We start from the raw sequence: 55,400 nt of genomic DNA on the forward strand, positions 1-55,400 counted from the left end.
TACGCGTCGGTGGATGACATTGAGGTTTACCTTGCCTATCGGGTCAACCTGGCTGACACCTTGGGCTTGCCGGCCCAGCCCCAGCACATGCATTACCCCGAGCATAGCGGTGTAACGGGAACACGGATTCTGCGCGCCCGCGCACAGGTTGTTGCCGGTGAAAGTACCGAGGCACTGAGCAATGCGCTGGCGCAGCGGGAGTTTTGGCAAGGGTATGTGCGCAATCGCTATGCCGAGCGGTTCGAAGCGCTCGCTGCGCCTTACCATGAGCAGTTGGAGGCTTTCGAGCGCGAGACGGGCGAGTCTGGCGAGCAGCTTTACCTTGAGCGTGCCGATGCATTGATGGCAGCGCTCAATGCCGAGGAGCGTGCGCTTTACCTGGAGCTGGCCAGGGAGGCATACGAGCGGGAAGTCTGAGAACCGGCGACCGCCTGGCGGTCGCCGTGCAAGGTTCAGGCAGCGTCGCTGCGAGCATCGCTTTGCGCAAGGTAATCGGCCAATGCGCGTTGCTCGCTCTCGCTGGTGAACAAACCCAGCTTGGTCCGCCGCCAGAGGATGTCCTGGGCACTGATGGCCCACTCGCTATCGCGCAGGTAATCGACTTCACGGGCGAACAAACCACCGCCGATCGCCTGGCCAAGATCGTCAGGGCCGTTGACCCCCTCCAGCAGCTGCCAGGTGCGGCTGCCATAGGTCACGGCCCAGCGCTTGGCGATATCCACGGCAAGCCATGGATGCTGGGCGAGCAGTTCGTCGACCAGTACCTGAGGCGTGCTCATGCCTTCACCGCCGGGCAGTGCTGAGCTGGCGGTCCAGCTCTGGCCCATCTGGCTGAAGAACGGCTTGAGTTCTGCCATGGCCGACTCGGCAAGCTTGCGGTACGTGGTCAGTTTGCCGCCGAACACCGACAGCAACGGCGCCTCGCCCTGAGTTGCCGACAGTGCCAGGGTGTAGTCACGGGTGACTGCCGACGGGTTGTCCGATTCGTCGTTGCACAGCGGACGCACGCCAGAGTAGGTGTGCAGGATATCGCTGGCGCTCAACTGATGATTGAAATGAGCGTTGACCACGTCGAGCAGATAGCCGGTTTCCTGCTCGGTGATCGCTACCTTGGCGGGATCGCCGCTGTATTCGCGGTCGGTGGTGCCGACCAGGGTGAAGCGGTCCAGGTACGGGATGCAGAATACAATCCGTTGGTCCTCGTTCTGCAGGATGTAGGCATGATCCCCTTCGTACAGGCGCGGCACGATGAGGTGGCTGCCCTGGATCAGTCGAATGCCGTACGGCGCAGTGAGCTTGAGGTCATCCTTGATGAACCGGGCGACCCACGGACCGGCGGCGTTGACCAAGGCGCGCGCGCGAATGGTCTGCAGGCTGCCGTCGGCATGCTGCAGCTCTACCTGCCACAGGCCGTCGACACGTTCTGCGCGCAGGCAGCGGGTGCGGGTACGAATGTGCGCGCCATGTTCGCGTGCAGCCATGGCGTTGACCACCACCAGGCGGGCGTCGTCGACCGCGCAGTCGGCATATTCGAAACCGCGGGTGATCGCCGGTTTGAGCGGGTAGCCCGGGCCGAAGTGCAGGCTGCGCGAGGCACCCAGACGCTTGCGTTTGCCCAGGTGATCGTAAAGGAACAGGCCGGCACGGATCATCCACGCCGGGCGCAGGTGCGGGCGGTGCGGCAGCACGAAGCGCATCGGTTTGACGATGTGCGGTGCCTTGGCCAACAGCACTTCGCGCTCGGCCAGGGCCTCCCGTACAAGGCGGAATTCATAGTGTTCCAGGTAACGCAGGCCGCCATGGATCAGCTTGCTGCTGGCCGACGAGGTGTGCTGGGCCAAGTCGTCCTTCTCGCAGAGGAAGACCTTCAGGCCACGCCCTGCGGCGTCGGCAGCAATGCCCACGCCGTTGATGCCACCGCCGATCACGGCAAGGTCATAGCAATCGGCAAGTAGGGGCTGGGACGAAACGGGCTGGGACACGGGCAAGGCCTCCTGGGGCTGTTCACATCGAATATGAACATTAATGTTCGTTTCCGAAAATACTAGCGCAACAGAACGCCCATCGCCAGTCACTGTTTATAGAAAAAACTGATCGGATGGCAAGAAAGTGAACAATATCGAAAATTACGAGCCCTTCCGGGCCCGCTTGCGTTTCACACCACGTCGAGGCGGATCTTGTTCTGGTTGAGCAATTCACTCAATGCAGGCGATGGCGGCTGGTCGGTCACCAGGCAGTCGACCAGGCTGATCGAGCCCAGGCGTACCATGGCGTTACGCCCGAATTTGCTGGAGTCCGCCGCCAGGATGACCTGGCGGGCGTTGGCGATGATCGCCTGAGACACGCGTACCTCCTGGTAGTCGAAATCCAGCAGGCTGCCGTCTTCATCGATACCGCTGATGCCGACCAAGGCGAAGTCGACCTTGAACTGGCTGATGAAGTCGACGCTGGCCTGGCCGACCACGCCACCGTCACGGCGTACGGTGCCACCTGCGACCAAGACTTCGAAATCATCCTTGGCTGCCAGGATCGCGGCCACGTGCAGGTTATTGGTGATGACCTTCAAGTGGCTGTGGTTGAGCAGCGCCCGGGCAATCGACTCGGTGGTGGTGCCGATATTGATGAACAGCGAAGCATGATCGGGAATTTGCCGGGCCACGGCATCGGCAATGCGCTGTTTTTCGTCACGCATCTGGTCGGCACGCATGGCGTAAGCAGTGTTCTCGATACTCGAATCATAGGCTGCGCCACCGTGGTAGCGGCGCAGCAGATTGAGCTCAGCGAGCTGGTTGATGTCGCGACGGATGGTTTGCGGAGTGACGACGAATAACTGCGCCATTTCCTCGATGCTGACGTAGCCGCGTTCGCGGACCAGCTCGAGGATTTGTTGTTGGCGTGGGGGCAGATTCATGGGCGGTCCTTATGGGCTGCCGGACAAATTCTGCAATGATGCCGTAGGAAACAGACTACGGCCAGTAGGCCATGGCATGGCGGGGCCGCGAAGCAGCCCCTGTCCAGCGTGATCAGGCCTCGTGATCTTCCCAGTCGCGGGTGCGCTCGACGGCTTTGCGCCAGCCGGCGTACAGTTTTTCCTTCTGCGCTTGCTCAAGCTGCGGGCTGAATTCGCGCTCGATGATTGCCTTGTCACGCAACTCGTCCAGGCCACTCCAGAAACCACAGGCCAGGCCCGCCAGGTAAGCGGCGCCAAGGGCTGTGGTTTCACGCATCTTCGGGCGCTCTACGCAGGTGCCGAGGATGTCGGCCTGAAACTGCATGAGGAAATTGTTGGCCACCGCGCCACCGTCGACGCGCAACTCGGAAAGGCGTTGGCCGCAGTCCTGCTGCATGGCGTCGAGCACGTCGCGGGTCTGATAGGCGATCGACTCCAATGCCGCGCGGATGATGTGGTCGACTTTCACCCCACGGGTCAGGCCGAACAGCGCGCCGCGGGCGTAAGGGTCCCAGTACGGTGCGCCCAGGCCCGTGAAGGCGGGCACCAGGTAAACCCCGTTGCTGTCCTTGACCTTGCTGGCGAAGTACTCGGTGTCCAGGGCATCGTTTACGATCTTCAGTTCGTCGCGCAGCCATTGCACGGTCGAGCCGCCGTTGAACACAGCGCCTTCCAGGGCATAGGCCACTTCGCCTCGTGGTCCGCAGGCAATGGTGGTGAGCAGGCCGTGGGACGAGGTTACGGCTTTGTCGCCGGTGTTCATCAGCAGGAAGCAACCCGTGCCATAGGTGTTCTTGGCCTGGCCGGGTTCCACGCACATCTGGCCGAACAGCGCTGACTGCTGGTCACCGGCGATACCGGCGATGGCGATGCCGCTCTTGGTGTGGCCGTAGACTTCGGAAGACGGGCGCACCTGGGGCAGCATCTGGCGCGGGATGCCGAGAATTTCGAGCAGCGTGTCATCCCACTGCAGGCTGTGGATGTTGAACATCAGTGTGCGCGAAGCGTTGGTGTAGTCGGTGACATGCACCTTGCCGCCGGAAAACTTCCAGATAAGCCAGGTATCCACGGTGCCGAACAACAGCTCGCCGCGTTCGGCCCGCTCACGTACGCCCTCTACATTGTCGAGGATCCACTTGAGCTTGGTGCCGGAGAAGTACGGATCGGTGACCAGGCCGGTGGTCTCGCGAATGTATCGTTCATGCCCGTCGCGCTTGAGTTGTGCGCAGATCTCTGTGCTGCGGCGGCACTGCCAGACGATGGCGTTGTAAACCGGGCGCCCGGTTTCCTTGTCCCACACCACGGTGGTTTCACGTTGGTTGGTGATGCCCAATGCGGCGACCTGGGCATGGCTGATGCCGGCCTGCGCCAAGGCTTCGACCATGGTCGCGCTTTGTGTGGCGAAGATCTCCATCGGGTCATGTTCGACCCAGCCGGCTTGCGGATAATGCTGGGCGAACTCGCGCTGGGAGGTGCCAACCACATTGGCGTCACGGTCGAAGATGATCGCCCGCGAGCTGGTGGTGCCCTGGTCCAAGGCGATGATGTAGTTCTTGTCCTGGGTATCTGTCATGGTCATAGGCCTTGCAAAATGAGGAGGTCAGGGCGCCAGCATCAGTTGGCTTGAGTATCGCCCTGGCGATTACCGTTTGTCTCTGGGTCCGCGCATTGAGCCGTCGGCAGGTTGCGGGCGATCACGCCACGATAGGTCGCAGCACCCAGGCAGGCACCGAAGATCGGCGCGAACACCGGAACCAGGAAATAAGGGATGTCCCGACCGCCAGTGAAGGCGATTTCGCCCCAGCCGGCCAGGAAGGTCATCAGTTTGGGCCCGAAATCGCGGGCCGGGTTCATCGCGAAGCCGGTCAGCGGGCCCATGGCGCTACCGATCACGGCGATCAACAGGCCGATCAGCAGCGGCGCCATCGCACCACGGGGCAAGCCGTTGTTGTCGTCGGTCAGGGCCATGATGACCGCCATCAGGATTGCAGTGATCACCACTTCGACCAGAAACGCTTGTGCGGTGGAAAGCGATGGGTGCGGGTAGGTGGAGAACACCGCCGCCAGCTCCAGGCTTTCGTGACTGCCGCGCAGCATGGCGTGGGCTTGTTCGAAATCGAAGAACAGATTGCTGTACAGGGTATAGACCAGCGCTGCGCCGCAGAAGGCGCCACAAACCTGGGCCAGCATGTAGAACGGCAGTTTGCGTTTGTCGAAGCTTGCGAACAGGGTAAGGGCGATGCTCACGGCCGGGTTCAGGTGCGCACCAGAGATGCCGGCGGTGAAGTAGATCGCCATGCTCACGCCGACGCCCCAGATGATGCTGATTTCCCACAGGCCAAAGCTGGCGCCCGCGACCTTGAGGGCGGCGACGCACCCTGTGCCGAAAAAGATGAGCAGTGCCGTGCCGAGGAATTCGGCCAGGCATTGGCTGGACAGCGTAGGTTCGCGTAGAGCAGTCGTCATGTATGACCTCTTTGTTTTTGTTGTGAGGCGCTAAGCGCTCGACAGCAAAGTCCGGCGTCCATCCCCATTGACCCCGGGCACAGGTAGGAATGCACTTAAAAAGTGCACCATTTATTCAGAAACGAAAAAATATAGACAAGAAACGCTTATGTCAAAGGTCGAAAGTGAACGATCAGTCACGATCTGAGCGTTGAATGCGGTCGTGAATCCCAAGCTAGAGCGGCGTGTCAGTTGCTAACTGGCTGGAGTGTAGGATTTGCCCTAAAGTAGCCGCCGAATTGTCTCGGAGCGGAGCACTGCATGACCCCGGCCCTCGATCTTCTGAAAAAAACGCGCGCGCCACATCGCGTGCACAGTTACGAACACGATCCCAAGTCGGCGTCTTATGGGCTGGAGGCGGCTGAAAAACTGGGGCTGGAACCGCAGCAGGTGTTCAAGACCTTGTTGGCCAGCAGTGAGAAGGGTGAGTTGCTGGTGGCTGTAGTGCCTGTTGTGGGAACGCTGGACCTCAAGGCGCTAGCTCACGCCGCCGGCGTGAAAAAATGCGAGATGGCTGACCCCATGGCAGCTCAGCGTGCCACTGGCTACCTGGTGGGTGGCATCAGCCCGCTGGGGCAGAAAAAGCGTCTGCGCACCTTCATCGACGAATCGGCGCAGCGTTTTGCAACTATCCATGTCAGTGCGGGGCGGCGGGGATTGGAAGTCGAACTGGCTGCCGCTGTACTGGCCGAGCACACCCAAGGCACCTTCGCCAGTATCGGCCGGGGTTGACCCGCGCAAGGGGCCGCCTTGCAGCCCCTTGGCCGAATCGCCGAATCAGGTCGCTGAGCTGTAGCGACGCACCCCGTTTTCCTGCCGTGGCAACTGCGCCGCGACACTGCCAGGGACCGGGAACAGCACCAAGTGGTCAGCTTTCACGCTAATGCCGACCTGCTCGCCTACCTGGTGATCGACATGGCTGGGGAAGATCGCTTCCAGCTGGCTGCCTGTCGGCAACTGCAGCCGGTACAGCGTCGATGCACCCAGGAAGCTCTTGCCCACGATGCTCGCGCGCAGTGCGCTGTTCGCGTCCGGGACGATATCGTCAGGGCGCAGCAGCACGTCTACCGAGCTGCCGGGCGCCATGATGTAGGCGCGGTTACCCCGCAGCTCACCGAGCTCGGTGTTGACTGACTCATGGCTGCTCATCTGGCCACGTATGAAATAACCCTGGCCGATGAAGCTGGCGACGAATGGCGTCTGCGGCTCATGGTAGAGGTTGTAGGGCGTGTCCCACTGCTCCAGCCGGCCTTCCTTGAACACACCCACATGGTCGCTGACCGCGAAGGCTTCTTCCTGGTCATGGGTCACCAGAATCGCGCTGGTACCGCGGCTTTTGAGGATGTCACGGACCTCGTGGCTCAGGCGCCTGCGCAATTCGACGTCCAGGTTGGAGAACGGCTCGTCGAGCAGCAGCAATTGCGGCTCGGGGGCCAGCGCGCGGGCCAGGGCCACGCGCTGTTGCTGGCCACCAGAGAGCTCGTGTGGATACCGCCCGCCGAGCCCACCGAGCTTGACCAGGTCGAGCATTTCCTCGACCACCTGCCCCTGGGCGGGGTGCTTGGCGATGCCGAAGGCAATGTTTTGCGCCACGGTCAGGTGGGGGAACAGCGCATAGTCCTGGAACACCATGCCTATGCGGCGCTTCTCCGGGGACAGGGTGAAACCGGCGCGGGAAATCACTTCGCCCGCCAGCTGGATCTCACCTTCGTGGACCGGCTCGAAGCCGGCGATGGCGCGCAAGGTGGTGGTCTTGCCGCACCCCGACGAACCCAGCAGGCAACCAATGTCGCCTGCGTTCAGGTGCAGGTTGAGGTTCTGGACGATGCGCTGGTCGCCGTAGCCGCAGGCGAGGTTGCGCAGGTTGAGCAGTAGGGGTTGACTCATGCGTGGTGGTAAGCCGGTTCGACAAGGAATTCGAGAAGGGCCTTCTGTGCATGCAGGCGGTTTTCAGCCTGGTCCCACGCGACCGAACGGGGGTCGTCGAGCAGGTCATGGCTGATTTCCTCGCCGCGATGGGCGGGCAGGCAGTGCATGAACAGGGCATCGGGTGCCGCCAGGTCAAGCAGTTCGCGGGTGACCTGGTAAGGCGCGAAATGCGCCAGACGCCGTGCAGTTTCCTCTTCTTGGCCCATGGAAGTCCAGACATCGGTGGTCACCAGATGCGCGCCACGTACGGCTTCACGCGGATCTCGGATGATCTGCACGCGATCTGCGCCCAGTGCCATGAAGCGTGGGTCCGGGTCATAACCCTCCGGGCAGGCGATACGCAACTGGAAATCGAACTGCCGGGCGGCCTCGATGTATGAGTTGCACATATTGAAACCATCGCCGATCCAGGCCACGGTCTTGCCTTGGATGGCGCCACGGTGCTCGTGGAACGTCTGCATGTCGGCCAGCAATTGGCAGGGGTGCGACTCATCGGACAGGCCATTGATCAGCGGTACACGCGAATTGGCGGCGAATTCGGTGAGGGTGCTGTGCGCGTGGGTGCGGATCATCACCGCATCGACCATGCTCGACAGCACGATGGCGCTGTCGCTGATCGGCTCGCCCCGGCCCAGCTGGGTGTCGCGTGGCGACAGGAAGATGGCCTGGCCGCCGAGCTGGATCATGCCGGCTTCGAACGACACCCGGGTCCGGGTGGAGGATTTCTCGAAGATCATGCCCAGCACACGATTTTTCAGCGGTTCGAACAGCACGCCGCGCTTGCGCAGGTCCTTCAGCTCGATGCCTCGGCGGATCACACCGAGCAATTCGTCGGTGGTGAAATCCAGCAGGGAGAGAAAGTGCCTAGCGCTCATGATTGACTACCTTATCTGCAACGGTATGCAGGTCGACCGTATGGTTTTTTTGACAACGGGAGTGACCTGCGGCGTAAGCCGCACGGGGCGGACGAAATCGGGAAAGGCGCAATACTATAATTAAATGTCGCCTGAAACCAAGAGGGGTAACAGCGGCTCTGTTGCAAAGGGTGTCATTACCCCTTGAGCCTGCGCTGTTTTTTATTTGCTACACAGGTTTTACACGGCTTGCTGGCAATTTGGCAAATGGCTGTCGCAAATCGTGCGCCTGATGTCGGTAGATTCACACGGCGAAGCGCGCTGGCAGGGTGCCGGGCGGGGGGGCCATAGTCGAGGTTCGATAATTGCGAGGCAGAGGCAGCCATGACCAAGACCCTGCACCACCGTGCCTGCCACCTGTGTGAGGCGATCTGCGGGCTGAACATCGAGGTGAGCCACGAAAACGACGGGAGCGCGCGCATCAGCGCGATCAAGGGCGATCCCCAGGACCCGTTCAGCCGTGGCCACATCTGCCCAAAGGCCGTGGCGCTGCAGGATATCCAGGATGACCCGGACCGCCTGCGCCAACCGCATCGACGGGTGGCGGGCCAGTGGCAGGCCATCAGTTGGGAGGAGGCTTTTGCCCTGGCCGCCGACAAGCTGTGGTCGATACAGCAGGCGCATGGGCGCAACGCCGTGGCGGTTTACCAAGGCAACCCGAGCGTGCACAACTATGGCTTGATGACCCACAGCAACTACTTTCTGGGGCTACTCAAGACGCGTAACCGTTTCTCCGCAACTTCGGTGGACCAGTTACCGCAGCACCTGACCAGTTACCTTATGTACGGCCACGGCCTGCTGTTGCCGGTCCCTGACATCGATCACACCGATTTCATGCTGATCCTCGGTGGCAACCCGTTGGCCTCCAATGGCAGCATCATGACCGTGCCGGATGTGGAGAAGCGCCTCAAGGCCTTGAAAGCCAGAGGCGGGCAACTGGTGGTGGTGGACCCGCGGCGCAGTGAAACTGCGGCCATCGCAAGCCAGCACCTGTTCGTGCGCCCCGGCGGCGATGCGGCGTTGCTCTGCGCTTTGCTCAACACCCTCTTCGACGAAGGCCTGGCGAGAGGTTCGCATCTGCCGGTCAACGGCCTGGAGCAGGTGCGCACGGCGATCCAGCCGTTCACCGCCGAGGCCATGAGCGCCCAGTGCGGCATCGACGCTGCCAGCATTCGCCAGCTGGCGCGGGATTTCGCCGCTGCGGACAAGGCGGTCTGCTATGGCCGCATGGGTGTATCGACACAGGCGTTCGGCACCCTGTGCCATTGGCTGGTGCAAGTGATCAATCTGGTAACCGGCAACTTGGATCGTCAAGGTGGTGCACTGTGCACCGAGCCTGCCGTGGACCTGGTGGCCAGTACCTCGGGCGGGCATTTCAATGCCTGGCAGAGCCGCGTATCGGGGTTGCCCGAGTACGGTGGTGAACTGCCCGTGGCGGCCTTGGCCGAGGAAATGCTCACGCCGGGCGAGGGGCAGGTGCGGGCCCTGATCACCGTGGCCGGTAACCCGGTGCTGTCTACACCCAATGGCAGGCAGTTGGACGCGGCGCTGCAGGGGCTGGAGTTCATGCTCAGCATCGACCTGTACATCAACGAGACGACCCGCCACGCTGACCTGATCCTGCCGTCTACCTCGGCACTGGAAAACGACCATTACGACAGCACCTTCAACCTGTTGGCTGTGCGCAATGTCACCCGCTTCAACCGGGCCATACTGGCCAAGCCTGCAGGCGCGTTGCACGACTGGGAAATATTCGTAGGCCTGGCGCAAGCCTTTGCCAAGCGCGCAGACCAGGAGCTGAAACCGACCCTCGCACCTGCGCAGATGATCGACCTGGCGTTGCGCAAGGGCCGCTATGGCGACGAAAGTCCCCGCAAGCTTTCCGTCGAAACGCTTGATCAATACCCGCATGGCCTCGATCTGGGCCCCCTGGGCGCTAACCTGCGAGGGCGTCTGGCAACGGCCAGCAAAGCCGTGGAAGCGGCGCCCCAGGTTGTGCTGGATGACTTGCGCCGCTTGGCTGAATGCGTGCCGACGGCCGCGGGTGATTTACTGCTCATTGGTCGTCGTCATGTACGCAGCAACAACTCATGGATGCACAACTACCATCGCCTGGTCAAAGGTAAGCCACGCCATCAGTTGCTGATGCATCCCCAGGACATGCGTCAGCGGCAGTTGGAGGATGGCCAGCGGGTGCGTATCCGCTCGCGCACCGGTGACCTGGAAGTCGAGGTGCAGGCCTGTGAGGACATCATGCCTGGCGTGGTCAGCCTGCCCCATGGCTTCGGTCATGGCCGCCAGGGCATCAATCTGCAGATCGCCCAGGCGCAACCCGGCATCAGTGCCAATGACCTGACCGATGAGCGCCTGCGTGATGCTGTGTCCGGAAATGCGGCGCTCAATGGCGTACCCGTGCAAGTGAGTGCCGCCTGAGCACCGGCAAGGCCGAGCACAAGGCTCAGGTTTCCGATACAATGCGTCACCGTGCCGACCATCGAGTCGGAAAGTTCAGACGAGGTGTTCCATGGATATCATCGAAACGATCAAAGAGCAGATTGCCAACAACACCATTCTGCTTTACATGAAGGGCTCGCCGAATGCCCCGCAATGCGGGTTCTCGGCCAAGGCATCGCAAGCTGTGATGGGTTGTGGCGAAAAGTTTGCTTACGTGGATATCCTGCAGAACCCGGAAATCCGCGCCAATCTGCCCAAGTACGCCAACTGGCCGACCTTCCCGCAACTGTGGGTAGCTGGCGAGCTGGTCGGCGGCAGCGACATCATGTTGGAGATGTTCGAGAACGGTGAGCTTCAAGCACTGATCAAGGACGCCGCTGCCAAGGCCAAGGCTTCCGAAGCCTGATCTTCCGGCAAGCATGAAAAAACCCGCTCATGGCGGGTTTTTTTATGGGGCTGGAATTTATTCTTCGCCCATCTGCGACTGCAGGTAGTTCTCGAGGGTGATCTTGTCGATCAGGCTCAATTGAGTTTCCAGCCAGTCAATGTGTTCTTCCTCGGACTCGAGGATGTCTTCAAGCAGTTCACGCGAGCCGAAGTCACCGACGGTTTCGCAGTGGGCGATGGCGGCTTTGAGATCGATCAGGCCTTTCTGCTCGATCTTCAGGTCGCACTCGAGCATTTCCTTGGTGTGCTCGCCGATCAGCAGCTTGCCCAGGTCCTGAACGTTAGGGATGCCTTCGAGGAAGAGAATACGCTTGATCAACTTGTCAGCGTGTTTCATCTCATCGATGGATTCTTTGTACTCATGCTTGCCGAGCTTGTTCAGGCCCCAATCTTCGTACATGCGTGCGTGCAGGAAGTACTGGTTGATCGCGACCAGCTCGTTTCCGAGGATCTTGTTGAGATGCTGGATGACGCTTACGTCGCCTTTCATTGCGGGTTCCTGCCCTAGAAGTGTGCCAATACAGCGAAGTTTGAGCCTGATACTTAGGGCTGTCAAACCTAAGTTCTTGAATAATAAGTGAAAATTAATAGGAATAAGAATGTTTGTGAACCGCGTTGGGGCGCTAACTTATTGAATTTTAGGCATAAAAAAACCGGACACGAGGTCCGGTTCTTCGAATTGGGCGATATCAGGCGGCGGTAAATTCCACCGGATAGGGCAGGGCGGCTTGCTGGCTCACCTGAAGCTCGGTCAGGGTCTCGCGGACGACCTGCTTGGCCAGGCAGGCGCATTTGCCACATTGGCTGGCGACATTGGTCGCGGCTCTGACGTCCTTGTAGCTGCAGCATCCTTCATAGATCGCATCGCGGATCTGTCCGTCGGTCACGCCGACACAAAGACACACATACATAAAGTCGGACCATCGCTGGTTGAGTCGATGGGTGGAGAGTAATGGTAATGAGAATGCTTGTCAAAACACTTTCTGTAAGTGCCGTGCTTGAGCGACCGGCGGTTGGATTCGGCCTGTCAGCGGAAGCCGTGTATGATGGTCGGCCTTTGTTGGATGTCGGGCAAGCCCGCCTTGGCCTGGCAAACGGTTCTTCACCCTCATCTGGAGATTACAATGAGCGTACTCGTTGGCAAAAAAGCCCCCGACTTCACCGTCCCGGCTGTACTGGGCAATGGCGAAATCGTCGACAGCTTCAACCTGGCCTCGGCCATCAAGGGCAAGTACGGCCTGGTGTTCTTCTACCCACTGGACTTCACCTTCGTATGCCCGTCCGAGCTGATTGCCCTGGACAACCGCATTCCGGACTTCCAGGCCCGCAACGTTGAAGTGATCGGCGTTTCGATCGATTCGCACTTCACCCACAATGCCTGGCGTAACACCCCGGTCAACAATGGCGGTATCGGCCAGGTCAAGTACACCCTGGCAGCCGACATGACCCACGAAATCTGCAAGGCCTACGACGTTGAGTCCGAAGGCGGCGTGGCTTTCCGTGGCGCTTTCCTGATCGATACCAACGGTGTCGTCCGTTCGCAGATCATCAATGACCTGCCGCTGGGCCGTAACATGGACGAGCTGCTGCGTCTGGTCGATGCCCTGCAATTCCACGAAGAGCACGGCGAAGTCTGCCCGGCCAACTGGAAAAAAGGCGACAAGGGCATGAACGCTTCGCCAGAAGGCGTCGCTGCATACCTGAGCGAGAACGCTGGCAAGCTGTAATTGCTGAGCGCCAAAAAAAACCGGCCTTCGTGGCCGGTTTTTTTTGGCTTCAAGCTGCAAGCTGCAAGCTGCAAGCTTCAAGCAAAAGCCAGAGCGATCCGCGTACTGCTTTGGCTCTTTCTTGCAGCTTGCAGCTTGTAGCTTGCCGCTCCACTTCAATCGTTGAAATCGCGCCAGCCGCCCATCTCTTTCCAGCGGTTGACGATGCCGCAGAAGAGTTCGGCGGTCTTCTCGGTGTCGTAACGTGCCGAGTGCGCCTCACGGCCGTCGAAGTCGATGTCAGCGCTCTGGCAGGCCCTTGCCAGCACGGTCTGGCCGTACGCCAGGCCAGCCAGGGTCGCGGTGTCGAAGCTGGAGAACGGGTGGAACGGGTTGCGCTTCAGATCGTTGCGCGCTACCGCGGCATTGAGGAAACCCAGGTCGAAGCTGCTGTTGTGGCCGACCAGGATCGCCCGCTTGCAGCCATTGGCCTTCAATGCCTTGCGCACGCCGCGAAAGATGTCGGTCAGCGCGCTGTCTTCGCTCACCGCCATGCGCAGCGGGTGGTCCAGCTTGATACCGGTGAACTCCAGCGCGGCAGCCTCGATATTGGCCCCCTCGAACGGCTCCACACGGTAGAAGTAAGTGTGCTCCGGGAACAGGAAACCTTTCTCGTCCATACCGATGGTTACCGCAGCGATTTCCAGCAGGGCATCGGTGGCGCTGTTGAAACCGCCAGTCTCCACATCCACCACTACTGGCAAATAGCCACGGAAGCGCTCGGCCATCGGGTGGCGCGAGCCGCTGCCGGCTTGCCCGTCCTGGTCGTCTTCGTAGAGGTCTTCGCTCACGCGTTGTCCTCCAGCAGGCGCCAACGCAGTTTTTCACCGGCGCGCAGCGGGATCACCGTCTGATCGCCAAACGGCAGGCTGTCCGGGGCCGTCCATTCTTCACGGACCAGGGTAATGGTGTCGGTATTCGCTGGCAGGCCATAGAAGGCCGGGCCATGCAGGCTGGCGAAACCTTCCAGCTTGTCCAGCGCATGACGCTGTTCGAAAGCTTCGGCGTACATCTCGATGGCCGCATAGGCGGTGTAGCAACCGGCACAACCACAGGCAGCTTCCTTGGCGTGGCGGGCGTGGGGTGCCGAGTCAGTGCCGAGGAAGAACTTCGGGTTGCCACTGGTAGCCGCGTCCAGCAGCGCCACCTGATGGGTGTTGCGCTTGAGGATCGGCAGGCAGTAGAAGTGCGGTCGAATGCCGCCGACCAGCATGTGGTTGCGGTTGTACAACAGATGCTGTGCGGTGATGGTCGCCCCGACGTTGGCGGGGGCCTCGGTGACGAATTGCGCTGCATCGGCGGTGGTGATGTGCTCGAACACCACTTTCAGCGTGGGGAAGCGCTCGACCAGGCGACGCATGTGTTCGTCGATGAAGCGTTTTTCGCGGTCGAACACGTCGATCTCGCTACGGGTCACTTCACCATGCACCAGCAACGGCATGCCGACTTCAGCCAGCGCTTCGATGGCCGGGAAGATATTGTCGATGCTGGTTACGCCGGAATCGGAGTTGGTGGTGGCGCCGGCCGGGTACAGCTTGGCGGCGTACACGATGCCGCTGGCCTTGGCCGCGCGGATGTCCTCGGGGCTGGTGCGGTCGGTGAGGTACAGCACCATCAACGGCTCGAAGCGGCTACCGGCCGGGCGGGCATTGAGGATGCGCTCACGGTAGGCCCCGGCTTCGTCGGCAGTGCGTACCGGTGGAACCAGGTTGGGCATGATGATGGCACGGGCGAAAGTACGCGCCACATCGCCAACGGTATGGGGCAGGACGGCACCATCGCGCAGATGGATGTGCCAGTCGTCGGGACGCAGGAGGGTCAGGCGATCGGACATTGGGGATTCCAGGCGGGTCGAACTCAGGCCCCAATGCTACCGGAAAACCCTCGCCCGAGCACGGCTATCAAGTTTTCCGGCGAGCGTCCGATAGCCTGCCTGTAAGCCGTCAGAATTAGTGGAGCCTCCCGTGCGCCAGCGTTACCTAGCCCTGTTGACCCTGTTCGCCAGCCTGCCGGCCGGCGCATTGACCTTCCAGACCCGCATGGAAAACATCGCCTGGAAAGTCGAGGGTGATCAGTTCGAGTGCCGCCTGATTCAGCCGATCGATGGTTTCGGCAGTGGTGAGTTCGTGCGCCGGGCCGGTGAGCAGCCAGTGTTCCAGCTGCGCTCCGGCAGTACTGTGCTGGGCGCAGGTTCCGCTACGCTGCTGGCGGCTGCGGCCCCCTGGCAGCCGGGCCGTGGCGATATCAACCTGGGGGCGGTGCGGCTGGCGCGTACTGGCGTGCTGTTCAGTTCATCCCAAGGCCAGGCCAGCCGCTTGATCAACGGGCTGCTCGATGGCCGCAGCACGGTGGTGCGAAGCTACGCCGGGGAGGCGGGGCGGCCGATCGAAGTGCGTGTGCTGCCGGTCAGTTTTGCCAAAGCGTGGAGTGATTACCAGGCCTGTGCCGGCAAGATGCTGGCAATGAACTATGACCAGGTGCGCCAGACGCAGGTGGGGTTCCCTGGGGGGGGCATCGACCTGGATGCGGCGGCGCGCGCGCGACTGGATGTGGTCCTGGCGTATTTGAAGGCCGATCCGACGGTCAACCATATCGAGCTCAATGGCCACTCGGACAACAGCGGCAATCGCTTGACCAACCGTGATACCTCGCGGCGCCGTGCGCTGGCGGTTGCTGATTACTTCAAAGCCCATGGGGTGCCGGAGGAGCAGATCACCGTGCGCTTCCATGGCGAACGTTACCCCCTGGTGAAGAACAACAGCGCCGCAAACCGCGCACGCAACCGGCGCGTCAATATCGAGCTGGATCGTGTCGCGCCGGTCGAAAAGCCGGCCGCCCAACCTGCCCTGCAACCGGCCCCGGCAACCGCACCCGCGACCGCGCCTGCGCCAGCCCCGGCCAGCGCTACTGCTGCCCCGCCCGCCGCGAAACCGTCCTGACGCTGCAGGGCGTCGCCCCGTCGACAGTTCCTGTCGCTTTGTCGTCAGAAGCTGTCGCGCCACTGTAAATTTATCCGCAACGCCGGTAGAATCGACCCCTTTCCGTACAACCCCGTGGAGTGATGGCATGGCGGACGTAAAAAAGGTCGTACTGGCGTATTCCGGCGGCCTTGATACTTCGGTGATTCTCAAGTGGCTGCAGGATACCTACGACTGCGAAGTGGTGACGTTCACCGCTGACCTGGGTCAGGGCGAAGAAGTCGAGCCGGCTCGCGCCAAAGCTCAGGCAATGGGCGTCAAAGAGATCTATATCGACGACCTGCGCGAAGAATTCGTGCGCGACTTCGTCTTCCCGATGTTCCGCGCCAACACCGTCTACGAAGGCGAGTACCTGCTGGGTACTTCCATCGCCCGTCCGCTGATCGCCAAGCGCCTGATCGAAATCGCCAACGAAACCGGCGCTGATGCCATTTCCCACGGCGCTACCGGCAAAGGTAACGACCAGGTGCGTTTCGAGCTGGGTGCCTATGCACTCAAGCCGGGCGTCAAGGTCATCGCCCCATGGCGCGAGTGGGACCTGCTGTCGCGCGAGAAGCTGATGGACTACGCCGAGAAGCACGGCATCCCGATCGAGCGCCACGGCAAGAAGAAGTCCCCGTACTCGATGGATGCCAACCTGCTGCATATCTCCTACGAAGGCGGTGTGCTGGAAGATACCTGGACCGAGCACGAAGAAGACATGTGGCGCTGGAGCGTCTCGCCAGAGAACGCGCCGGACCAGGCGACCTACCTCGAACTGACCTACCGCAACGGTGACATCGTCGCCATCGATGGCGTCGAGAAGACCCCGGCCACCGTCCTGGCCGACCTGAACCGCATTGGCGGTGCCAACGGTATCGGCCGTCTGGACATCGTCGAAAACCGTTACGTGGGCATGAAGTCGCGCGGCTGCTACGAGACCCCGGGCGGCACCATCATGCTCAAGGCTCACCGTGCCATCGAGTCGATCACCCTCGACCGCGAAGTCGCACACCTGAAAGACGAGCTGATGCCCAAGTACGCCAGCCTGATCTACACCGGCTACTGGTGGAGCCCGGAGCGTCTGATGCTTCAGCAGATGATCGACGCGTCGCAGGTCAACGTGAACGGTGTCGTGCGCCTGAAGCTGTACAAAGGTAATGTCACCGTGGTCGGCCGCAAGTCGGACGACTCGCTGTTCGATGCCAACATCGCGACCTTCGAAGAAGATGGTGGCGCGTACAACCAGGCTGATGCTGCGGGCTTCATCAAGCTCAATGCACTGCGCATGCGTATCGCTGCCAACAAGGGCCGCGCGTTGCTCTAAGCCTCATTGTTGTTGCATGAACCCCGGTTTCGGGCTAGTGCCAGTCAGTTAGCGTCATCGGGCTGCAAAGCAGCCCCCTCTCGCTCAACTGCCAGGCGTCTGGCTCGGCCGGGGTTTTTGTATGCACGAATAGGTTTTACCTAACGTGCAAGGCCGTGGACCGATCAATTTTTCAGGTGTGCCGCGTTGTCCGGCAACTCACAGACCGACACGCGAAAACATTGTTGCTTGTCCAGGTTGCAGTAAACCCAGGTGCCTGAATTGACGTGAGGCTGTGCAAGCGTCCTCAGCACATGTTGCTCGATCATTCTTTGCGCATCAGGGCCTGACAGCATGACAGTTACAGGCTCCGCTTCGAGTGAGGGTTGTCGAGCGTTCTGCACGGAACTGGCAGAGGGCGGGATAACAGGCAAAACAGTCGTCGTTGGCTGCGGCGCACTGGTTGCGTCGTCACCGGAAGTACGTTCTGGTTTGTACAGGGACTTATAGTTGAAGTTCAGCGTCAGGAAAAACAGCCCTGTCAGAAAGAACGGAAAGCCCACTAGAAACCAGGTATAGAGGCTCTGGCTTTTTTCGCTGAGAAACGGAAGTGTCGCCAGTGCAGAGGCCTCGATGATGCCTGCAAAGATGGCGATGATCGTCATGGGGGCGGTGGGTTGGTTTTCAGCCATGATAGTGGCCTCCTGCGTTTTTTCAATCAATACCTTACCGAGCCGCTCAACCAAATTATGCACCGTTTCCGGGTGATGAAATGGATCCCGGTATTTCGGAGCGGTTTTTGTTTTGCTGCTGGTTTGATTGTTGAGTAATGCAGGCTTTATTTCTGTTTTAAGAGAGTGGTCATGCGCTTTTGCGTCTAGACAGGTATTTATATTGGATAATTAGTTGTGCGTTGTAGGAAGATTCCTAAACCGACGTAAGGTTCATCTATTCATGTGTTTGCGAAGGAAATAGGCGCGCCATAATGCTTGCTGCTCGGTTATGGTGGCGTGTAGTCAAAGCAAATAATGAATGAATGGATATCGCATGAATAAAGTCCTTATCGTGGATGATCATCCTGTCATACGCTTGGCAGTGCGAATGCTGATGGAGCGGCATGGATACGATGTGGTCGCGGAAACCGACAACGGCGTGGCAGCTTTGCAGCTAACCCGGGAGTACCTGCCCGATATCGTGGTACTGGATATCGGCATTCCCAAGCTCGATGGGCTGGAAGTCATTGCCCGCATGGCTTCGGCAAGCCCGGGCAGCCGGGTGCTGGTGCTTACCTCGCAGGCCCCCGGGCACTTCTCGATGCGTTGTATGCAGGCCGGGGCTTCAGGCTACGTGTGCAAGCAACAGGAACTCACCGAACTGCTCAGTGCGATCAAGGCTGTGCTGTCTGGTTACAGCTATTTTCCCAATCAGGCATTGCACAAGTCGCGCGGCCGGGTTGGGGGGGGCAGCGAGACGGAGATGGTCGATCGCCTGTCGGCGCGGGAGATGATGGTGCTGCAGCAACTGGCGCGGGGCAGGTCCAACAAGGAGATAGCCGACAGCATGTTCCTCAGCAACAAGACGGTCAGTACCTACAAGACCCGTCTGCTGCTCAAGCTCAATGCTCACTCGCTGGTGGACTTGATCGAATTGGCCCGGCGCCATGGCCTGACGTGACCCTGGGTACAGGCAGCCTCCTTGAAGGAGGCTTTCTCGCCTGTGGTTACAGGTCGTAGTCGAAATCGGCGAGTTGCCGTTGCAGGCGCCGCTCTTCCAGAAGGTTGTCGATAGTACGCCGCTTGCTCAGGTTGGTCTTTGCGGTTTCAACCAGAGGTTCGGCGTCGTCTTCAGCGGTGGCAAAGTCTTCTTCGATCGACAGTTCGTCTTTATCGTTACTCATGAGTCGCTCCAAGCCAAGGGGCCATTGGCCGTCCTTATAGCGAGAAAGCGAAGTTTGGTAAAAAAGATTTTTTCAATCGGGACGTGCATGAATTCGCTATTGAATCAATCGTCAGACGTCTTCTGCTTGAACTCGCACAGGTCCTCGATCCGGCAACTGCCGCAGCGTGGCTTGCGCGCCTGGCACACGTAGCGCCCATGCAAGATGAGCCAGTGATGGGCATCGAGCAGGTAATCCTTGGGCACGAACTTGAGCAGTTTTTTCTCGACGTCCAGTACGGTCTTGCCCGGTGCGATACCGGTGCGGTTGCTGACCCTGAAAATATGCGTGTCGACCGCCATGGTGGGCTGGCGGAAGGCGGTATTGAGCACCACATTGGCGGTCTTGCGGCCAACACCGGGTAGCGCCTCCAGCGCCTCCCGGTTTTGCGGAACTTCGCCCCCATGCCGTTCGATCAGCAAGCGACAGGCTTCGATCACATTCCTGGCCTTGCTGTTATACAGCCCGATGGTCTTGATGTACTCGCTCAGGCCGTCGACCCCGAGTGCGTAGATGGCGTGGGGCGTATTGGCGACCGGGAACAGGCGGGCGGTGGCCTTGTTGACCCCGACATCGGTGGACTGTGCCGACAGTGTCACGGCCACGAGTAGTTCGAAAGGCGTGGTGTAAGCCAGCTCTGTCTTGGGGTCGGGATTGTCTTCGTGCAGCCTGCGAAAGATCTCCAGGCGTTTTGCGGCATTCATGGGGTCAACGCTTTCCTTGACGACGTGAGAGGGCGGGGCCCGGGCGTAGACGATTGTACAAGGCCAGCAGCACACCGAGCAGTATCAGTGCGCCGGGCGCCAGGCTGGCCGACGCAATGCCCAGCCCCTCGGTCAGCCATTGGCGGATAACGCCGAGCAACAGGCAAAAGCCCATCAGGCCGACCATCTGCAGGCAAAGTTGACGCCACCGGTCCTTCTCTACCAACAGGTGGTCCGTAACCAGGCACTGCAGGCAAATCAGCGCCGGGAAGTAACCCGTCGCCAGCGCAAGCGGTAACGCCCAGGCCCGCAATGCCATCTGCAGGCAGCTGGCGAGGGCCGCTAGCAGTAGCAGGCTTGCCAGTGTGTACAGGCGACCTTCGAGCCTGGGGCGCACAACGGCCAGCACGGCCTGGTGCAGCACCGTAAGCACCAGCATGCTGGCGCCGATGACGGCGGCTTGAGGGAGCGTACGTGTAGCGCCGAGGACAGGCGCAAGGCCGGCTACCAGCAGCCAGTACCTAGTCATGGTTGAGCGCTCCGAGTAGACGTGCGCGATGTTGGTCGAAGTAGCGCAGGGCATCCTGCTGTGCCTGGATCACCGCACGCGAAGTGACCGTTGCGCCGGCCAGTTGGTCGAAATCACCCTGGTCACGCTTGATTGCCCAACGATCCTCCAGGCGACGGTTGGCGAACTGCCCCAGCCAGTTCACCTGGGGATCGTTGATGCGTCCTCCCAGCCCAGGGCTTTCCTGCTGTTCGATGACTTGCGTGCCTATCAGTCGGCCTTGCGCGCTTATGGCAATGGTCAACCGAATGGGGGCGGCGTAACCCTGGACCTGGCTAATCAGTACGACGGCCACGGGGGTCGTGCCGCGTTCGGCGCGGTAGGCGGCCATTATGCGGCTATGCGGCGGTTGGTCTGCCGGGAGTGACACCGCGTTGCTCAGTGGCTGGTTGTCATAGCTCTGCGGTGCCAGCACCGAGAGGAACCTGCGTGCGTAAAATTGTTTCTCGGCCTCGGCGATGGGCGCGCGGGTCCAGCGTTGCCAGGCCAGCGTGCTCGCCAGTGCCAGGCCGGCCACTACCAGCAGTATCAATACACTGCGCACGGGTCGCCTCATGGCCTCACCTGCCGATACCTTGAGGCCAGGCGGTCCAGGGAGGGTACCGCAAGGTTCATCAGCAGGATGGCGAACGCGGTACCATCGGGGTAACTACCCCACGTCCTGATCAGGTAGATCAGTGCCCCGGCGCCCATCCCGAACAGCAGTCGGGCGAGCTCGGTCTTCGGGCCGGAAACAGGTTCCGTGGCAATGAAAAACGCTGCCAGCATGGTCGAACCGCTGAGCAGGTGCAGCAGCGGTGAGCCGTTCGAGTCCGAGCCGGAGCCATTCCAGGCCAGCAGGCTGAATAGAGACAACCCGGCCAGCAAACCCACTGGCGCATGCCAACTGAATACCTTGCGCTGCAACAGAAACAGCCCACCCAACAAGAACGCCAGATTGACCCATTCGATGCCATGGCCGCCAACGTTGCCGAAGCCTGGGTGGCTGGCAAACAGCTCATCGATGGTCAGGCTGCGGTTGTGCCTGAGGCCGTCGAGTGCCGTGGGGCCGGCCCACGCGTCGATCTGCTCGCCGTGCGCGAAGACCAGCTGCAGGCTGGCGCTGAAGCCTGGTGCTTGCGCTGGCCAGTGGTTCATCTGCAGTGGAAAGCTCAGCACCACGAAGGCGTACCCAATCATCGCCGGGTTGAACACGTTATGGCCGGCCCCGCCGAACGCTTGCTTGCCCAGGCCTATGGCCATCCCCGCTGCAACCACCGGCAACCACCACGGCGCCCCGGTGGGCAGGGCGAGGGCGAGCAGCACTGCAGTGACCAGGGCGCTGCCGTCACTCAACGCCGATGTGACCGGCTGGTTGCGCAACGCAAGCGCTACCGCCTCGCAGCAAATAGCGGTGATTGCACACAGCGCCAGGCTCCAGAGCAGGCCCCAGCCCAGTAGCCAGAGCGAAGCCAGCAGGCCTGGCAGGCAGGCCAACAAGACCAGGCCCATGGCATGGCGCAGGCGAGGGTCAGGGGATGCCAGGGTCGGGCTCATTGCGTGAACATCCCGTTGAGGCCAGAGAGCGCCATGCCCATCACACCTGCGCCAAGCAGCGCGATGGGTAGCCCGCGCAGTGCCTCTGGCACCTGTGCGTGTTCGCTGCGCTGATTGAGGTCGTCAAACAACGCCAGGGCCAGCCAGAAGCCGAGCCCGGCCAGAACAGCCCAGCTCAGCGTGGCTTGCCATTCACGCTGTTCACCTATTACCTGCAGTGCCATGCCCAGCACCACGGCATTCCCCAATAGCGGCCACGCGAGGCCCTGTGTGGGCCATTGCGGCCGCAGCCTGGCAAGCGTCTGGGGGATGCCCCACGCCAGTAGTGCCTGCCAGGGCAGCAGCAGGAACAGACGCAGGTGCTGCAGTTGCCAGGGCGCCACGATCAGGTGTTCGAGCAATTGGCCGCCGGTGACTGCCAACATGATCGACAGCGCGCAGGCCAGGCCGCATACATGGACCCGCAGCCGGGAGGCAGGCTGTCGTCGCAAAAACAAGTGGCTGACCAGTGCGGCACTGATCAGCATCAGGACATAGTCGTTCATTCAAATGACGATAGCCGTGAATCACCTGCGCTGTCCGGCGAAGCGCAAGGGGGATGAAAAAGCCCCGGCGGTGAGGCCGGGGCTTGGGGCAGATTACTTGATACGCTGGCCTGGTTTTGCGCCACTGTCAGGGCTGAGCAGGTAGATTTCTTCACCGCCAGGGCCCGCTGCCATGACCATGCCCTCGGAGACGCCAAAGCGCATTTTCCGTGGTTTGAGGTTGGCAACCATCATGGTCAGCCGGCCTTCGAGCAGGGATGGGTCAGGGTAAGCCGACTTGATGCCCGAGAACACGTTGCGGCGTTCGTCACCGATGTCCAGGGTCAGTTGCAGCAGCTTGTCGGCACCTGGCACCGCTTCGGCCTTGACGATCAGCGCCACGCGCAGGTCGACGGCAGCGAAGGTATCGAATTCGATCTCTGCCGACAGCGGGTCCTTGGCCAGTTCGCCATTGCCGGCCGGCGCCTGGGCTTGGGCTTCGGCTGCCAGCAGGTCTTCCTTGCTGGCGGCAATCATGGCTTCGACCTTGGCAGGTTCTATGCGGCTCATCAGGGGTTTGAACGGGTTGAGCGTGTGGTTTTCCAGGCGCGACAGGTGGTCGTCCCAGGCCAGCGGCGCGACATTCAGGAACGCCTCGGCGTCGGCGGCCAGCACCGGCAATACCGGCTTGAGGAAGATCACCAGCTGACGGAACAGGTTGATGCCCTGGGCACAGATCGCCTGCACTTCGTCCTGCTTGCCTTCCTGCTTGGCCAGCGACCAGGGCGCTTTGTCGGCGATCCATGCATTGGCGCGGTCGGCCAGGGCCATGATTTCGCGCATGGCACGGCCAAAGTCGCGGGCTTCATACGCGTCGGCGATGCTCGGGGCAGCAGCCAGGAAGGCCTCGGTCAGCTCCGGGGCGGCGTCGCCGGCAACCATCACGCCGTCGTTGCCTTTGTGGATGAAGCCTGCGCAGCGGCTGGCGATGTTGACCACTTTGCCGACCAGGTCGGAGTTGACCTTCTGCACGAAGTCCTCAAGGTTGAGGTCCAGGTCATCGACGCCGCGCCCAAGCTTGGCGGCGTAGTAGTAGCGCAGGTATTCGGGCTGCAGGTGATCCAGGTAGGTGCGGGCCTTGATGAAGGTGCCGCGCGATTTCGACATCTTCGCGCCGTTGACGGTCAGGTAGCCGTGCACGTTGACCGCTGTCGGCTTGCGCAGGCCTGCGCCTTCGAGCATGGCAGGCCAGAACAGGGCGTGGAAGTTGACGATGTCCTTGCCGATGAAGTGGTACAGCTCGGCCTTGGAGTCCTTGTTCCAGAACGCATCGAAATCCAGCTCCGGGCGGCGCGCGCAGAGGTTCTTGAAGCTGGCCATGTAGCCGATCGGCGCATCCAGCCAGACATAGAAGTATTTGCCCGGCTCGCCGGGGATCTCGAAGCCGAAGTACGGCGCATCACGCGAGATATCCCATTCCTGCAGGCCGGCATCCAGCCATTCGGCGAGCTTGTTGGCCACCGCATCCTGCAGGGTGCCGCTGCGGGTCCATTGCTGCAGCATGGCCTGGAAGTCCGGCAGCTTGAAGAAGAAATGCTGCGAGTCGCGCAGTACCGGGGTGGCCCCGGAGATGGCCGACTTGGGGTTTTTCAGCTCGGTCGGGGCGTACGTGGCGCCGCATTTTTCACAGTTGTCGCCGTACTGATCCTCGGCCGCGCACTTGGGGCAGGTGCCCTTGATGAAGCGGTCGGCCAGGAACATGCCCTTTTCAGGGTCGAAGTACTGGGTGACCGAACGGGTGGCAATGTGACCGGCGTCGCGCAGGCGCGAGTAGATCAGGCTCGACAGTTCGCGGTTTTCTTCGCTGTGGGTGGAGTGGAAATTGTCGAAATCCACCAGGAAGTCGGCAAAGTCGGTGCTGTGCTCGGCCTGGACGTTGGCAATCAGTTGCTCTGGCGTGATGCCTTCCTTTTCGGCGCGCAGCATGATGGCCGAACCGTGGGCGTCATCGGCACAGACATAGATGCACTGGTTGCCGCGCAATTTCTGGAAGCGAACCCACATATCCGTCTGGATGTACTCGAGCATATGGCCAAGGTGGATGGACCCATTGGCATAGGGCAGGGCGCTGGTGACGAGAATCTGACGTGGCTCGGACATGGTGGCTCGGCTACTTATCTGGCTCGGGGTAAATTGAAGGTGATCGGCCACTATAAAGGGCTGGCGAATATATTTCACCCCATGGGCGCAACGGCTGACGATTGACGGGTTAGGATAGGCGCCTGTTCGACTAATCGTATGCCAATGGGAGCCTCCATGAGTGCCGTCACCCGTGCCGCCGTCGAAGGCGTGCTTCGTCAGTACACCGACCCTTATCTGAACCAGGACCCGGTCAGCGCCGGCTGTGTGCGTGCCATCGACATCCAGGGCGGGCAGGTCGCTGTGCAACTGCAGCTGGGGTATGCCGCCGGTTTGTTCAAAAATGGCTGGGCGCAGGTGCTGCAGACCGCGATCGAGAACCTTGACGGTGTCAGCTCCGCCCAGGTAACGATCGACTGCGTGGTCGCCGCGCACAAGGCTCAGGCCCAGGTGCCGGCCATGGCCAACGTCAAGAACATCATCGCCGTGGCCTCGGGCAAGGGCGGTGTCGGCAAGTCGACCACCGCCGCCAACCTGGCTTTGGCCCTGGCCCGCGAAGGGGCACGAGTCGGCATCCTCGACGCCGATATCTACGGCCCCAGCCAGGGCGTGATGTTCGGTATCGCCGAAGGCACGCGGCCGCAGATTCGCGAGCAGAAGTGGTTCGTGCCGATCAAGGCGCATGGGGTTGAAGTCATGTCGATGGCGTTCCTCACCGATGACAACACACCCATGGTATGGCGTGGCCCGATGGTTTCTGGTGCGCTGCTGCAACTGGTGACCCAGACTGCCTGGGATGACCTCGATTACCTGGTGATCGACATGCCGCCGGGTACCGGCGATATCCAGCTGACGCTGGCGCAGAAGGTTCCAGTGGCAGGCTCGGTGATCGTTACCACGCCGCAGGACCTGGCACTGCTGGATGCGAAGAAAGGCGTGGAGATGTTCCGCAAGGTCAACATCCCGGTGCTGGGCGTGGTCGAGAACATGGCGGTGCACATCTGCTCCAATTGCGGCCATGCCGAGCACCTGTTCGGTGAAGGTGGCGGCGAGAAGCTGGCGGCGCAGTATGGGGTGGAACTGTTGGCTTCACTGCCCTTGTCGATGCTGATCCGTGAGCAGGCCGACAGCGGCAAGCCGACTGCGATTGCCGAGCCACAAAGCCAGATCGCCATGGTTTACCAGGAACTGGCGCGCCAGGTTGGGGCGCGGATCGTATTGCAGGAAGCGGCTGCGCCCGCGATGCCGAGCATTACCATCAGCGAAGATTGATACCCCGGTACAGTGCTGCCGCCGTTTTGGCAGGGCTGCCTTGCAGCCCTTTGGCGGCACTGACCTACGGTCACGATGGCCTGCAGCGCCTTTTCCAAGGCATAAAAAAACCCGCCTGATGGCGGGTTCTTTTGAAAGCTAGGAAGCTAAATCGACTTAGGCGATTTGAACTTCTTCAGCCTGCATGCCTTTCTGGCCGCGGGTAGCGACGAAAGTAACAGCCTGGCCTTCTTTCAGGGTTTTGAAGCCGTCAGCTTGGATGGCTTTGAAGTGTACGAACAGATCGTCGCCCGACTGAGGGGTGATGAAGCCGTAGCCTTTCTCATCGTTGAACCACTTAACGGTACCGGATTGACGGTTGGACATTTTTCTGTCTCCTTGGACAAAGTAGATAACGGTCAGGAAAAACCCTGGCCGGGACTGAGTGCAAAGAGAGCAGAAAATTCAGCGATGGTGCGATCAGGATCGTGCATCAAACTAGAGATTCTCGGTGTCACGTGCAGCACAGTGGCGTCACCTTAACCCACTTTCCACGACCTGCCAATCTCCAAAACAGCCTTTGATGAAATTCGGATCGGCGGCGGCCGCAAGCCCCGTCTGGCGCGGGATACGGTATGGAACTTTAACCTGAGCGCCGGGACCGGTAATATGCGCTTCTCGTTTTTTCACCTCGCAACTCTCAGGACACCCCGCCATGAGCATCAAATCGGACAAGTGGATTCGCCGCATGGCGCAGGAACACGGCATGATCGAGCCGTTCGTCGAGCGCCAGGTGCGCGGCGAGCACGACAGCCGGGTGATCTCGTTCGGCGTCTCCAGCTACGGTTACGACGTGCGCTGCGCCGATGAATTCAAGGTGTTCACCAACATCAACTCGGCCACCGTCGACCCGAAAAACTTCGACGCCGGCAGCTTCGTCGACATCAAGAGCGATGTCTGCATCATCCCGCCGAACTCCTTTGCCCTGGCCCGCACCGTCGAATACTTCCGCATTCCGCGCAATGTCCTGACCATCTGTCTGGGCAAGAGCACCTATGCCCGCTGCGGCATCATCGTCAACGTCACCCCGCTCGAGCCAGAGTGGGAAGGCCACGTGACGCTGGAGTTCTCCAACACCACCACCTTGCCGGCCAAGATCTACGCCAACGAAGGCGTGGCGCAGATGCTCTTCCTTGAATCCGACGAAGAATGCGAAGTGTCGTACAAAGACCGTGGTGGCAAGTACCAGGGCCAGCGCGGCGTCACCCTGCCACGCACCTGAGCCGACGAGCGCGGGGAATTAGTTTTCGCTCGGGCACTCCAAGCTAGTGAACAGTGCCGCCATGCATGAAGCGTGGCGGCCCTTGTCAGGAGTTGCCCATGAAACTCGATCCCGCAATCAGTGCGAAGCTGGCTGTCCTGCAGCCCAACCAGATCGGCTTGCTGGCGTGGTCCCTGCTGGCCCACCCGGCTCCCATGCATCTGGGCGGAGTACCAGGTCAGCCCGACCCGGATACCCCGCAACCGGCTCAACCTGGCGACACGCCGCCCATGGAGCCGGGTGAGCCTACCCTGCCCGACGAACCTCCGCCTGCGCCGGTGGCATGAACCCTCGATGACATCACCCTTGCAGGGCCCAGACCTGGTCTGTGCCCGCAAGATAGATACGGCTCTCTTGCCTGGGTTCGACATTCCATCCCCCGGTGAACTCGCCGAACGCCGGTAACAGGCTGACCTGCTGGTCCATCAGGAAGCAGGGCAGCCTGAGCCGCTGGCGAGCGCGGCCGCGCAGGACGAATACCGGGTGCACATGGCCGCACAGCACGGGGTGTTCGGGGTGGGCGACCGGTTCGTGCTGAAGCGCAAACGGTGCCAGCAGCCAAGGTTCTTCTGCTACCTCGATATTCAGGTCGGCTGGAGGATCACCGGCATGGCGGTCGTGGTTACCGCGTACCAGCACGATGCGCAAACCACTGTGCTGTTCTCGCCAAGCCTTCAGCTGCGCCATGGTGGCAGGCGCCTGGGCAGTTCGGGCATGCAGAAAGTCGCCAAGAATGATCAACTGCTCGCAGTCACAGGCTGCCAGCAGCGCGTTCAGGCGCTTGAGTGTGGTTTCGGTGGTGCCGCGCGGCACGGGTTGATGCAGCGCGCGGTAGCTGGCGGCTTTGCCGATATGCACGTCCGCGACCAGCAATGCGCGGCGTGCCGGCCAATAGAGCGCGCGGTCTGGCATCAGCCACAGCGTTTGCCCGCAATGCTCGATGGTCAGGTGCTTGCTCATGCTTTCGTGCCTGCGGCTTTTTCGAGGTCCGCCACCATGCGCGCAATGCGATCGGCCAGCTTTTCTGTGCTCAGGGTCTCACGCATACCTTCGACCATTAGCGTGAAAGCCAAGGGCCCGGGCCGTCGAAGCTCACGCACATCCAGGCGCAGCTTGCTCATTTTCGCCAATTGATCTTGCAAGCGTTCGATCTCCAGTTCTTCACGCAGTACCTCATCGCGCGCCTGGCCAAGCAGCAGGTTATCGGCGTCATGTTTGCGAAATACCTCGTAGAACAGCCCGCTGGAAGCCTGGATCTGCCGGGTGCTTTTCTGCGCGCCAGGGTACCCGCCGAACACCAGCCCGGAGATCTGGGCGATTTCGCGAAAGCGCCGCAAGGCCATTTCACTGGCGTTCAGGCTGGCCAGCACATCGTCCAGCAGGTGCTCGGTGGACAGCGCTGCGGGCAGGTGGCTCGCCCAGTCCACAGGGGCTGGGCTAAGCAATTCGAAGCCGTAGTCGCTGACGGCAATGGATACCGAAAGCGGCTGGTTGCGGCTGACCCGCCAGGCAATCAGGTTGGCCAGGCCAAGGTTGGCCATGCGGCCGGCGAACGGGTAGACGAACAGGTGCCAGCCTTGGCGTGTGGCAAGGGTTTCGGCCAGCAGCGTTTGCGTGGTGGGCAAGGCCGACCATTGCCCTTGGAGTGCGAGCAAGGGCTGCACGGTGCGCATTTCAGGGTCGTCGAAATGGCCGTGGGCTGCGGCGTCGAGTTTTTCCACCAGGGCATCGGCCAGCTCGCTGGACAGCGGCATGCGCCCGCCATTCCAGCGCGCTACGGCGGCTTTGCGGGCAGTGCTGCGGCGTACATAGGCGGTCATGTTTTCCACCCTGACAAGCTCGAGTATCCGCCCGGCGAACACCAGGGTATCGCCCGGGCGCAGGCGGGCGATAAAGGCTTCCTCGACACTTCCCAGATGCTTGCCACCGCCGCCTTTGCTCCAATACTTGAGCTGCAGGCTGGCGTCGCTGACGATGGTGCCGATGCCCATGCGGTGTCGCCGCGCCAGGCGCTCACTGACGACCCGCCAGATACCATCGCTGTGGGCCTCGACGCGCTGGTAATCGGGGTAGGCGCCGAGCGAACTGCCGCCGTGACAGACAAAATCCAATGCCCACTGCCACTGGCTGTCGCGTAAATCGCCGAAAGCCCAGGTGCTGCGTACTTCGGTGAGTAGCTCGGCGGGGCGAAAGCCACAGCCCAACGCCATGCTGACCAGGTGCTGAACCAGCACATCCATGCACAGCCGCGGGGAGCGACGGGCCTCGATATGGCCTGCCGCAATTGCACTGCGTGCGGCTGCGGCCTCGACCAGCTCCAGGCTGTGCGTCGGCACCAGGGTGACCCGTGACTGGCGCCCCGGCGCGTGCCCGGAGCGCCCAGCCCGTTGCATCAGGCGGGCGACGCCTTTGGCCGAGCCAATTTGCAACACCCGTTCCACGGGCAAGAAGTCCACACCCAGGTCCAGGCTGGAGGTGCAGATCACGGCCTTGAGCGTGCCCTGCTTGAGGCTCAGTTCCACCCAGTCGCGGGTTGCGCGGGCCAGCGAGGCGTGGTGCAGGGCAATTTGCCCAGCCCAGTCAGGACGGGCGTCAAGCAGGGCCTGGTACCAGAGCTCAGCTTGGGCACGGGTGTTGGTGAATACCAGGCTGCTGGCGCTGGTGTCGAGCTCCCGGGCGACCTGAGCGAGCATCTTCAGCCCCATGTGCCCTGCCCAGGGAAAGCGTTCGATGGCCTCGGGCAGGAGTGTGTCGACTACCAGGCGCTTGTCCTGGCGGCCCTTTATCAGCCGGCCGCCGTTGGGCACCAGCACCTCGAGTGCATGCGGCAGGTTGCCCAAGGTGGCAGACAGCCCCCAGGTCACCAGTTGCGGTTGCCAGCGACGCAAGCGGGCGAGGGCCAATTGCAGCTGTACGCCGCGTTTGTTGCCGAGCAGTTCGTGCCATTCATCCACCACGACCATGCGCAGGTTGGCGAAATCATCGCAGGCTTTGGCCCGCGTCAATAGCAGGGTCAGGCTCTCGGGGGTGGTGATCAATGTACTCGGCAGGCGCCGGGCCTGGCGGGCGCGCTCGGCGCTGCCGGTGTCGCCGCTGCGCACGCCGACACTCCAGTTCAGGCCAAGGTCGTCCAGCGGCGCTTGCAAGGCGCGTGCGGTATCGGCCGCCAGCGCGCGCATGGGGGTAATCCACAAGACCTGCAATGGCGCCGGCTGCCGCCCTGCGCCCTGCTTGGCGAAGGCGCGCAGTGCGGCCAGCCACAGGGCGTAGGTCTTGCCGGCGCCGGTACTGGCATGCAGCAGCCCCGACTCGCCACGCTCGACCGCCGCCCAGGTTTGCCGCTGGAAGGCGAAGGGCGTCCAGCTGCGCATGCGAAACCAGGCATTGGCAATGTCAGGAGGGCTTGGCATCGGGCCGTCGGGTCCTTCGAAGGTTGTGCTTCTACTGACCATCGGCCCGGTGGTTTGGTTTTACCGGGTCAGTTGGCCAGCAGGTAACCGCTGCGACACACCTGTTCACCGGCGACATGGGCGATGACCATGCCCGTCGTGGCCATGCGCCGAACGCTGCGGGCATACAGCAGGCCAGGCTGGCGGTTGCGCACGGCCGTCACCCGGTCGCTGAGCGGGTCGATGACCTCCGCGACCAGTTGCCCTGCCTCAAGGTACTGACCGGGGCGGGCGTGGTACACCAGCAGCCCACCGAGCGGAGCCGATATCGGCTCTACGGCGGCCAGGGGCGTCGCGGCTCGGGGCAGGGGGGGCAAGGGCGCTGCAGGGCTTTCGATGACTTCGGCGTGAATCAGGTAATCGAGGATCGCCTGGCAGTCATGGCTGGCCAGGTCATGGCTGACATCGGCCTGGCCACGCAACTCGACCGTTACCGACACGCTACCCAATGGGATCGGGAAGCGCTTGCCGAAGCGTTGCTGCAACTGCCACCAGACCAGGCTGAAGCATTCGTCGAACGACTGCCCGCCGGAATCGGTGGCCAGCAAGCTGGCCTGGGCACCCAGGTAGCGGGCCAGCGGCTCTACTTGAGGCCAGGCTTCCGGGGTGGTGTAGAGGTGCTCTACCGCCTCGAAGTCGCAGTGCAGGTCCAGAATCAGGTCGGCATCGCAGGCCAACCGCTGCAGGGTCAGGCGCTGGGACTGCAGCGGTGTGTGGGCCGGGTGTGCGTCCAGGCCACGGCGCAGGTATTCGCGGATCAAGGTACGGTTGTGGTCGGCATCCTGGGTCAGGTGGCCCTCCACCTGGTCGCCGATGGCGTCGGAAAGGTCGACGAAGTTGCGGTTGAAGTTCTCGCCGCTCTGTAATTCGAAACGACCCAGTGGTGCGTCCAGCATCACTTGCTCCAGGCCTACCGGGTTGGCCACCGGCACCAGGACGATTTCGCGGCGCAGGCGCCCTTGCTGCTCCAGTTCGGCCAGGCGACGCTTGAGGTGCCAGGCCACCAGCATGCCGGGTAACTCATCGGCATGCAGCGAGGCCTGTATGTACACCTTGGCGCCACCGCGCGGGCCGAAGTGGAAGCTGTGGAGTTGGCGAATGATGCCCGGTACGGGCGAGAGCAGGTCGTGTGTCGAATGGTGCATGGTGGTCCTGGCTGCGTGGCGAAAACGGTCTGCGACACGGGTCGGCACAAAGATAGAAGCATAATTTTAGCCAGTATGCTTCACCGTGTTGGCTTCTTCAGGCCAGCAGCGCTTGCAGGGTCGCCAGGTCATCGGCCTCCTCCACAGGTTTATCCAGGCGCCAGCGCAGCATGCGCGGAAAACGCACGGCTATCCCGCTCTTGTGCCGTTTAGACAGGGCGATGCCTTCGAACCCCAGTTCGAACACCAGCGTTGGCTTGACGCTGCGCACCGGCCCGAAGGTCTCCACCGTGGTCTTGCGAATGATTGCATCGACCTTGCGCATTTCTTCATCGCTCAGGCCCGAATAGGCCTTGGCAAAAGGTACCAGGGCACGCTCAGGGTCGCCGGGTGGTGCGTTCCACACCGCGAAGGTGTAGTCACTGTAAAGGCTGGCGCGTCGGCCGTGGCCGCGCTGGGCATAGATCAGCACGGCATCCACGCTGAGCGGGTCGATCTTCCACTTCCACCACACCCCCATATCCTTGGTCCGGCCCACCCCGTACAGCGCATCGCGCTGCTTGAGCATCAGGCCCTCGACGCCCAGGCTGCGCGATCGTTCGCGCTGGATGGCAAGCGCATGCCAGTCCGCCCCTTCGAGCAGAGGCGAAAGCAGTACCGGGGCCAAGGGGTAGGCGTCGACCAGACGCTGCAATTGCTGGCGGCGCTCATGTTGGGGGCGGTTTCGCCAGTCCTCGCCTTGCCACTCCAGCAAATCGTAGGCTTGCAGTACCACCGGAGCATCGGCGAGCAGCTTCTTGCCCAGCGTCTTGCGGCCAATGCGCTGCTGCAGCAGTGCAAACGGTTGCACGGCCAGTGCCTGGTCGCCGCTGGCGTCAGGCTTCCAGACCAGGATCTCACCGTCGAGCACAACGCCGTCGGGAAGGTTCTGCGCCAGGCTGTGCAGCTCCGGGAAGCGCTCGGTGACCAGCTCTTCGCCGCGTGACCACACCCAGACATGGCCGTCGCGCTTGACCACTTGGGCGCGGATGCCATCCCACTTCCATTCTATCTGCCAGGCGCTGGGCGGGCCGAGCAGGGCGTCGAACTGTTCGATCGGGGCCTGCAGGGCATGGGCCAGGAAGAACGGGTAAGGTTGGCCACCCCGTTGGCTATGTTCATCGGCCGATTCAGCAGCGACCAGCGTGTGGTAACTGTTGGCTGTGGGGCGATGACTGATGTCGGTATAGCCGACCAGGCGCTGCGCTATGCGTTTGGCATCCAGCCCGGCCAGTTGCGCCAGTGCCCGGGTGACCAGCAGCTTGGATACGCCCACGCGAAAGCTGCCGGTGATCAGCTTCAGGCACAGCATCAGGCTGGGGCGATCCAACTGTGCCCACAGTGGCGGTAGGCGCTGTTGGACCTCTTCGGCGGGCAGCCCACGCAATGGCAGCAGATGGGCTTCGACCCAGTAGGCCAGCCCGCTGTCGCTCCCTTGCTGGTTTTCAGGCAGCAACAAAGAGATGGTCTCCGCCAGGTCGCCCACGGCCTGGTAGCTTTCTTCGAATAACCAGCCCGGCAGCCCGGCCAATGCCGTTGCCAGTTCGCGCAGCACCCGGGTGGGGACCAACTGCCGTGGCCGGCCACCGGAAAGAAAATACACAGCCCAGGCGGCATCCTCGGCGGGCGCTGCGGCAAAGTACTCGCGCAATGCTTGCAGCTTGGCATTGCTGGAGGTCGTGGCATCCAGGCGCAGGTACAGCTGGGCAAAGGCCTTCATGCCTCGGCTTCCGTTGCTGGCGTGTCATCCTCTTCACCGTACTCGGTAACGAACGCTCGCGCGTCCAGGCCCCGCTCACTGAGGTAGCGCACCAGCACGTTGACCGAACCATGGGTGACCATGACGCGCTCGGCCCCTGTCTGTTCGATGGCCCATAGCAGCCCAGGCCAGTCTGCATGGTCGGAAAGTACGAAACCGCGGTCTACGCCGCGCCGGCGTCGCGTGCCGCGCAGCAGCATCCAGCCACTGGCGAAGGCGTCGCTGTAATCACCGAAGCGACGCATCCAGCTGCTGCCGGCGGCAGAAGGGGGCGCCAAGACGATGGCCTGGCGCATGAGCGGGTCATTACGGGGAACATCGCCGGCATAGAGGGTTTGTGGCAGGTGTACACCGCCCTCTCGGTATACCTGGTTCAATGGCTCTACTGCGCCATGTACCAGGATCGGCCCGATGCTCGGATCCAGGCCATGCAGTATTCGCTGGGCCTTGCCGAAGGCATAGCAGAACAACACGCTGGCCTTGCCTTGGTCGCGATTGGCCCGCCACCATTCATTCACCCCCGCAAATACCTCTGCCTGGCTGGGCCAGCGGTAGATGGGCAGGCCGAAGGTCGACTCGGTGATGAAGGTGTGGCAGCGCACTGGCTCGAACGGCGCACAGGTAGCATCCGGCTCGACTTTGTAGTCCCCGGAGGCAACCCAGACTTCGCCGTCGTGTTCCAGGCGTACCTGTGCCGAGCCCAGCACGTGCCCGGCCGGGTGCAAGCTCAGGGTGACGCCGTGGTGGCGGATACGCTCGCCGTAGGGCAGGGCCTGCAGGTCGATATCCTGGCCCAGGCGGCTGCGCAGGATGCCGGCCCCAGGGGCGGCGGTCAGGTAATGTGTATTGCCACGACGGGCATGATCGCCATGGCCGTGGGTGATGATGGCGCGCTCCACCGGCCGCCAAGGGTCGATGTAGAAATCACCGGGCGGGCAGTACAGGCCTTCGGGGCGGGCGATGACGAGGTCCATGGCGATGCCTGGCAAGAGGGCTTACAGGCTCAGAGCATCAGCGTGGCGTGGAAGTTCGCGTGGTGTTGGTAGCCAACCCTGCAGCGCAGGGCTGGCTGTGGGGCTATTCAGCGCAGCGCCATTTTCCAGGCCGCGCCTTTGGTCTGCGCCACGCTGATTTTTTCGGCGTGGGCAATGTTCTTGATGAAGCCACCCTGCACCAGCCTTGGGGAGGTATGGAAGTATTCCCAAGTGGTGGTGCCGTCCTGGCTCTGCAGGTCTTGGCTGTCATAAGAGATTTCAAGGGTGGCTGGCGACGTGGTCGCTGGCGTCGAGAACTCGCCGTCGATCATGCTGTAGCCTGCTTGCTCGTTGCCGGCCCACAGCTGAAGATCAATGGTGCTGCCCTCCGGCACGGCCAGCGATGCAGGCCAGGACACTTCGATCGTCAGGGTTTCTTTGCTCATGCTGAACATCCTTCTTTGATGGGTTGACCGCATTCGCTATCTGAACGAGCGCGGCAAGAAGGGATGCTAAGTACCCAGGCGTCAGGGATGCAGATGGAAACCGGACCTATCTTCCCGGTACCAGGGTCAGCCGCTGGTTGCCATAGGCCCGGGCAAAATGCTGCGGCTGGAGTGGCAGGCTCATGAACCGGCCCTTGAACCAGGCATCGAGCCCGTCGCTGTAGTGGGCGCTGGCCGGGTTACCGGATTGCCCAGTACTGGTCAGTACCTGTAGGGGTTCTGCCTGGCCGAAGTCGACGATCATGCGCGCCGAGGCCGGCAGGTGCGTGTCGAAATCGCTGCCCCACGCATAGGGCGTCAGGGCCACGGTGCTGAAGTCACCGCCGGCCGCCTGGGGCGAACGGCTCAGCGCATCGCCCAGGCCGTGGTACGCAGGGGCAGGCCAACGGTATTGGTGCAATTTGCCCCATTGCCAGGCGCGGCGGTCGGCACCCAGTTGGGCATTGCCGGCATCCACGGCAGCGGCCAGGCTGCGGGCCAGAATGGCCGGTTTGTCTTCTTTTTGCGCCGTGCTGCGATCATCCCAGAACGGGCTGTCTTCGCGGCCAAGCAGGTGGTCGGCCTGGGCCGAGTAGGACAGGCGCGCATTGCTGACGAACGCCTGCCAGGCAGTGCTGGATGGCGGACCGAGGTCGTCGAGGAAGGTCTGGCGCGCCACTTCCTGGAGGAACAGTTCATACAGCGCGGCATCCGCTGAGACCGGGCTCAGGCGACCATCGAACGCTTTGAGGCGGGCCAGCGCGTCGCGGGCCTTGTCGCGCTGGGCGGCAGGCAGGGCGTCGATCGCTTGCTTGAGCGGTTGGGCCATGCCTGGGGCGTCGAACATCTGCTTGAGCTTGTCGGCCAGCAGCGTCTGCTGGTCGTTCTGCAGGGCCATCAGGCTACGGCTGTCGTGACGGCCATTGCCGGCCAGCTCGCCAAGGCGCTCGGCGCGTTCGGGGTAATACCAGGTGTTGGACAACTGCATGCCGTAGCCGCGCGGCAAGCTGCGCTGGTTGGCATGGGCGATCCAGCCGCTCGGTGGGTCCTGGTCGTAGGGGTGCAGCATCGGGTCGGCGTAACCGTCCCAGTCGTAGCGACCCTCCCAGCCCGGGGATGGCAGCAGGCCCTGGCCCTCACGGCGGTTCGGGTAGCGGCCGCTGACCTGCCAGCCAATATGCTCAGGTTCGGCGAACACGAAGTTGAGCGCCACCGCCGCGACCTCGCGGGTGCTGTCGAACGCGCGTTCCACGGTTTGCGCTCGGGTCAGGTCGAACAACGCATCCAGGCTGCGATCACCCTTGGGCTGCGGCAAGTTCAGGGCCAGACCTAGGCTGGGGCTGCCGGGCTGGGCGAGCAGGGTGCCATGACGGGTGTCGTACATCACTTCGCGCAGCGGGCGTTGGCCGCGGATGAAGAAGGTTTCGCTGCGTGCGCGTGCGGGCAGCCACTTGCCGTCGGCCAAGTAGCTGACCTGGGTGCCCTGATGGCGCAACCGCTCCAGGTACAGGTCCTGGTTGTCGGCCATTACCGCGCTGCTGCTCCAGGCCAGCTTGCCGTTGTAGCCGGCCAGGACGATGGGCAGGCCCGGCAGCGACAGGCCTGCAACCTGGTACTTGCCGGTGTGGATCTGCACCGGGCTCAGGGCCCAGGCGGCGCGGCTGTCGCTTGCCAACAGGCTTTTGCCGCTGCGGCTGCGTTGCGGGCCCAAGGCCAGGTTGGCCGACCCCGGGCTGCCCAGCAGGTTGAGGTCAGCGAGCTTCTGGCTGGCGGCTGCGAGCGCAGCCAGGCCCGGTAGTTGGCTGCTCAGGTTCAGCCCCTTCAGCTTTTCCACTTCAGCGTCAGCCAGGGGTTCGTCCGGCGCGCCAGGCAGCAGCCAGGGCAGCTTATCGCTGCCGACCTTCTGCGCCAGGGTCAGGGCACTGAGTTCTTCTTGCAGGTTCACTGACTGGCTGAAGGCATACAGGCTGAAGACCAGCGCCGAATCCTCGGGCTTCCAGTATTCGGGGCGGTAGCCGCTGCTGGCGAGGTTGGCCGGTAATTTGTCACGGTAGCGGAACAGATAGGCATTGACCCCGCGGGCGTAGACTTCGAAGAAGCGCTTGAGCCGGGGCGAAGCATCGGCGTACAGCTCGGCGGCGTTGTGCTTGAGGTTGGCAGCGCGCATCAGGCGGTCGATGTCCAGCGCCTCGCTTCCGGCCAGTTCCGCCAGGCGGCCCTGGGCCAGCAGGCGCATGGCGAGCATTTGCTCGATACGGTCGCCGGCGTGCACATAGCCGAGGCTGAACAGGGCGTCATGGAAGCTGCTGCTTTCGATCAGCGGTGCGCCCATGGCGTTACGGCGTACCGAAACATTCTGCGCCAGGCCTTTGAGCGGCTGCACGCCGGTGGTCGGTGGCACACTGTCCTGATAGCCGCCCAACTGGCAACCGGCAAGCGCGAGCATGCCGAGCAGCGTGGCAGTGGCGGCGAACCGAGGGCGGAAGGGAGGAAGGACGGGGGCGGCCATGACAAGGGCTCCTGCAAGGCGTGGCGGGGGTCGAATGGCGCTAAGGTAGTGAGCGCGCAGGCGCCGTGCAAGGTGCGGGGAAGCTTTATTTACCAGCGGTCGGTAGCTTCAAGCTGCACCTGGTGCGGGCCTGCTTTTTCCAGCAGCTTGAAGCTTGCCGCTTAGCGCTTGATCAGGCCCCGTGGCACTTCTTGAATTTCTTCTCGCTGCCGCACGGGCATGGATCGTTGCGGCCGACGTCTTTCAACGCATTGCGAACCGGCTCCTGATGGCCGTGATTGCAATGCGGGCCGTGCACATGGCCATGGTCGTGATCGTGGTGATGATCGTGTCCGTGGTTGCAGTCGGGGCCATGAACATGGGGTTGTTGGGTCATTGCAGGGTTACTCCGGTATGAAATCACCGGGGATTATCTCACCACTGCGCGATAAGTGCAGGTCCCGGTGGATGATCAGCCCGGTCTCGAGGTCGCCTTGCAAGCGGTAGTGCAGCGGTTGTTCGCTCTTGAGCAGCTTGGCCAGCGGCTTGAGGTGGCGCCACAGGTTGGTCCGCGCGGTGATCTTGAAGGTGCGCCGGGCATGCCCGCCGACACTGCGCCAGATACTGGCCTGATCCTCTACCAGCATCAGATCGTTGAGCCAGACCGAATACGCCAGGTTGCGAATGAACAGGCGGCTGTCATTGGGGTTGTCGATACGCAGGTGCAAGACGAACTCCTGCTCCAGCAAGCGCGCCTTGACTGTCTCGACCTTGACCAGGTGCACCTGCGGGTCGCGCCAGTCATCGTCGCCCCATATCGCGCAACCCGCCAGCAACGTCAGCGCAGCGCTGAGCAGGAACAGGCGGGCCAAGGCGATCACCCTCAGTTACCCACGTAACCGGCGCAGCACTTCTTGAATTTCTGACCGCTGTTACAGGGGCAGGGGTCATTGCGGCCAGCCTTGAGCGCTACGGTCGGGTCGATGAAGTACCAGCGCCCGTCATGCTGCACGAAGGCGGAGCGCTCGCGGTGCTGATGATCACCCTCCAGATCGTGCCAGCGCGCAGTGAACGTGACAAAAGCATGTTCGGGCTGGCCACCGAGCACCTCGGCGTTTTCCACTTCAAGGCCAAGCCAGGTGCTCTGTGCGCTCCAGGCCGCTATTGCGCTGCGATCCAGACCGCTTCGCTGGGCTGGCAAGGTGGTGGCTACCAGGTAATCGATCAGGCCGAGCACGTAGGCGCTGTAGCGCGAGCGCATCAGTGCCTGGGCATCCGGCGCCGGGGTGCCGGCATGGTAGTGCCCGCAGCAGGCGTCCAGCAGGTTACCGCTGCCACAGGGGCAAACCGAGACACTCATTCATCACCACCAGTACTTGCCGAAGTTTTCAGGGTTGGCCCAGAACCTGGCGTTGAGCCAGTCGGGGACCTGTTTGTAGTCATGTAGATCATAGGTGAACAAGCTCAAGACCTGCTCGTCGCGGCGGAATTTCTCGCTGGCCGACAGGGCCAGGGCAAAAAAATCGGTTTCCTGCCAGCCACAGGCGCGCAGGTCGGCCAGCACCGCGACGCGGCTGGCGTTGAGGTTGCGGATGCCGCCCAACAACTCCAGGCCAGTGCGTTTGGGCAAGTGCTCCAGGCAGTCCACCAGTAATGCCAGGTCGAAGCGTTGTGCGGCAACAGGCGCTGCAAGCGCGCCTGGCTGGCAGGTCTCGATGGTCACCTGCGGGTGTGCCTGGGCAAAGGCCTCCAAGGCCGGAAAGCGCGTGCCTACCAGCAGCAGACGTTGCGGGGTGAAGCGCTCCAGCAGGGCCGCCAAGGCTTGCTGGGGTGTACGTTGGGAAAAACCGTCGGTCATTGCCAATCCTCGTTCAGGTCTTCCAAGACTAACGGGCTGTCGGCCGTGGGCAAAGCGCCGTATGACCGTGTCGTGGCTTATTGCTGGCAGGGATCAGATGTGCGGTCTTTACTCCCATGGATCGGCCTTATGCCGATTCCCCTAGGAGAAGCTACGAAATGAGCATAGTACGCACAGCGATACCCCTGGTACTGCTCACCAGTGTGTTGACTGGTTGTGCAGGTTTGCAAAAAACCGACTGGCCGAAGTGTGCTGCCGTCGGGGGCGTGGGCGGTGCTGCCCTGGGTGCCATCGAAAGCTCCAGCTGGGCTGGCTGGGGTGCATTGTTGGGTGGCGGCCTGGCAGCTGGCTATTGCTGGGCCAAGGGCGATGGCGACGAGGATGGCGATGGTGTGCCGGACAGCCGTGACAAGTGCCCTGGCACACCTCGTGGTGTGCAGGTCGATGCCAATGGCTGCCCGCCCGAGCCGGCGCCCGTGGTCGAAGAAGTCGTGGTGCAGAAAGAGGAAGTCATCGTCATCCGTGACGTGCACTTCGAGTTCGACTCTGCGCGCCTGACCGCAGCCGACAAGGAGCGCCTGAACACCATTGCCACGCGCCTCAAGCAGGAAGCACCGAGCGCTCGACTGAGCGTCACCGGTCATACCGACAGCGTTGGCTCCGACAGTTACAACCAGAACCTGTCCGAGCGCCGTGCCCACTCGGTGACCGATTACCTGGTCGAGAGCGGGGTGCCACGCGCCAGCTTCGTGTCCGTGGTCGGTGCCGGCGAAACCCAGCCTGTAGCGGACAACGCCACAGCCGATGGGCGTTCGATGAACCGGCGCACCGAGATCAGGATCGAGCGCTGACGGCGTGCGCCTGCGCCTTGAGAAGTGGCGCGGGCGCGTCTTTACTCCTGTAGGCCGGTTGCGGCCAACGACACAGGAGCATTGATCATGAGTGTCATGTCAAAGGCGGCGCTGCCGTTGCTGGTGGTTTCCAGCCTGCTGGCAGGCTGCGCCACCCACAGTGACGGCAGTGCGCCCCTCAATCAACGGACCTGGCCCATCTGCAGCCTGCTCGGTGGGCTGGCGGGCGGCGGCCTGGGCGCTATAGAAAGCTCGAGCTGGGCTGCAGGCGGTGGCGCCCTGGGTGTGATCGCCGGCGGCCTGATCTGTTACGCCCAGGATGGGGATGAAGATGAAGATGGCGTGTTCGATCGCCGTGACCGTTGCCCCGACACGCCTGCCGGCACCGCAGTCAACCATATGGGCTGCCCGCTGCCGCAGTATCCGCCCAGCCAACCTGCGCCCGAACCGCAGCCAGAGGTGATCTCCCTCGACGACCAGGGCCAGGTGATGTTCGCGTTCGACTCCGCCGACTTGACGGCGGGCAGCCAGCAACGGCTGCAAAGCCTGTTACCCAGGCTCAATGAGCTGGGGGTATCGCGGATCAAGGTGGTTGGCCATACCGACAATGTCGGGTCCGACAGTTACAACCAGGCCCTCTCCGAGCGGCGTGCCGCCAGCGTTGCACAGTACTTGATCAGCCAGGGCCTGGCCCCGCAGAAGGTGACCAGCGAGGGGCGCGGGGCGAGCGAGCCGGTGGCAGAAAACGACACCGAAGAAGGCCGTGCGCACAACCGGCGGGTGGACCTGCACCTTAACTGAGCAGCGATGGGAGCAGCAGATGAAATTCATTCTGGGCCTGGGTAAGACCCTCACCATCGCTTTCTGGGGCGTGGTGATGTTCAACCTGATGCTGCCGCAGCCGCTGCCGTTCAACCTGTTGATCAATGCTGCGGGCATTGCTTTGCTGGGCCTGCACTTTCTGGAAGTGCTGTTCTTCAACGGCAGCTTGCGTGGGCGCAGCCACCGCTGGTTCGATCGTTTGCAGATACTGCTGACGGGAATTTTCCATGTGATGTCCATACCGCGGCCGGCAGCGCTGCCGCGCCGTGGCTGACCACGGCGCGGCCTTGCTACGCCGGTAACCGCGAACTGGCTACCGCCACCACCGCCAACCCCAGCAGGAGGTTGGCCCCCACCAGGCGCCGGATCCGGCCTAGCGCCGCAGCGCCTGCGGCCCAGTCTTCGGCTTGCACCGCAGCCTTGAGTTCAGGCAGCAACAGTGCCTGGATCCGCATGAACAGCGCGAACATGGCGATCCCGCCCCCCATCATCACCTGCACATACCTGGGGGCTGTCTCGAAGCCGTTGAAGCGCAGGTGCAACATGCCGACACCGCTTATCGCCAGAATGGCGATCGCCAGCCAGACCCATCTGAAGAAACGTCGGAAAACGTCCACCCAGAGCCGAAGCCGGGCAGGCCCCTCAAGGGCTGCAACCGTGGCAGGGCGCAGCACCAGCCAGGCGAAGAACATGCCGCCGACCCACACAAGGGCGGCCAGGACATGCAGTGTGTAGGGGAGGGCAAAGGCAAGCATCCGGATCTCCATGCGGCACAATGGGCAATAGCGGGGTATGATAGCCGCCCCATGCGAAACACTGAAAATATATCCAGCCCTTCGGGCGCCTGCAGACCATGATCAGCAACGAACTCAAAGCCACCATCCAGGGCGCCTACTCGCGTTTTCTCGAAGCCAAGAGCCTCAAGCCGCGTTATGGCCAGCGCCTGATGATCGCCGAAGTGGCCAAGGTCCTGGGCGACATTGCCTGCGACGACGAAGGCCGCCGCGCGGGCGAGCCTGCCGTGGTCGCGGTGGAGGCGGGCACCGGTACCGGCAAGACGGTCGCCTACAGCCTGGCCGCAATCCCGGCCGCCAAGGCTGCTGGCAAGCGCCTGGTGATCGCCACCGCGACCGTGGCCCTGCAGGAGCAGATCGTCTTCAAGGACCTGCCCGACCTCATGCGCAGCAGCGGTCTGAACTTCAGCTTCGCCCTGGCCAAGGGCCGCGGCCGCTACCTGTGCCTGTCCAAGCTCGACATCCTGCTGCAGGAGGGCCACGCGCAATCGGCCACTGCACAGCTGTTCGAGGAAGAGGGCTTTCATATCGAGGTCGACGAGCGCAGCCAGAAGCTGTTCAACAGCATGATCGAGAAGCTCGCCGGCAATCGTTGGGACGGCGACCGTGACAGCTGGCCCGAAGCCCTGGAAGACCAGGACTGGGCGCGCCTGACCACCGACCACAGCCAATGTACCGGCCGCCACTGCCCGAACTTCCAGCAGTGCGTGTTCTACAAGGCCCGCGAAGGCATGGGTAAGGTCGACGTGATCGTCACCAACCACGACATGGTCCTGGCCGACCTGGCCCTGGGCGGCGGCGCGGTGCTGCCTGACCCGCGCGACACCATGTATGTGTTCGACGAAGGCCACCACCTGCCCGACAAGGCCATCGGCCATTTCGCCCACTTTTCGCGTTTGCGTTCCACTGCCGACTGGCTGGAGCAGACTGCCAAGAACCTGACCAAGCTGCTGGCCCAGCACCCTTTGCCGGGCGATCTGGGTAAGCTGATCGAGCAGGTGCCGGAGCTGGCGCGGGAAATCCGCACCCAGCAACAGTTCATGTTCACCTTGTGCGAGCAAGTCGCCGACTTCCGCCCCAGCGAAGACGTGGAGGGGCGAGAGCGCCCGCGCTATCGCTTCGAAGGCGGCGTGGTGCCCGAGCAGATTCGCGAAGTCGGCATCGAGCTGAAAAAGGGCTTCGCCCGCCTCAACGATCTGTTCACCCGCCTGGCCGACCTGCTCAAGGAAGGCATGGACGGCGAGGTCAACATCGGTATCGCCAGCCACCAGGCTGAAGAGTGGTATCCCTTGTTCGGCAGCCTGGTCACCCGCGCCCAGGGCAACTGGGAGCTGTGGACCGCCTTCACGGCCGAGGACCCAGAGGACAGTCCGCCCATGGCCCGCTGGTTGACCCTGGCCGAAAGCGGGGCGCTGTTCGACATCGAGGTCAACGCAAGCCCCATTCTGGCAGCCGAAATGCTGCGGCGTAGCCTGTGGAGCGTTGCCCATGGCGCGCTGGTCACCTCGGCGACGCTGACCGCGCTGGGCAAGTTCGACCGTTTCCGCATGCGCTCGGGCCTGCCGCGCGATGCGGTGACCTGCGTGGTGCCCAGCCCGTTCGTGCATGGCGATGCCGGCCTGCTGCGGGTGCCCGACCTCAAGGCCGACCCGCGTGATGCCGCGGCGCATACCGCTGCGATCATCCGCGAGCTGCCGAACATCGTCGAAGATGCCCGCGGTGCGCTGGTGCTGTTTTCCTCGCGCAAGCAGATGCAGGAAGTGTTCGACGGCCTGGACCGCGACTGGCGCAAGCTGGTGCTGATCCAGGGCAATCTGTCCAAGCAAGAGACCCTGAACAAGCACAAGGCGCGGGTCGATGATGGCCAGCACAGTGTGTTGTTCGGTCTGGCCAGCTTCGCCGAGGGCGTCGACCTGCCCGGTGCCTATTGCGAGCATGTGGTGATCGCCAAGATCCCCTTCGCCGTGCCTGACGATCCGGTCGAGGCGGCACTGGCCGAGTGGATCGAGGCCCGCGGTGGCAACCCCTTCATGGAAATTGCCGTGCCCGATGCATCGTTGAAGCTGATCCAGGCCTGTGGTCGCCTGCTACGTACCGAACAGGACCGGGGCGTGATTACCTTGCTTGACCGGCGTCTGGTTACCCAACGCTACGGCAAGGCTATTCTCAATGCGCTACCGCCCTTCCGGCGGGAGATTTCCTGAAGGCCGGAGCATGATGTGCCGGCCCGTTGTCCACCACGCTGTCGGGGGCCCATGAGGGCCTCACAGGAGAGCCTGAGCCCTATGATCCGCCGCACCTTGCCTGCTGTTCTCACCTTGTTGTTCAGCGCATCTGCACTGGCCGGGCAGCAGACGCTGTTCAGCTTCGTGCGCCCGGCCTCGGTCGTCAATGTGGTGACCGAAGGGGCCGGGATGCCGCAGTACAACGCAGAACAGACCGCAGAAGGCGAGGTGTTGCGGCGGGTGGTGTTCAACCCGGTTGAACGGCCTACCCTGCGCCTGAGCCCACAGAGTGGCGCATGGGATTGGTCGGCTGGGCAGTTTCTGACCTTGCGCCTGCAAAGTGCCATGGATTGGGCGCTGACCGTCGATGTCACGGTGCTGGGCAGCGACGGGCGTACTCTGACCAGCCGTATCGACCTGCCGGCAGGGCCTGCGCAGACGGTCATGGTGCCGCTCAAGGCCAGTTCCCCCCTTAGCCAGGGCATGCGCGCCGGCCCACCGATGCCCTGGAACCGTGAGGGGCAACGGTTGCTGCTGACCAGCAGCGCCGGTGAGGTCGATCTCAAGCAGGTGGTTTCCGTCAGCTTGAGCATTCCCGGCCCCAAGGTTGCGCAGAACCTGCTGATCGAGAAGGTCGGTATCCAGGACGATGACCTTGCCTACCAGGCCGCCTACCACGCGCTGATCGACGCTTACGGCCAGTCCACCCGCAGCCGCTGGCCCGAAAAGGTGGTCAACGATGACCAACTGAAGGCTGCCGACAGCCGCGAGCAGCAACAGCTCAAGGCCTGGCGGGCCGAGCATCACAAGCAACAACTGGACATCTACGGCGGCCTGCTGGCGGGGCCGGCGTTCGAGGCCAAGGGTTTCTTCCGTACCGAAAAGCGTGACGGCCGCTGGCACCTGGTAACCCCCGATGGCCATCCCTTCTACTCGCTGGGGGTCAATGCCGTGGCTGCCGATGGCGGGCGTACCTATGTCGCAGGGCGCGAAGGCATGTTCGAGGCGCTACCGGGTGAAGGTGACGCACTCGGCGCCTTTTATGGCGAGAGCAACAACGATGATGGCAATGCCTCGTCGCAGGGGCGCAACTTCAAGAAAGGGCGTTGGTTCGACTTCTATGCGGCCAACATTCACCGCGCCCATGGCAAGCCTTGCCCGCCGGAGGGCGAATCGCAACCTGCCGCGCCCTGCCCGCCGCCTGCGCTGGACAGCGCTCGTTGGCAGGCGCATACGCTCGATCGGTTGCAGGCCTGGGGCTTTAACACCCTGGGCAACTGGAGCGACCCCGAGCTCGGCCAGGCCAAGCGCATGCCTTATACACTGCCGCTGTCGATCGTCGGTGACTATGCCAGCATCAGCACAGGCATGGACTGGTGGGGGCGCATGCCCGACCCGTTCGATCCGCGTTTCGCCATGGCCACCGAGCGTGCCGTGGCCATCGCCGCACGTGACCACCGGGATGACCCCTGGCTGATCGGTTACTTCGCCGACAACGAGCTGGCCTGGGCTGCGCCTGGCAACGACCCGAAGGCCCGTTACGGCCTTGCCTATGGCACCCTGCGTCTGACAACCGATGTGCCGGCCAAGCGTGCTTTTCTCAAGCAGCTGCGTGACAAGTACCGTAACCAGCAGGGGCTGTCCAAGGCCTGGGGCATCGACCTGCAAGCCTGGGAGTTGATGGAAGACCCGGGCTTCGAGGCGCCGCTGCCCAACCCCGAGCACCCTGAGATCGAACGCGATTACCAGCACTTTCAGCAGGTGTTCGCTGAAACCTATTTCAAGACCATCGCCGATTCGCTGAACTGGCATGCGCCCAACCACCTTCTGCTGGGCGGGCGCTTTGCCGTCAGCACACCCGAAGCGGTCAAGGCCTGCGCCGAGTTCTGCGACGTGCTGAGCTTCAACTTCTATACCCTCAAACCCGACGACGGCTACGACTTCGCCCGCCTGGCCGAGCTGGACAAGCCCGTGCTGGTGTCCGAGTTCCAGTTCGGTTCGCGTGACCGTGGGCCTTTCTGGCCAGGGCCGGTGGAAGTGGCACGTGAAGAGGAGCGGGGGCCGGCCTACGGCAACTTCCTCAAGGCGGCATTGGCGCAGCCGATGATCGTCGGTGCCCACTGGTTCCAATACCTCGACCAGCCCGCCAGCGGGCGCTTGCTCGATGGCGAAAACGGGCACCTTGGCTTGGTGGCGATCACCGATATGCCGTATCCGGCTTTTGTCGAGGCGGTGCGCAAGAGTAACCGGCAGGCCGTTGGTCAGTTGAGCAGCCTGTTGCACCAAGAGGGCTCTACCTCGGGCGCGGCAACCGAAGAGGCGCCCTGAAAAGGGCGCTTTTCTGCGTGATCAACCCGCCTTGCCCAGTAGGCAAAACCGCCAACTACTGAAACAATGCCCCCTTTTTCGGCAAGGTCGAACGGAGAACGAGCGGGTGCAGATCCAGGGTCACTATGAGCTGAAGTTCGAGGCAGTGCGCGAAGCGTTCGCGGCATTGTTCGATGATCCTCAGGAGCGCGGCGCCGCGCTGTGCATTCAAGTCGGTGGCGAGACGGTAATCGACCTTTGGGCGGGCAGTGCCGACAAAGACGGCCAGCAGGCCTGGCACAGCGATACCCTCGCCAATCTGTTCTCCTGCACCAAGACGTTCACTGCCGTCACGGCGCTGCAGCTGGTCGGTGAGGGCAAGCTGGCGCTGGATGCGCCGGTGGCGCGCTATTGGCCAGCGTTTGCCCAGGCAGGCAAGGAGAGCGTCACCCTGCGCCAACTGCTCAGCCACAGGGCGGGTTTGCCCGCTATCCGCGAGCTGCTGCCAGCAGAGGCCCTGTATGACTGGCAAACCATGGTCGATGCACTGGCCGCCGAGACACCTTGGTGGGCGCCGGGTACCGCGCATGGCTATGCCGCCATCACCTACGGCTGGCTGATCGGCGAGTTGATCCGCCGCGCCGATGGCCGTGGCCCAGGGGAGTCGATCGTGGCGCGTACCGCGAGGCCGCTGGGGCTCGACTTCCACGTAGGCCTGGCGGACGATGAATTCCACCGTGTGGCGCATATTGCGCGCGGCAAGGGCAACGCCGGCGATGCCGCCGCCCAGCGCTTGCTGCAGGTGACCATGCGTGAGCCCGAGGCGTTGTCTACCCGTGCGTTCACCAACCCGCCGGCCATCCTCACCAGTACCAACAAGCCTGAGTGGCGCCGCATGCAGCAACCGGCGGCCAATGGCCACGGCAATGCCCGTAGCCTGGCGGGTTTCTACGCCGGCCTGCTCGACGGCAGCCTGCTTGAGTCCGAGCTGCTCGATGAACTGACGCGTGAACACAGCATCGGCGAGGATCGCACCCTGCTGACCAAGACCCGTTTCGGCCTTGGCTGCATGCTGGACCAGCCCACCGTGGCCAACGCCACTTTCGGCCTGGGGGCGCGGGCCTTTGGCCATCCCGGCGCAGGGGGGTCGGTGGGTTTTGCCGACCCCGAGCACGACGTTGCTTTCGGTTTCGTGGTCAATACCCTCGGCCCTTACGTGCTCATGGATCCCAGGGCCCAGCAACTGGTGCGTGTCCTTGGCACTTGCCTTTGATCGGGTAACGCGGGTATTGCGCAATCCCTTTGACTATCCTCAATGCCAACGCCTCGAATGTGTGGGCAAAATTTCTTTCTATTTCATGGTGTATCGCTGATGTCTTCACATAAAACCTTAGCTCTCGCCCTGTGCCTGACCGCCATGACCGGCTGCGCCAGCCATTCCCAGGATGCCTCCAAGGGCGGCCTCAGCAACTGGTGGCCATTCGGTTCGGACGAGGTCGCCGAGCAGGAAGTGAAGCAGGCCGTTACCGAAAAAGTCGCCAAGGCCGATGCCAAGTCCGAGAGCGCCAGCCGCTGGTGGTGGCCATTTGGCGGTGACGACAAGCAGGCCAAGGGCCCGGTTGTGCCAAAAATTGACGAAAAGGCCACTCAGGCCTGGCTCGATCAGTACGAGCCAAAGCTGCGTGAAGCGATCAAGGACAGCAAGCTGGAGTTGGAGCGCCGCGAGAATGTGCTGGTGGTGACCCTCCCGGCTGACAGCTCCTACAACCCGGATCGTCCGAACATGCTGCTGCCCATGAGCCTGGGCCCGATTACCCGTGTGGCCAAGGCTGTCGAGGGCGATCCCAAGACTGCCGTGCTGGTGCTTGGCCACGCCGACACCAGCGGTGCTGCGGCTACTAACCAGAAGCTCAGCCTGGAGCGCGCCGCTTCGGTGTCGGCGATTTTCCGCTTGAGCGGTTTGAACCGTGACCGCCTGTCCCTCAAGGGCATGGGTTCGGAAATGCCGCGGGCAGCGAACGACAGCGTTGAAGGCCGTGCCCTGAACCGCCGCGTGGAGATGATGCTGACCCCGCAGAACACCATGCTTGCCTTGATGGCTAAGTATCAGCGTCCAGCGCCGGCACCGAGCACGATGGTAGCTGTCCAGGACACCAAGGCACCTGCCACCAAGCCAGCCGAGACCAAGCCAGCCGCCAAGGCAGCGGCCAAACCTGCTGCGAAGAAGCCTGTAGCCAAAGCCAAGGCATCGACTAAAACCGCCGCTAAAAAGAAAGCCGCGCCGGCCAAGCCCGCGGCCAAGAAAGCTACCGCCGAGAAAAAAGTAGCCGCCAATAGCCCTGCGAAGACCAACTGATCGTCAAGGAAACGCAGCCATGACCCAATCCCTGGCCGATATGCGCCGCGACTACACCCGTGATGGCCTGGCTGAAGCCCAGGCGCCGGGCGAGCCGTTCGCTTTGTTCCACCAGTGGTTCGCCGATGCGGTGAAGACCGAGCAGCCACCGGTGGAGGCCAACGCCATGACGCTCGCCACGGTCGACGGTGATGGCCGTCCCCATTGCCGTGTATTGCTGCTCAAGGGGCTCGATGACCGCGGCTTCACCTTCTTTACCAACTACGACAGCGCCAAGGGCCAGCAACTCCTGGCCAACCCCTACGCTGCCATGACCTTTTTCTGGCCGGCGCTGGAGCGTCAGGTGCGCATCGAAGGGCGTGTGGAAAAGGTTACACCTCAAGAGTCGGATGACTACTACCAGGTCCGTCCACTGGGTAGCCGCCTTGGCGCATGGGCTTCACCGCAAAGCCGGGTGATCGCCAGCCGCGAGGCGCTAGAAGGGCTGGTGAAGGCCACTGAAGCCCGGTTCTGCAACACCCAGCCACACTGCCCCGAGCATTGGGGAGGCTACCGCGTGCTGCCGGAGCGCATCGAGTTCTGGCAGGGACGGGCGAGCCGGCTGCATGATCGGCTGAACTATCGATGGGTCGATGGCCAGTGGCTGCGCGAGCGCCTGGCGCCGTAGGGTGCGGGGGGCTGCTTGGCAGCCCTGCATGCCGTTAGCACTTCAATGCAGTAAACCCTGACTATCTTCTGTCTAGATTTCCAGGCCCGGCTCGGAGGCTGTACCGTAGCTGAACGGAAATATTTTTTATGGCTTTGCTATCGTGACAGCCGTCGAAGTGCAGCGTCTAATGGACACCTGACTTATGGAGACTTTACCCATGCGTAAATCCGCTTTGCTGGTGGCGACGTTCACCACCCTGTCGTTGCTGTTGGGCGGCTGTGCTTCCAGCCTGACCGGCGACAGCTACTCCCGTGATGAGGCCCGTCGCGTGCAGACCGTGCGCATGGGGACCATCGAGTCCCTGCGCCCGGTCAAGATCGAAGGCACCAAAACCCCTATCGGCGGCGGTGCAGGCGCAATCGTCGGTGGTGTTGCCGGCAGTGCCATCGGTGGTGGCCGTGGCAGTATCGTTGCTGCGGTAATCGGCGCCGTGGCGGGTGGCCTGGCGGGTTCCGCTGCCGAAGAAGGCATCACCCGCACCCAAGGTGTCGAAATCACCGTGCGTGAGGACGATGGCAGCATGCGCGCCTACGTGCAGGCCGTGCAGGAGAACGAAATCTTCCGCGTCGGTGAGCGTGTGCGCATCATGACAGTCGACGGTACCAGCCGCGTTACGCACTGATTGCGGCAAAAACAAAACCCCGAACTGGCCAGGCCCGTTCGGGGTTTTTTATTGGCCTGTCCTGGCCCTGTCGCTGGCAATCCGGCTCCAGGCTTCAGGCTGGGGTAGGCGCTGGCGGCTTACAGCCCGAGGATGTCCCGCGCCACGGCCTCGGCAATGCGAATGCCATCCACGCCCGCCGAGAGGATGCCCCCGGCATACCCGGCACCCTCACCTGCAGGGAACAGCCCCTTCACGTTCAGGCTCTGGTAATCCGTGCCGCGGGTAATGCGCAGCGGCGAGGAGGTACGTGTCTCGATCCCGGTGAGCACAGCGTCATGCAGGTTGTAGCCTTTGATCTGTCGATCGAAGGCTGGCAGCGCCTCGCGGATTGCCTCGATGGCGAAAGCCGGCAAACTTGGCGCCAGGTCACCCAAGGTCACGCCCGGCTTGTAGGACGGCTCGACGCTACCCAGCGCGGTGGAGGGTTTGCCTGCCACGAAGTCGCCGACCAGCTGCGCCGGTGCCTGGTAGTTGCTGCCGCCCATCACGTAGGCATGCGCTTCCAGGCGCTCCTGCAGTTCGATACCGGCCAGCGGGCCGCCCGGGTAATCGCGCTCAGGGTCGATACCGACCACGATGCCGGAGTTGGCGTTGCGCTCGTTACGCGAATACTGGCTCATGCCATTGGTAACGACGCGGCCTGGTTCGCTGGTGGCTGCGACCACGGTGCCGCCGGGGCACATGCAGAAGCTGTACACAGAGCGGCCGTTCTTGGCGTGGTACACCAGCTTGTAGTCAGCGGCACCCAATTTCGGGTGGCCGGCATATTTGCCAAGGCGCGCCTTGTCGATCAGCGTTTGCGGGTGCTCGATACGGAAGCCCACCGAGAACGGCTTGGCCTCCATGAACACGCCTTTGCCGTGCAGCATGCGGAAGGTATCGCGGGCGCTGTGGCCCAGGGCAAGCACCACATGGCGCGACTGCAACTGCTCGCCGCTCTCCAGCACCACGCCGCTCAGTTGGCCATCGTCGAGCAACAGGTCGGTGACTTTCTCCTGGAAGCGCACTTCGCCGCCCAGGGCGATGATGTCCTGGCGCATCTGCTCGACCATGCCGGTCAGGCGGAAAGTACCGATATGCGGCTTGTTGATGTAGAGGATCTCGTCCGGGGCACCGGCTTTGACGAACTCCTCCAGTACCTTGCGGCCATGGTGAAGCGGGTCCTTGATCTGGCTGTACAGCTTGCCGTCGGAGAAGGTCCCGGCACCGCCTTCGCCGAATTGTACGTTGGACTCGGGGTTGAGCACGCTCTTGCGCCACAGGCCCCAGGTGTCCTTGGTGCGCTGGCGCACTTCCTTGCCACGCTCGAGAATGATCGGCTTGAAGCCCATCTGGGCCAGCAGCAGGCCGGCGATGATGCCGCACGGGCCGAAGCCGACCACGATCGGGCGCTCCTGCAGGTCGGCCGGTGCGTGGCCAACGAACGTGTAGGTGACATCCGGCGCGACGGTGATGTTGCGGTCGTCAGCGAACTTGCTCAGCAGCTCCGCTTCGTTGCTGGTTTCAAGGTCGATGGTGTAGATGAACAGCAGTTCGCTGTTCTTCTTGCGCGCATCGTAGCTGCGCTTGAACAGGTTGAAGCTGAGCAGTTGCTCATCACGGATGCCCAAGCGCTGAACAATGGCTTCGCGCAGCGCTTCGTCGGGATGGTCCAGGGGCAGCTTCAGTTCGGTGATTCGTAGCATGGCAGGGTCCAGTATCCCGGCCATGGGCGGCCGGCGGCTTTACACAAACCGCCAAGTATAAGCTGTTCGCCGCCCTGACTGGCAGGATAAAAGTGCCCGGCGATCAGTTGTCGCGTGCACCGCCGTAGTAGCCGCAGCCCTGCAGGGTCTGGCCATCGATGCGCAGCTCGGCACGCAGGTGGTGCACGGCACCGGTGGCAGTATCGACGCAACGCTGGGGGGCAGCCCACAGTTCCACATGCTGGCCGTTGGCTTCGCTGGTCAGGGTCAGGCCGCCGCCGGGCACTTCCTCTTCCAGGAAGGGCAGCGGCAATGGTTCCTTGCCAATGCGGTTGATCACCATACCTTTGCCACTGGCCTTGACGTCCCACTCGGGCTCATGGCCGCTGGCGCGCAGGGTCAGTTGCTTGAAGTTGGGGTCTTCGCAGGCGCGGGTGGACGGATCCAGGCGGTACAGGGTGCGCACCTCGAGCTGACCGTCGTTGTCGGCCTGCTTGCTGCCGGTGAGGCGCCCGCGCACATCGGCGAACAGTTTGTCACCGGCGTCGTCTGCCAGGTTCGCGGCTTCCTGCAAAATGCCGGTGCCGGCGACATCCTTGATCACGAACCGGCGGGCTTCGTTGCAGGGCTTGAACAGCAACTGGCCGCCACCGGCGCTCAACTCGCCCTGCATGCGTGTAGTACCGATGTTCGGGTCGCTTGGTGGCGCGGCCAGCATCTGGCAGCCGGCGAACAGTGGCAGCAGGGCGGTGAGTACGAGGGAAGGGGTGAGGCGCATGGGGCGGGGCTCCGGGATGCTTGCATGAAGTGCAGGCCACGGTACGCATGCCAGGCGCCGATCACAAGAGGTGGGTACGGGCGGTGCATCTGCATCAGGCAGAAAATGGGTTGAAGCCCTGATGCCATTCAGGTGAGCGATTTGGGGCTGCGTAGCAGCCCCGAAACGCTAACTGACAGCGTCAACCGCCGAGGTAGGCGTCACGCACTTTCGGGTCGGTCAGCAGCGCCTCTCCCGTGCCCTGCATGACAACCCGGCCATTCTCCAGCACATAGGCCCGATCAGCGACTTTCAACGCCTGGTTGGCGTTCTGTTCCACCAGAAACACCGTCACGCCATCGCGGCGCAACTGTTCGATGATGTCGAAGATCTGCTGGATGATGATCGGCGCCAGGCCCAGCGAGGGCTCGTCGAGCAGCAGCAGCTTGGGCTTGCTCATCAGCGCCCGGCCGATGGCCAGCATCTGCTGCTCGCCGCCGGACATGGTGCCGCCGCGCTGCACATAACGCTCTTTCAACCTCGGGAACAGTTGCAGGACTTTGTCCAGTTGCTCCTGATAGTCGCCCTTGTCGGTGAAGAAGCCACCCATGGCGAGGTTTTCCTCGACGGTCAGGCGGGCGAACACCCGGCGCCCTTCCGGGACCACGGCGATGCTCTTGCGCATGATGTGCGAGGAAGGCTGGCCGACCAGCTCCTCACCCAGGTACTTGATGCTACCGCTGTGCGCCTGGGGCGAGCCGCACAGGGTCATCAGCAGGGTCGACTTGCCCGCGCCGTTGGCACCGATCAAGGTGACGATTTCACCCTGATTGATCTCGACGTTGACGCTATGCAAAGCCTGGATCTTGCCGTAGAAGGTGGAGACGTTCTCGAACTTCAGCATTTACGCTTCCCCCAGGTAAGCTTTGATCACGTCAGGGTTGTCGCGAATTTCCTCCGGTGTGCCGTTTGCCAGGGGCGTGCCCTGGTTGATGACGACAATATGGTCGGAAATGCTCATCACCAGCTTCATGTCGTGTTCGATCAGCAGCACGGTGACATCGTGCGACTCTCGCAGATAAGCGATCAGCGCTTTGAGATCCTCGGTTTCCTTGGGGTTCAGGCCCGCTGCCGGCTCGTCGAGCATGATGATCCGCGGCTGGGTCATCATGCAGCGGGCGATTTCCAGGCGGCGTTGCTGGCCGTAGGCGAGGGTGCCGGCGGTACGGTTGGCGAACTCGGTCAGGTTGACCTTCTCCAGCCAGTACTGCGCACGCTCCAAGGCCTCTTTCTCGCTGCGGCGGAAGCTTGGGGTCTTGAACAGGCCGGCCAAGAAGTTGGTGTTGAGGTGGCGGTGCTGGGCGATCAGCAGGTTTTCCAGCGCGGTCATCTCTTTGAACAGGCGCACGTTCTGGAAGGTCCGCACCACGCCCTTGCGGGCGATCTGGTGGCCGGCCAGCCCCTGGATCGGCTGGCCATCGAGCAGAATGGTGCCGCCGCTGGGTTTGTAGAAACCCGTCAGGCAGTTGAACACCGTGGTCTTGCCGGCGCCGTTCGGGCCGATCAGCGCCACCACCTGTTTTTCCTTGACGGTCAGGCCCACGCCGTTGACCGCCAACAAGCCGCCGAAGCGCATGCTCAGGCCGCTGACTTGCAGAATTTCGCGGCTCATCGACGCAGCTCCATGTGTGGACGTTGCATAGGCAGCAAGCCTTGCGGACGCCAGATCATCATCAACACCATCAGCGCACCGAACATCAGCATCCGGTATTCGCTGAACTCACGCATCAGCTCAGGCAGCAGGATCATCACGATGGCCGCGAGGATCACGCCCAGTTGTGAGCCCATGCCGCCAAGCACGACGATGGCGAGGATGATCGCCGACTCGATGAACGTGAACGACTCAGGTGTCACCAACCCTTGGCGGGCGGCGAAGAAGCTGCCGGCGAAACCGGCGAAGCAGGCGCCCAGGGTGAATGCCGAGAGCTTGATCACGGTCGGGTTCAGGCCCAACGCACGACAGGCGATCTCGTCTTCACGCAGCGCTTCCCAGGCTCGCCCGATCGGCATGCGCAGCAGGCGATTGATGACGAACAGCGCCAACAGGGCCAGCAGCAGTGCCACCAGGTAGAGGAAGATGACCTTGTTGATCGAGTTGTACGGCAGCCCGAAGTACTCGTGGAAGGTCTGCATCCCCTCGGCGGCACGGCGCTCGAAGGTCAGGCCGAAGAGTTCCGGTTTGGGGATGTTGCTGATGCCGTTGGGGCCGCCGGTCCAGTCGGTCAGGTTGCGCAGGAACAGGCGGATGATCTCGCCAAAGCCCAGGGTCACGATCGCCAGGTAGTCACCGCGCAGGCGCAGCACCGGGAAGCCGAGCAGGAAGCCGAAGGTGGCGGCCATCAGGCCAGCGATCGGCAGGCATACCCAGAAGCTCCAGCCCAGATAGTGCGACAGCATCGCGTAGCTGTAGGCGCCGACAGCGTAGAAACCGACGTAACCCAGGTCCAGCAGGCCCGCCAGGCCGACCACGATGTTCAGCCCCAGGCCCAGCAACACGTAGATCAGGATCAGCGTGGCGATGTCGACGGCTCCGCGCGAGCCGAAGAACGGCCACACCAGCGCCACCACGATCAGGCCGATGATGATCCAGCGCTGCGTCTTGGGCAACGTCAGGAAATTGCTTACCGCCGGCGGGATCAGCTTGCGATCCGAGCGGCGGCCCATCACCGAGCTCCACTGCCTGTCGAACAGCACACGCAGGAACATCAGCACCGAGCAGGCGGCGATGATGCCGATGGTGAACGAGCCCTGGGTGTGCACCACCAG

The 55,400-nt window shown here is 62.5% G+C and carries 56 protein-coding genes (2 of these 56 running past the window's edge); 20 read left to right on the forward strand and 36 right to left on the reverse strand.

Features of this window, described 5'->3' with window-relative positions; all coding sequences use genetic code 11:
* Positions 1 to 417, forward strand: partial view of an NEL-type E3 ubiquitin ligase domain-containing protein gene (locus tag JNA92_RS12020; protein ID WP_241804862.1) — the end only. Its footprint begins 3,714 nt before the window's first position; 417 of the gene's 4,131 nt are visible here — the last part of the coding sequence; the start codon falls outside the window, past its left edge; it ends in the stop codon at positions 415 to 417.
* Positions 418 to 452: 35 nt separating this feature from the next.
* On the opposite strand, the gene glpD is transcribed toward JNA92_RS12020, so the two are convergent.
* From glpD to JNA92_RS12040, 4 genes are all read right to left on the reverse strand, one after another.
* Positions 453 to 1,982 (reverse strand): glycerol-3-phosphate dehydrogenase, encoded by a 1,530-nt coding sequence (gene glpD / locus JNA92_RS12025; protein ID WP_241804863.1) that lies wholly within the window; start codon positions 1,980 to 1,982, stop codon positions 453 to 455.
* A 173-nt stretch (positions 1,983 to 2,155) separates the two neighbouring features.
* The gene (gene glpR, locus JNA92_RS12030) at positions 2,156 to 2,911 is read right to left on the reverse strand and encodes a DNA-binding transcriptional repressor GlpR (protein ID WP_241804864.1); all 756 of its coding nucleotides are present in this window, start codon (positions 2,909 to 2,911) and stop codon (positions 2,156 to 2,158) included.
* 112 nt (positions 2,912 to 3,023) lie between these two features.
* Positions 3,024 to 4,523: a glycerol kinase GlpK gene (glpK, locus tag JNA92_RS12035; RefSeq protein ID WP_241804865.1), complete on the reverse strand. Its 1,500-nt coding sequence runs from the start codon at positions 4,521 to 4,523 to the stop codon at positions 3,024 to 3,026.
* A gap of 41 nt (positions 4,524 to 4,564) precedes the next feature.
* Complete coding sequence (locus JNA92_RS12040) at positions 4,565 to 5,416, reverse strand: MIP/aquaporin family protein (RefSeq protein ID WP_241804866.1); 852 nt, start codon at positions 5,414 to 5,416, stop codon at positions 4,565 to 4,567.
* A gap of 300 nt (positions 5,417 to 5,716) precedes the next feature.
* Here JNA92_RS12040 and ybaK point away from each other — a divergent pair, with 300 nt between their 5' ends.
* Positions 5,717 to 6,187 (forward strand): Cys-tRNA(Pro) deacylase, encoded by a 471-nt coding sequence (ybaK, locus tag JNA92_RS12045; protein WP_241804867.1) that lies wholly within the window; start codon positions 5,717 to 5,719, stop codon positions 6,185 to 6,187.
* Between the two features lie 45 nt (positions 6,188 to 6,232).
* Here ybaK and JNA92_RS12050 read toward each other — a convergent pair whose 3' ends face one another.
* Complete coding sequence (locus tag JNA92_RS12050; RefSeq protein ID WP_241804868.1) at positions 6,233 to 7,342, reverse strand: ABC transporter ATP-binding protein; 1,110 nt, start codon at positions 7,340 to 7,342, stop codon at positions 6,233 to 6,235.
* Positions 7,339 to 8,259: an ornithine carbamoyltransferase gene (argF, locus tag JNA92_RS12055; protein WP_046787764.1), complete on the reverse strand. Its 921-nt coding sequence runs from the start codon at positions 8,257 to 8,259 to the stop codon at positions 7,339 to 7,341. Before argF ends, JNA92_RS12050 begins: the two co-directional genes overlap by 4 nt.
* A 363-nt stretch (positions 8,260 to 8,622) precedes the next feature.
* On the opposite strand from argF, the gene JNA92_RS12060 reads away from it, so the two are divergent.
* Both JNA92_RS12060 and grxD read left to right on the forward strand, forming a co-directional pair.
* Positions 8,623 to 10,731, forward strand: coding sequence for a molybdopterin oxidoreductase family protein (locus JNA92_RS12060; RefSeq protein WP_241804869.1), 2,109 nt, complete (start codon positions 8,623 to 8,625; stop codon positions 10,729 to 10,731).
* A gap of 91 nt (positions 10,732 to 10,822) precedes the next feature.
* Entirely contained in the window at positions 10,823 to 11,158 is a 336-nt protein-coding gene (gene grxD / locus JNA92_RS12065) for a Grx4 family monothiol glutaredoxin (RefSeq protein WP_241804870.1), read from the forward strand.
* 57 nt (positions 11,159 to 11,215) lie between these two features.
* Here the strand turns inward: grxD and bfr are convergent, their stop codons facing one another.
* Positions 11,216 to 11,689: a bacterioferritin gene (bfr, locus tag JNA92_RS12070; protein ID WP_241804871.1), complete on the reverse strand. Its 474-nt coding sequence runs from the start codon at positions 11,687 to 11,689 to the stop codon at positions 11,216 to 11,218.
* Between the two features lie 199 nt (positions 11,690 to 11,888).
* On the reverse strand, positions 11,889 to 12,110 hold the full coding sequence (locus JNA92_RS12075) for a bacterioferritin-associated ferredoxin (protein ID WP_039601808.1): 222 nt from the start codon (positions 12,108 to 12,110) through the stop codon (positions 11,889 to 11,891).
* Positions 12,111 to 12,323: 213 nt separating this feature from the next.
* Between JNA92_RS12075 and JNA92_RS12080 the strand changes: the two genes are divergently transcribed.
* Positions 12,324 to 12,926 (forward strand): peroxiredoxin, encoded by a 603-nt coding sequence (locus JNA92_RS12080; protein ID WP_012273884.1) that lies wholly within the window; start codon positions 12,324 to 12,326, stop codon positions 12,924 to 12,926.
* 155 nt (positions 12,927 to 13,081) lie between these two features.
* On the opposite strand, the gene rnt is transcribed toward JNA92_RS12080, so the two are convergent.
* Complete coding sequence (gene rnt / locus JNA92_RS12085) at positions 13,082 to 13,693, reverse strand: ribonuclease T (protein WP_372490474.1); 612 nt, start codon at positions 13,691 to 13,693, stop codon at positions 13,082 to 13,084.
* 59 nt (positions 13,694 to 13,752) lie between these two features.
* Complete coding sequence (gene pyrC / locus JNA92_RS12090; protein ID WP_241804873.1) at positions 13,753 to 14,799, reverse strand: dihydroorotase; 1,047 nt, start codon at positions 14,797 to 14,799, stop codon at positions 13,753 to 13,755.
* Positions 14,800 to 14,929: 130 nt separating this feature from the next.
* On the opposite strand from pyrC, the gene JNA92_RS12095 reads away from it, so the two are divergent.
* Both JNA92_RS12095 and JNA92_RS12100 read left to right on the forward strand, forming a co-directional pair.
* Entirely contained in the window at positions 14,930 to 15,904 is a 975-nt protein-coding gene (locus JNA92_RS12095) for a flagellar protein MotY (RefSeq protein ID WP_241804874.1), read from the forward strand.
* A gap of 127 nt (positions 15,905 to 16,031) precedes the next feature.
* Entirely contained in the window at positions 16,032 to 17,249 is a 1,218-nt protein-coding gene (locus JNA92_RS12100; protein ID WP_241804875.1) for an argininosuccinate synthase, read from the forward strand.
* 164 nt (positions 17,250 to 17,413) lie between these two features.
* Here JNA92_RS12100 and JNA92_RS12105 read toward each other — a convergent pair whose 3' ends face one another.
* Positions 17,414 to 17,920 carry a hypothetical protein gene (locus JNA92_RS12105; protein ID WP_241804876.1) on the reverse strand — a complete coding sequence of 169 codons (507 nt, stop codon included), beginning with the start codon at positions 17,918 to 17,920 and terminating at the stop codon, positions 17,414 to 17,416.
* A 355-nt stretch (positions 17,921 to 18,275) separates the two neighbouring features.
* Between JNA92_RS12105 and JNA92_RS12110 the strand changes: the two genes are divergently transcribed.
* Positions 18,276 to 18,902: a response regulator transcription factor gene (locus tag JNA92_RS12110; RefSeq protein WP_241804877.1), complete on the forward strand. Its 627-nt coding sequence runs from the start codon at positions 18,276 to 18,278 to the stop codon at positions 18,900 to 18,902.
* Between the two features lie 46 nt (positions 18,903 to 18,948).
* On the opposite strand, the gene JNA92_RS12115 is transcribed toward JNA92_RS12110, so the two are convergent.
* The 7 genes from JNA92_RS12115 to metG form a co-directional block, all read right to left on the reverse strand.
* On the reverse strand, positions 18,949 to 19,125 hold the full coding sequence (locus tag JNA92_RS12115; protein ID WP_241804878.1) for a PA3496 family putative envelope integrity protein: 177 nt from the start codon (positions 19,123 to 19,125) through the stop codon (positions 18,949 to 18,951).
* 104 nt (positions 19,126 to 19,229) lie between these two features.
* Entirely contained in the window at positions 19,230 to 19,868 is a 639-nt protein-coding gene (gene nth, locus JNA92_RS12120; protein ID WP_241804879.1) for an endonuclease III, read from the reverse strand.
* Positions 19,869 to 19,872: 4 nt separating this feature from the next.
* Positions 19,873 to 20,397, reverse strand: a complete 525-nt coding sequence (locus JNA92_RS12125; protein ID WP_241804880.1) for an Rnf-Nqr domain containing protein — start codon at positions 20,395 to 20,397, stop codon at positions 19,873 to 19,875.
* A complete protein-coding gene (locus JNA92_RS12130; RefSeq protein WP_241804881.1) occupies positions 20,390 to 20,992 on the reverse strand; it encodes an RnfABCDGE type electron transport complex subunit G in 603 nt (200 codons plus the stop codon). Before JNA92_RS12130 ends, JNA92_RS12125 begins: the two co-directional genes overlap by 8 nt.
* Positions 20,989 to 21,972 (reverse strand): RnfABCDGE type electron transport complex subunit D, encoded by a 984-nt coding sequence (locus JNA92_RS12135; RefSeq protein WP_241804882.1) that lies wholly within the window; start codon positions 21,970 to 21,972, stop codon positions 20,989 to 20,991. Before JNA92_RS12135 ends, JNA92_RS12130 begins: the two co-directional genes overlap by 4 nt.
* The gene (locus tag JNA92_RS12140) at positions 21,969 to 22,517 is read right to left on the reverse strand and encodes an Rnf-Nqr domain containing protein (RefSeq protein ID WP_241804883.1); all 549 of its coding nucleotides are present in this window, start codon (positions 22,515 to 22,517) and stop codon (positions 21,969 to 21,971) included. Before JNA92_RS12140 ends, JNA92_RS12135 begins: the two co-directional genes overlap by 4 nt.
* A 93-nt stretch (positions 22,518 to 22,610) precedes the next feature.
* A complete protein-coding gene (metG, locus tag JNA92_RS12145) occupies positions 22,611 to 24,656 on the reverse strand; it encodes a methionine--tRNA ligase (protein WP_241804884.1) in 2,046 nt (681 codons plus the stop codon).
* Positions 24,657 to 24,812: 156 nt separating this feature from the next.
* Here metG and apbC point away from each other — a divergent pair, with 156 nt between their 5' ends.
* Complete coding sequence (gene apbC / locus JNA92_RS12150) at positions 24,813 to 25,907, forward strand: iron-sulfur cluster carrier protein ApbC (RefSeq protein WP_241804885.1); 1,095 nt, start codon at positions 24,813 to 24,815, stop codon at positions 25,905 to 25,907.
* 156 nt (positions 25,908 to 26,063) lie between these two features.
* On the opposite strand, the gene JNA92_RS12155 is transcribed toward apbC, so the two are convergent.
* Positions 26,064 to 26,273, reverse strand: coding sequence for a cold-shock protein (locus JNA92_RS12155; RefSeq protein WP_016488765.1), 210 nt, complete (start codon positions 26,271 to 26,273; stop codon positions 26,064 to 26,066).
* A 328-nt stretch (positions 26,274 to 26,601) separates the two neighbouring features.
* Here JNA92_RS12155 and dcd point away from each other — a divergent pair, with 328 nt between their 5' ends.
* Entirely contained in the window at positions 26,602 to 27,168 is a 567-nt protein-coding gene (gene dcd / locus JNA92_RS12160) for a dCTP deaminase (RefSeq protein WP_145187793.1), read from the forward strand.
* Between the two features lie 98 nt (positions 27,169 to 27,266).
* Positions 27,267 to 27,494, forward strand: a complete 228-nt coding sequence (locus tag JNA92_RS12165; RefSeq protein ID WP_012313047.1) for a hypothetical protein — start codon at positions 27,267 to 27,269, stop codon at positions 27,492 to 27,494.
* A gap of 13 nt (positions 27,495 to 27,507) precedes the next feature.
* Here the strand turns inward: JNA92_RS12165 and pdeM are convergent, their stop codons facing one another.
* From pdeM to JNA92_RS12220, 11 genes are all read right to left on the reverse strand, one after another.
* On the reverse strand, positions 27,508 to 28,167 hold the full coding sequence (gene pdeM / locus JNA92_RS12170; protein WP_241804886.1) for a ligase-associated DNA damage response endonuclease PdeM: 660 nt from the start codon (positions 28,165 to 28,167) through the stop codon (positions 27,508 to 27,510).
* Positions 28,164 to 30,617 (reverse strand): ligase-associated DNA damage response DEXH box helicase, encoded by a 2,454-nt coding sequence (locus JNA92_RS12175; RefSeq protein ID WP_241804887.1) that lies wholly within the window; start codon positions 30,615 to 30,617, stop codon positions 28,164 to 28,166. The genes pdeM and JNA92_RS12175 overlap by 4 nt, the downstream gene beginning before the upstream one ends.
* Before the next feature lie 68 nt (positions 30,618 to 30,685).
* Positions 30,686 to 31,801 (reverse strand): succinylglutamate desuccinylase/aspartoacylase family protein, encoded by a 1,116-nt coding sequence (locus JNA92_RS12180; protein ID WP_241804888.1) that lies wholly within the window; start codon positions 31,799 to 31,801, stop codon positions 30,686 to 30,688.
* Between the two features lie 97 nt (positions 31,802 to 31,898).
* On the reverse strand, positions 31,899 to 33,560 hold the full coding sequence (locus JNA92_RS12185) for an ATP-dependent DNA ligase (protein WP_241804889.1): 1,662 nt from the start codon (positions 33,558 to 33,560) through the stop codon (positions 31,899 to 31,901).
* A complete protein-coding gene (locus JNA92_RS12190; protein WP_241804890.1) occupies positions 33,557 to 34,573 on the reverse strand; it encodes a ligase-associated DNA damage response exonuclease in 1,017 nt (338 codons plus the stop codon). The genes JNA92_RS12185 and JNA92_RS12190 overlap by 4 nt, the downstream gene beginning before the upstream one ends.
* A 107-nt stretch (positions 34,574 to 34,680) precedes the next feature.
* Entirely contained in the window at positions 34,681 to 35,019 is a 339-nt protein-coding gene (locus JNA92_RS12195) for a hypothetical protein (RefSeq protein ID WP_241804891.1), read from the reverse strand.
* A gap of 106 nt (positions 35,020 to 35,125) precedes the next feature.
* A complete protein-coding gene (locus JNA92_RS12200) occupies positions 35,126 to 37,567 on the reverse strand; it encodes a penicillin acylase family protein (protein ID WP_241804892.1) in 2,442 nt (813 codons plus the stop codon).
* A gap of 172 nt (positions 37,568 to 37,739) precedes the next feature.
* Positions 37,740 to 37,943: an SEC-C metal-binding domain-containing protein gene (locus JNA92_RS12205; RefSeq protein WP_012313055.1), complete on the reverse strand. Its 204-nt coding sequence runs from the start codon at positions 37,941 to 37,943 to the stop codon at positions 37,740 to 37,742.
* A gap of 7 nt (positions 37,944 to 37,950) precedes the next feature.
* Positions 37,951 to 38,427, reverse strand: a complete 477-nt coding sequence (locus tag JNA92_RS12210; RefSeq protein ID WP_241804893.1) for an LEA type 2 family protein — start codon at positions 38,425 to 38,427, stop codon at positions 37,951 to 37,953.
* A gap of 2 nt (positions 38,428 to 38,429) precedes the next feature.
* Positions 38,430 to 38,906, reverse strand: coding sequence for a YchJ family protein (locus JNA92_RS12215; protein WP_241804894.1), 477 nt, complete (start codon positions 38,904 to 38,906; stop codon positions 38,430 to 38,432).
* Positions 38,907 to 38,909: 3 nt separating this feature from the next.
* The gene (locus JNA92_RS12220) at positions 38,910 to 39,404 is read right to left on the reverse strand and encodes a DUF6231 family protein (protein WP_241804895.1); all 495 of its coding nucleotides are present in this window, start codon (positions 39,402 to 39,404) and stop codon (positions 38,910 to 38,912) included.
* 158 nt (positions 39,405 to 39,562) lie between these two features.
* On the opposite strand from JNA92_RS12220, the gene JNA92_RS12225 reads away from it, so the two are divergent.
* From JNA92_RS12225 to JNA92_RS12235, 3 genes are all read left to right on the forward strand, one after another.
* Positions 39,563 to 40,255, forward strand: coding sequence for an OmpA family protein (locus JNA92_RS12225; protein ID WP_241804896.1), 693 nt, complete (start codon positions 39,563 to 39,565; stop codon positions 40,253 to 40,255).
* Positions 40,256 to 40,342: 87 nt separating this feature from the next.
* Positions 40,343 to 41,056 (forward strand): OmpA family protein, encoded by a 714-nt coding sequence (locus tag JNA92_RS12230; protein WP_241804897.1) that lies wholly within the window; start codon positions 40,343 to 40,345, stop codon positions 41,054 to 41,056.
* 19 nt (positions 41,057 to 41,075) lie between these two features.
* The gene (locus tag JNA92_RS12235) at positions 41,076 to 41,351 is read left to right on the forward strand and encodes a DUF1145 domain-containing protein (protein ID WP_241804898.1); all 276 of its coding nucleotides are present in this window, start codon (positions 41,076 to 41,078) and stop codon (positions 41,349 to 41,351) included.
* A 16-nt stretch (positions 41,352 to 41,367) separates the two neighbouring features.
* Here the strand turns inward: JNA92_RS12235 and JNA92_RS12240 are convergent, their stop codons facing one another.
* The gene (locus JNA92_RS12240) at positions 41,368 to 41,832 is read right to left on the reverse strand and encodes a CopD family protein (protein WP_241804899.1); all 465 of its coding nucleotides are present in this window, start codon (positions 41,830 to 41,832) and stop codon (positions 41,368 to 41,370) included.
* A gap of 98 nt (positions 41,833 to 41,930) precedes the next feature.
* Between JNA92_RS12240 and dinG the strand changes: the two genes are divergently transcribed.
* The 6 genes from dinG to JNA92_RS12270 all read left to right on the forward strand — a co-directional run bounded on the left by dinG (position 41,931) and on the right by JNA92_RS12270 (position 50,090).
* The gene (gene dinG / locus JNA92_RS12245) at positions 41,931 to 44,075 is read left to right on the forward strand and encodes an ATP-dependent DNA helicase DinG (RefSeq protein WP_241804900.1); all 2,145 of its coding nucleotides are present in this window, start codon (positions 41,931 to 41,933) and stop codon (positions 44,073 to 44,075) included.
* Between the two features lie 81 nt (positions 44,076 to 44,156).
* Positions 44,157 to 46,424, forward strand: a complete 2,268-nt coding sequence (locus JNA92_RS12250) for a beta-galactosidase (protein ID WP_241804901.1) — start codon at positions 44,157 to 44,159, stop codon at positions 46,422 to 46,424.
* 106 nt (positions 46,425 to 46,530) lie between these two features.
* Positions 46,531 to 47,676: a serine hydrolase domain-containing protein gene (locus tag JNA92_RS12255; protein ID WP_241804902.1), complete on the forward strand. Its 1,146-nt coding sequence runs from the start codon at positions 46,531 to 46,533 to the stop codon at positions 47,674 to 47,676.
* Positions 47,677 to 47,775: 99 nt separating this feature from the next.
* Positions 47,776 to 48,759 carry an OmpA family protein gene (locus JNA92_RS12260; protein WP_241804903.1) on the forward strand — a complete coding sequence of 328 codons (984 nt, stop codon included), beginning with the start codon at positions 47,776 to 47,778 and terminating at the stop codon, positions 48,757 to 48,759.
* A 19-nt stretch (positions 48,760 to 48,778) separates the two neighbouring features.
* On the forward strand, positions 48,779 to 49,426 hold the full coding sequence (gene pdxH, locus JNA92_RS12265) for a pyridoxamine 5'-phosphate oxidase (RefSeq protein WP_241804904.1): 648 nt from the start codon (positions 48,779 to 48,781) through the stop codon (positions 49,424 to 49,426).
* Between the two features lie 199 nt (positions 49,427 to 49,625).
* A complete protein-coding gene (locus JNA92_RS12270) occupies positions 49,626 to 50,090 on the forward strand; it encodes a glycine zipper 2TM domain-containing protein (RefSeq protein ID WP_241804905.1) in 465 nt (154 codons plus the stop codon).
* 119 nt (positions 50,091 to 50,209) lie between these two features.
* On the opposite strand, the gene JNA92_RS12275 is transcribed toward JNA92_RS12270, so the two are convergent.
* The 5 genes from JNA92_RS12275 to JNA92_RS12295 form a co-directional block, all read right to left on the reverse strand.
* Entirely contained in the window at positions 50,210 to 51,817 is a 1,608-nt protein-coding gene (locus JNA92_RS12275) for an NAD(P)/FAD-dependent oxidoreductase (RefSeq protein WP_241804906.1), read from the reverse strand.
* A 103-nt stretch (positions 51,818 to 51,920) separates the two neighbouring features.
* Entirely contained in the window at positions 51,921 to 52,595 is a 675-nt protein-coding gene (locus JNA92_RS12280; protein ID WP_241804907.1) for a COG3650 family protein, read from the reverse strand.
* A 181-nt stretch (positions 52,596 to 52,776) separates the two neighbouring features.
* Entirely contained in the window at positions 52,777 to 53,478 is a 702-nt protein-coding gene (locus tag JNA92_RS12285) for an ABC transporter ATP-binding protein (RefSeq protein WP_012313071.1), read from the reverse strand.
* Entirely contained in the window at positions 53,479 to 54,246 is a 768-nt protein-coding gene (gene livG, locus JNA92_RS12290; protein WP_241804908.1) for a high-affinity branched-chain amino acid ABC transporter ATP-binding protein LivG, read from the reverse strand.
* Positions 54,243 to 55,400 carry the 3' portion of a high-affinity branched-chain amino acid ABC transporter permease LivM gene (locus tag JNA92_RS12295; protein WP_241804909.1) on the reverse strand. The gene runs 99 nt beyond the window's last position, so the window shows 1,158 of its 1,257 coding nt (coding positions 100-1,257); its start codon lies beyond the right edge, outside the window; it ends in the stop codon at positions 54,243 to 54,245. Before JNA92_RS12295 ends, livG begins: the two co-directional genes overlap by 4 nt.

Origin of the sequence: Pseudomonas putida (genome assembly GCF_022627325.1) — a bacterium.
Classification (GTDB): domain Bacteria; phylum Pseudomonadota; class Gammaproteobacteria; order Pseudomonadales; family Pseudomonadaceae; genus Aquipseudomonas; species Aquipseudomonas putida_X.

Excerpts from the sequence above, each read along its gene's own strand:
- JNA92_RS12100 (WP_241804875.1), top strand. The coding sequence starts at position 16,032 with ATGGCGGACGTAAAAAAGGTCGTACTGGCGTATTCCGGCGGCCTTGAT.
- JNA92_RS12235 (WP_241804898.1), top strand. The coding sequence starts at position 41,076 with ATGAAATTCATTCTGGGCCTGGGTAAGACCCTCACCATCGCTTTCTGG.
- JNA92_RS12155 (WP_016488765.1), bottom strand. The coding sequence starts at position 26,273 with ATGTCCAACCGTCAATCCGGTACCGTTAAGTGGTTCAACGATGAGAAA.
- JNA92_RS12040 (WP_241804866.1), bottom strand. The coding sequence starts at position 5,416 with ATGACGACTGCTCTACGCGAACCTACGCTGTCCAGCCAATGCCTGGCC.
- JNA92_RS12175 (WP_241804887.1), bottom strand. The coding sequence starts at position 30,617 with ATGCCAAGCCCTCCTGACATTGCCAATGCCTGGTTTCGCATGCGCAGC.
- JNA92_RS12165 (WP_012313047.1), top strand. The coding sequence starts at position 27,267 with ATGAAACTCGATCCCGCAATCAGTGCGAAGCTGGCTGTCCTGCAGCCC.
- grxD (WP_241804870.1), top strand. The coding sequence starts at position 10,823 with ATGGATATCATCGAAACGATCAAAGAGCAGATTGCCAACAACACCATT.
- livG (WP_241804908.1), bottom strand. The coding sequence starts at position 54,246 with ATGAGCCGCGAAATTCTGCAAGTCAGCGGCCTGAGCATGCGCTTCGGC.
- dinG (WP_241804900.1), top strand. The coding sequence starts at position 41,931 with ATGATCAGCAACGAACTCAAAGCCACCATCCAGGGCGCCTACTCGCGT.
- JNA92_RS12220 (WP_241804895.1), bottom strand. The coding sequence starts at position 39,404 with ATGACCGACGGTTTTTCCCAACGTACACCCCAGCAAGCCTTGGCGGCC.
- JNA92_RS12180 (WP_241804888.1), bottom strand. The coding sequence starts at position 31,801 with ATGCACCATTCGACACACGACCTGCTCTCGCCCGTACCGGGCATCATT.
- argF (WP_046787764.1), bottom strand. The coding sequence starts at position 8,259 with ATGAGCGCTAGGCACTTTCTCTCCCTGCTGGATTTCACCACCGACGAA.
- JNA92_RS12240 (WP_241804899.1), bottom strand. The coding sequence starts at position 41,832 with ATGCTTGCCTTTGCCCTCCCCTACACACTGCATGTCCTGGCCGCCCTT.
- JNA92_RS12060 (WP_241804869.1), top strand. The coding sequence starts at position 8,623 with ATGACCAAGACCCTGCACCACCGTGCCTGCCACCTGTGTGAGGCGATC.
- JNA92_RS12270 (WP_241804905.1), top strand. The coding sequence starts at position 49,626 with ATGCGTAAATCCGCTTTGCTGGTGGCGACGTTCACCACCCTGTCGTTG.
- JNA92_RS12195 (WP_241804891.1), bottom strand. The coding sequence starts at position 35,019 with ATGAGCAAAGAAACCCTGACGATCGAAGTGTCCTGGCCTGCATCGCTG.
- JNA92_RS12115 (WP_241804878.1), bottom strand. The coding sequence starts at position 19,125 with ATGAGTAACGATAAAGACGAACTGTCGATCGAAGAAGACTTTGCCACC.
- rnt (WP_372490474.1), bottom strand. The coding sequence starts at position 13,693 with ATGGCCGAGCGCTTCCGTGGCTATTTGCCAGTAGTGGTGGATGTGGAG.
- JNA92_RS12230 (WP_241804897.1), top strand. The coding sequence starts at position 40,343 with ATGAGTGTCATGTCAAAGGCGGCGCTGCCGTTGCTGGTGGTTTCCAGC.
- JNA92_RS12200 (WP_241804892.1), bottom strand. The coding sequence starts at position 37,567 with ATGGCCGCCCCCGTCCTTCCTCCCTTCCGCCCTCGGTTCGCCGCCACT.
- pyrC (WP_241804873.1), bottom strand. The coding sequence starts at position 14,799 with ATGTCCGATCGCCTGACCCTCCTGCGTCCCGACGACTGGCACATCCAT.
- JNA92_RS12275 (WP_241804906.1), bottom strand. The coding sequence starts at position 51,817 with ATGCTACGAATCACCGAACTGAAGCTGCCCCTGGACCATCCCGACGAA.
- JNA92_RS12190 (WP_241804890.1), bottom strand. The coding sequence starts at position 34,573 with ATGGACCTCGTCATCGCCCGCCCCGAAGGCCTGTACTGCCCGCCCGGT.
- pdeM (WP_241804886.1), bottom strand. The coding sequence starts at position 28,167 with ATGAGCAAGCACCTGACCATCGAGCATTGCGGGCAAACGCTGTGGCTG.
- JNA92_RS12215 (WP_241804894.1), bottom strand. The coding sequence starts at position 38,906 with ATGAGTGTCTCGGTTTGCCCCTGTGGCAGCGGTAACCTGCTGGACGCC.
- ybaK (WP_241804867.1), top strand. The coding sequence starts at position 5,717 with ATGACCCCGGCCCTCGATCTTCTGAAAAAAACGCGCGCGCCACATCGC.
- JNA92_RS12080 (WP_012273884.1), top strand. The coding sequence starts at position 12,324 with ATGAGCGTACTCGTTGGCAAAAAAGCCCCCGACTTCACCGTCCCGGCT.
- JNA92_RS12280 (WP_241804907.1), bottom strand. The coding sequence starts at position 52,595 with ATGCGCCTCACCCCTTCCCTCGTACTCACCGCCCTGCTGCCACTGTTC.
- JNA92_RS12135 (WP_241804882.1), bottom strand. The coding sequence starts at position 21,972 with ATGAGCCCGACCCTGGCATCCCCTGACCCTCGCCTGCGCCATGCCATG.
- JNA92_RS12130 (WP_241804881.1), bottom strand. The coding sequence starts at position 20,992 with ATGAGGCGACCCGTGCGCAGTGTATTGATACTGCTGGTAGTGGCCGGC.
- JNA92_RS12110 (WP_241804877.1), top strand. The coding sequence starts at position 18,276 with ATGAATAAAGTCCTTATCGTGGATGATCATCCTGTCATACGCTTGGCA.
- JNA92_RS12105 (WP_241804876.1), bottom strand. The coding sequence starts at position 17,920 with ATGGCTGAAAACCAACCCACCGCCCCCATGACGATCATCGCCATCTTT.
- JNA92_RS12225 (WP_241804896.1), top strand. The coding sequence starts at position 39,563 with ATGAGCATAGTACGCACAGCGATACCCCTGGTACTGCTCACCAGTGTG.
- pdxH (WP_241804904.1), top strand. The coding sequence starts at position 48,779 with ATGACCCAATCCCTGGCCGATATGCGCCGCGACTACACCCGTGATGGC.
- apbC (WP_241804885.1), top strand. The coding sequence starts at position 24,813 with ATGAGTGCCGTCACCCGTGCCGCCGTCGAAGGCGTGCTTCGTCAGTAC.
- nth (WP_241804879.1), bottom strand. The coding sequence starts at position 19,868 with ATGAATGCCGCAAAACGCCTGGAGATCTTTCGCAGGCTGCACGAAGAC.
- bfr (WP_241804871.1), bottom strand. The coding sequence starts at position 11,689 with ATGAAAGGCGACGTAAGCGTCATCCAGCATCTCAACAAGATCCTCGGA.
- JNA92_RS12285 (WP_012313071.1), bottom strand. The coding sequence starts at position 53,478 with ATGCTGAAGTTCGAGAACGTCTCCACCTTCTACGGCAAGATCCAGGCT.
- glpK (WP_241804865.1), bottom strand. The coding sequence starts at position 4,523 with ATGACAGATACCCAGGACAAGAACTACATCATCGCCTTGGACCAGGGC.
- JNA92_RS12050 (WP_241804868.1), bottom strand. The coding sequence starts at position 7,342 with ATGAGTCAACCCCTACTGCTCAACCTGCGCAACCTCGCCTGCGGCTAC.
- JNA92_RS12075 (WP_039601808.1), bottom strand. The coding sequence starts at position 12,110 with ATGTATGTGTGTCTTTGTGTCGGCGTGACCGACGGACAGATCCGCGAT.
- JNA92_RS12125 (WP_241804880.1), bottom strand. The coding sequence starts at position 20,397 with ATGACTAGGTACTGGCTGCTGGTAGCCGGCCTTGCGCCTGTCCTCGGC.
- dcd (WP_145187793.1), top strand. The coding sequence starts at position 26,602 with ATGAGCATCAAATCGGACAAGTGGATTCGCCGCATGGCGCAGGAACAC.
- JNA92_RS12205 (WP_012313055.1), bottom strand. The coding sequence starts at position 37,943 with ATGACCCAACAACCCCATGTTCATGGCCCCGACTGCAACCACGGACAC.
- JNA92_RS12185 (WP_241804889.1), bottom strand. The coding sequence starts at position 33,560 with ATGAAGGCCTTTGCCCAGCTGTACCTGCGCCTGGATGCCACGACCTCC.
- glpR (WP_241804864.1), bottom strand. The coding sequence starts at position 2,911 with ATGAATCTGCCCCCACGCCAACAACAAATCCTCGAGCTGGTCCGCGAA.
- JNA92_RS12260 (WP_241804903.1), top strand. The coding sequence starts at position 47,776 with ATGTCTTCACATAAAACCTTAGCTCTCGCCCTGTGCCTGACCGCCATG.
- JNA92_RS12250 (WP_241804901.1), top strand. The coding sequence starts at position 44,157 with ATGATCCGCCGCACCTTGCCTGCTGTTCTCACCTTGTTGTTCAGCGCA.
- JNA92_RS12140 (WP_241804883.1), bottom strand. The coding sequence starts at position 22,517 with ATGAACGACTATGTCCTGATGCTGATCAGTGCCGCACTGGTCAGCCAC.
- metG (WP_241804884.1), bottom strand. The coding sequence starts at position 24,656 with ATGTCCGAGCCACGTCAGATTCTCGTCACCAGCGCCCTGCCCTATGCC.